This is a genomic window from Micromonospora sp. NPDC002296 (genome assembly GCF_040296145.1).
Taxonomy (GTDB): Bacteria; Actinomycetota; Actinomycetes; order Mycobacteriales; family Micromonosporaceae; genus Micromonospora.
Window position 1 is genome coordinate 1 of the sequence record NZ_JBEOWQ010000018.1, and the last position, 53087, is coordinate 53087.

The window sequence follows — 53087 nt, forward strand, 5'->3', positions numbered from 1 at the left end:
CACCCGATACGCCAAACGGGCCTCTCTCTACCGATCCAGCCTGGTCCTCATCGCCGCCATCATCTGGCTTCCATGATCGACAGGACAGGCCCTAGCCCCGTCGTCCCTCCCGGTCTGCCGGGGACCAACGGGACGACGGGAGTAGCCGCCGCTGACGGCAGCGGATGGGCGCGGAGGGGAAGGCCGAGCGCTGGTCTAAATGGCCGCAATGGCAGAAACCCCGCCCGGACGGGATTTCTGCCATTGCGGCCATTTAGACCAGCGGCTTACGCGGGTCTGCGGCCTGCTGTCACGGTTAGGGCGTGGACGGTGCCGGTGGTCTGGTGCACGTCCGGGTGGACGAGGAAGGCGGGCGACGGTGGCCGTCCGGCGCCGGTGCGGGCCGGCGGCTTGTGCCCTGGCCGTGTCGACGCGCCACACGCCGTCGAAGGTGCGCCAGAGGGGCAGCTCGGACCACTGCCGGACGCCATGGCTGAGTAGCACCTCGTCGGGCACCCAGTCGAAGGAGGCATCACCTCGGGTCGCGTGGGCGCAGTCCGCCAGTAGTCCGCCGAAGGTGGCGCCGTCGACCGGGGCGCAGACGTTGAACGCGCCGGAGGTGCCTTCGGTGATGGTCCGGAGCGCGAACGCGGCCAGGTCGCGCACGTCGACCGGCTGAATGGTGCGGTCGGGGGAGCCGGGGGCCAGGACGTCCCCGCCGGCGGCCACGCGGCGCAGCCACCAGGGCAGGCGGCCGACGTACTCACGCGGGCCGAGCACGACGCCGGGGCGCAGAATCGTTGTCCGGTCTGCTCCGAACGCGGCGACTGCTGCTGCCTCGCAGCCGGCTTTCTGGTAGCCGTACTGCGTCGGCCCATCTTCTATGTCGGTGCCGTAGTCCGGGCCGGCGTCGGGCGGGCAGTAGAGCACGTCGGATCGCTCGCTGAGCGGCTTCAATGGCCAGTCTCGGTAGACGCTGACCGTGGACATGAAAACGTAGCGGTCGGCGACGGGATCGAGCGTGCGGGCAACGTCGAGGACGTTCCTAGGCACGTAGCCCGAGGTGTCGACCACGGCATCCCAAGGACCAGCGGCGACGAGGGCGGCGACGTCCTCAGGACTGGTCCGGTCGCCCCGGATGGGCCGCACGGCTTCCAGAAAGGGATCTGAGGTGCCCCGGTTGAACGTCGTCACCTCCCAGCCGGCATCGATCGCAGCCGTGACGATCGCGTGTCCTACGAACCAGGTCCCGCCGAGCACCAGCAAGCGCATACGCCCATCATGCCGAGCAGGGGCGATGGTCCGATGGGCGGAGGGCACCGGCAGCCAGTTGCCGAGTTAGTCACGAGATCGAGTCAAGGCGGCCCGCAAGCGGGCCGCGCCGGCCGCGCTCGGCCTGCTGGCGGCGCAAGCGCCGGCATCGGCCGGCGCGCCGGCCAACGAAGGGCATGCCTCCGGCGGGGGCCAGACGACTCCGAGATGGAGTTGCCGAATGGTTCCGGTTCGTGGGTGGTGGGATGCCATCCCGCCAGCCACCGACCCAGGCAAGCCGAGCAGGCCAGGGCCAGGGCGACAAGGTCGTTCGTCCGTAGGGCGCTCCACCTTGTCGCCCTGGCCCTGGCCCGCTCCACGGTGTGTGGGTCGGCGGCAGACGGGATGGCTGGAAGCGCGGGGGTTAAGCGTCGCCGCGCTTAAAGCCTCGGCCCTTGCGCCTCCTCCTTTCCTTGAGCTTCGCCGCAATAGCCGTTAGCGCGATCCAGGCAAAGCTGACAGAAGCTTGGATGAGAAATTCGCTTGCCAGCTCGACAAATAGCCGCGTGGACACCTAAAGCTCCTCCATGTTTTGGACTTGCCTCAAGCGTTGAGCGCGATGGACGCCATTTGTCGAAGCCGAACGCGTCTGCTGTGCTAGCTGACGTTTCCGCCACTCCGGCTGGCAATGCTTAACGAAGTTCTAGCGATATTTGACGAAGTTTGACGCTCGTCTTAGGAGCGTCTACGTGAGCGAGGAACGTCAGAGGTGGCCTCTTGCCCGATGAGCTGCATCTCATCGTGTAGCCAGTCAACCAGCGCTGTTCCCACCGCAGCTCCGCAGTCAACGAGTTCTAGGAGCTGTTGGTCGGTGGCGCCCTGCCCTAGCGGCACTTGCATCTCTCCGTAGATTGGCAATCTACTTTCCTTGGTCGGGTCACCCACGTAGGCTTTCATGAACCGGCGCGTGTGGTTCCATTCATTCACGGCAGAGCGGGCTCTTTCAAGATCCCTGATGGGAAGGGTCTCCAGTGATCGTGTTCGGATCACCAGGATCTCCTTGTCGGGGCCTTCTGTCGCGAAAGTTATTGAACAGCGCGACCAAAAGGCTAGGGCAGTATCTTCGTCCTCTTCCGCGTGCAAGATGTCAAGCTCGTCAAGTGCGGCGTGAATTCGTTCCGCGGAGATCGCCGGCAGTTCGCCGCCTGGGAGTGAGGTGCTGGATGCGGCATGAGCCTTTGGTATGCCTGTATTAACGGCCGTGGCCCCGCCGTCGAGTGGGGTTAGCTCGTTTGATTCGTGGAAGTCCAAGGCTGAAACCCAAAGCTGCTTGAATTGATCGACATTCCCGTCGAGCTTCTCGACAATCAATTCCAGAACCGGCCAGCGAGGGACTTTGGGTCCACGCATCGCAGCGTGAACGGTGGCATAGCTATAAGCGATGCCCTTCGCGACTTCCCGCATCGACGGCTCACCGGCCGTCCGGTGAAGCCTTTTAAGCTCCTCGAAGAGATTCCGAACCGGTCCCTCTGGTGTTGGTCTCAAGCTAATTCCGGGCAATGCGGCCCACCTTTCTGCGCAATGTTGTCTGCGTTGTCGGCCTTAAGCCCAAGGGGGCGACCAGTTAACTCGGCGGCATATCTTTGGGAACGACTCCTTGACCACCCACAGGAGGCCATCCTTGGCGTAGAGGTCGGTGACGCGCATACCGAGGATTTCCTCGGTCGTGGTGGTGGTGTCAGAACGTCCGATATCACGTCGCGCTGCTAAGACGAACTCGCAGTAGAGCCGAAGCGTAATCTCTCCTGGTGCCCCGGCGTATGAAGCCTGCATCAGATTGCGGAACGCCCGGACAGAATCGTCGGAAGCGTAGATGCTGGCCCAAGTAGCGAACTCATGGAGGCGGGCGGGTATGTCTTCGCCTTTCAGCAGTTCCGCCGCCTTCTCCCTGTTCAGCATGTCACCTAGAAGGGCGATCATGGGTTGGTACGTCTCGTACTTGCGATCGGATATCCGTGACTCAAGATCCCGGAGACGCTGGGCCTCGTGTTCGCTGGTCTTGGACGACTTGGCGTAGCGGCCGGCGACGAATGCGGCAATGATGGCCGCGAGGGCAGGGATGGCAGCGACGGCGAGCACTTGCCAAAGTGGCTGTCCCGGAGGGGCCGGCGCGGATAGAAGCATGGGCATACCGTAGGCGACGAGCGCCCCCCATGGGATCAGCTGCGACCACCGGCGGCGCATAGTGGACGTATGCGGGCATGCCTGTTGCGTGCCCGTCGGGATGGGCGACTGCGGTCAACGGCGGTCAACTCCTGGACGTGGCGGCAGCATGGCCGCGCAGGTCCGGTCAGGTCGCTGCCGAGCGACTTCCGGTCGTGTCCACACTTCCTAACCCGTGTGGCTGTACAGCCAAGCCTGCCAGCCAGCCTCGACGCTGCCCGACAGCCACTGGCCGGGTCGAGTTGCGAAGCGATGACGGCTCGCAGTGTGCACTCAACACCATCTCCTGTGGCGACAGAGGTTTGGCCAGTTGACGTCAGGCTGCCATGCGCCGGACCTGGTAGAGCCGGCTCCGGGCTCGATTGGGTCGAGGTTGGCGACAGTCAGCTTGATCGGGGTGCCAAGCTTGATCCGTGCTCCGGGCGCCGGCTTCTGAGCCACGATCGAACCCGGTTTCTCTTTGCCGCGCGGGTCTCGCCAAGTGAACGAGAGGTAGGGGTAGACCGCCTCGGTAGCCCCGGAGGCGGTGTCGATCCACATCGTGCCGCGAAGATCTGGCATTGGCTTGGAGAAGAATGCGATCTCTCCCCTCGTTGCCTCGGAGATCGTGACGGTGCTGCCCCGGACAACCGTCGTGCCAGGGGCAGGCGTCATCCCCACAACGACGGCATCAGCGGTCCAGTCGCTTCCGCCGAAAGCGTTGGTTGCAGACGCTACGAGGCCAACCGCTTCTAGCTGGTCGTAGACCGTGTCCATGGTGTCGCCGAGTAGATCGGGCACCACGCTGTGCCGGTCTTGCTGCTTGCTAGAGGTTGCCGGCCCAAGGCTGCCGCAACCGGCGAGCGTGATGACTAGAACGGCAGCGCTACAAGCGCGGCGGACCATGCGACCCTTCATCAGCCTCAGGGTAGTGGAAAGAAAACGCGAGGGAACTCTTGCCGCGGACCTACGACCCGTGCCGTGCGTCCGGCTGCTCCTCCTGTTCTGTAGCAGGAGGAGAGACAGAGCTGACCAGTGACTCAGCGCGACTCCAGGGCTTTCAGATATCCGATGACAGCAACGAGTGACAGCAACGGACGCGGACGGGCCGACGTAGACCCGGACAGGTGAAGGGCTATGACCAGACGTCACCGACCGCGCTGTACCAACCTGGACGACCTCGCCAAGGCTACGGATCAGGTGGTCGGGCGCGCGGTCGGCAGCAGTCCTTACCTAGTCCTCAAGAGGCCGGACCGCGACCACCGACGATGAGAACTGCCGAGAGGCATTTGCGCACGTCAGGTCTGCCGAGCCCAGGTAGGCGCAGGTCACCAACTTGATCTCGTAATGCGCGTGTCGCCGTCACAGATGAGCCGACCGGCGTGGGACGGGCCGAGTGTGTGCGGCACCCTGAGCCAGGTTGCCGCCAGGGCCATCTGGCGAGTTCTGATCGCCAGGGTGCGCGACGGTGGCCCGGCGACCTCGGGCGACGCTTACCAAGCCCTCCGCCGTCAGTAGCGCCACGGCGCGGTGAGCGGTTCCTACCGAAACGCCTTGCGCCGCAGCCAGTTCGGCAACCGGAGGGAGTTGGTCGCCGGGTCGAAGCTGACCAGTGGCGATCTGCTCGCGTAGCTCAGCCGCTTTCACTTGGTACGGGCTGCTCGACACAGTGCCTTGAGTTGGCGCTACAGGGCGCGGCGGCATCCGAGCAGCTAGCGTCCCAGCCGCACGCTGGTCCGATTCCGATAGCCAGGCGGCGTATACCCTGAGCGTCGTTGTCCCGCCGCCGCCATGACCGAGCCGGCCGGCAACGGTCCGCACGTCTACGCCAGCGTTGATCAGCTCGGTTGCCGAGTAGTGGCGCAGGGCGTGAATGTGGCTGGTGATGCCGAGCCGGGTAGCGAGCCGGCCGTACCGCTGGGTGATGGTGTCGGGGCGGTAGCCGCGGCTGTTGTCCGGCTCGGGAGAGAAGACGTAGTCGGCGGGGTCGGCGTCCGCGTCGAGCTGGGCCAGGCGGTCGAGGTACCGGCCGTGCAGCTCGCGCAGCACTTCGATCGTCTCCGGGTCGAGCGCCACCCGCCGTTGTTGGTGCGTTTTGGTGTCCTTCTCGCGCAGCGCGCCGTGCTCGTCCAGGTAGGAGCTGTGCCGCAGCGTCAGCACGCTGGCCGCCAGATCGAGGTGGTGCCAGCGCAGCGCGCACAGCTCGCCGCGTCGGGCGCCGGTGGTCATGGCGAGCCAGACCAGCGCACCCCAGTCAGGGTCGCGCCACGCCTCGTTGATGATGCGCGCGGCGTCGGCCGGGTTCGGCGGCTGCGGGTCGGGATGCGGCGGCGCGGGCGGCTCGGCCTGCCCGGCGGGGTTGACGGCGATCCAGCGCCACCGAACGGCGCGGCTGAGGGCACCACTGAGGATCCAGTGGATCTGCCGCACCGACGAGGCGCTGAGCGGCTTGCAGACGTGCGGCCGGCACCTCGCCGTGCAGGGGTGCTCGCCCTCCAGGCGGTGTTTCACGTACGCCTTGCCGCCGCACCAGTCGCGGCAGCGGCGCAGGCTCGCGTAGAACGACTCCAACGTCTCGGCATCGAGCCTGCCGACCGGCAGCTTGCCGAGCACCGGCCGGATGTGCTTGTTGAGCTTGTTCTCGTAGCCCATGCGGGTGGTCGGCTCGATCTCGGCGACCTCAAGCCACCGGTCAAGAAGTTGGTTCAGCGTTGCCCGAGTACGCGGGTTGCGCCGTTCGTCGACCTGGGCCAGCAGGCGGGTACGCGCCTTCTCGGCGTCCTTCGCTGCGGTGCGGCCCGCCGGGATGGTCTCGGAAAGGTAGTGCCGCTTGCCGCTGATCGGATCCTCGCCCGCGTAGACCTTCACGCGGAGTGACCCACTGGGCAGGACTGCGATCTCTCCCCGGTGCCGCTTCCTGCGGCTGTTCGACGTCACCACGCGGCAAACCTAGCTCGTTCGCACCACGCGCCGCACCACGCGGCTTGATCGGCTGGGAGAAAGTGCTGTGCGCCCGGCAGGATTCGAACCTGCGGCCTTGGGATTAGAAGAACTTGCGCCCTTAACGCTGTAGCGACGTGCGTAAACGCAGGTCGCAGACGACCGAGTCTCAGCGAATACTCTGCTCTCTGCTACAGCGCTATTCGGCCACGTGTACCTCGGCGTCGGGTCGGCGGACGAACATCCCGCGGCCCTGCCACGTCTCGATCAGACCAGACTCCTCAAGGATGCGCATCGCGAACTTGACCGGCGTGGCGCTCGCGCCGTACTGCTCGGCGAGCTGGGCGATGGTGGGCAGGCGCTCGCCGGGCTTGAGCTGCCCGGTCTCGATCGCCGTGCGGATGTCTTTGATGATCTCCCGGTAGACGGGGGGTCGGGGCATGGTGGACTCCGGTCTCGTTGGCACCTCCGAGCCTGCCACCGATCGTGACGCAGTGTGTGTCCTGGGTTGACTTGGTGTACCAAGAGTCCTAGCGTCGGGTGGTCGCCCGGTCTCGTTGGCACGATCCGGCCGATCCGCCGGGTGGGGGACTGGCGTAGGTCCCCCCGACTGATCCCGCCCCGCCCGGCACCCACCTCCCCCGCGATGGAGGCACCATGGTCGAGCGCGAGCACATCGGCCCGCTGCCGGGCGCGCACCCGGTGGCGCACGGCCGCCCGCCGCAGCCTGACGGCGACACGATCCCCCAGCCGCCCCGCCGGCTGCCGCTCGCTACCCGCGAGGTCGTCGCCGGCTGGATCTGCGCCGCACTGGTCCTGGTCCTGCTCGCCGCCGGCATCGCCGGGCTGCTGCCGTGACCGAGTCGGCCAGGCATACCTGGTGGCGGCTGATGACCCGGCACCGGCCGGTCGACGGCGTCTGCCCGGAGTGCCGGGTGCGCCGGTGCGGTGAGCGCGCGTACGCCCGGACTGCGCTGATCGTCGCTGGACTCTGGAGTCTCGGACCACCCGCTGATCTGTAACCCCGCCGCCTGGAGGACCCGTGACCGACGTACCTGCTCCCGCCCTGACCGACGACGAGATGACCTGGCTCGCGATCACCCTCGCCGCCGACGAGCAGGCCGCACACGCGCTGCCGGCCGTCCTCGCCGACATGGACCGCGACCGGCTCGACCATCTGTCCACCGTGGCCGAGCGGCTCGCCCGGACGATTCGGCCGGTGCTGGAGATCCCCGAGGCCGGGTCGACGGCGGACCGGCTCGACCAGGTCGCGGTGAAGGCGGCCCGACTGCTCGCCTCGACCTCGAGCGCGGAGTTGGCGGCGCCCGGCGGCGACACGGTGATGGTGAGCCGGTGGCGGCTGATGGCGCTGGCTGCCGCCCTGGAGGCGCTGTCGCCCGGGGTGGTCGACCGGATGCGCTGACCCAACGCACGAAGCCGCCCCCGACCGTGCTGGTCGGGGGCGGCTTCGTGCGTTGGGTCACGACGGCCAGCGATACCGCAGTTCGTGCATGTGCCCGGCCTTGATCAGCACCTGGCACTCCACCGGCCGGCCCTCCGCCGTGGCCCACACCCGGAACGTCCTCAGCACGGGCACCTCCGTCGGCAGTGCCAGCGCGACGAACTCCTCGGTGGTCGGCGGCCGGGTCGAGATGACGTCCTCGAATGCCACCGGCTCCGCGCCCAGCTCGCCGAGCACCGCCGGCGACCCGCCCCGGATCTTCTTCCGCTCTGCAAGCGCCGTCCCCCGAGCCAGATCAACCGGGTAGAAGGTGTGCACCAGCTCCGACGGGTTGTCATCCAGGGACAGCACCTGTGCGCGGCGCACCACCGGCGAGCCCGGTGTGAGACCGAGTGCGGCGGCCACCTGGACCGGTGCCGGGACCTCGCCGACGTCGAGCAGCCGGGACGCGCCCCGCTGGCCCCGGTCCGTCGCCGCGGTGATCCAGGCGTACGGCTGGCCGGGCGCCGCCGGGGCCGCGTACTCGGCGGGGGTGATGGTCTGCTGCTGGGTGGGACGGACGTAGACGCCCCGGCCAGGCTGCCCTTCGACGTAGCCCTCGGCCTTGAGGATGGCGATGGCGTTCTGGATGGTCGCGCCGGGCGCGCTGTACTTCTGGCCCAGCTCGGCGGTGGAGGGCAGCTTCGCGCCGGCGGCCAGGTCGCCGCTCATGATGTCGGCGCGCAGGTCGGCGGCGATCTGCTGGCTGCGGGGCCGCGGGTCACGGGGAGGGGTGGGCACCGTCAGCCTGCCGATCGGACGTAGCGGATGTGACGGCCGGCGCGCATGGTGTTGGCGTCGTGCTGGTAGGGCTTGCCGGCGTGGTCGAGCAGGATGCGGGTCAGCGACAGCACGGGATCTGCGCTAGCCACGCCGAGGGCGTTCCGCTCGTCGGCGGCGAGGAAGGCGCGCGCGGGCCCGGCGGTGATGTCCTCGCGGATCTCGGTCGGGGTGTAGCCCATCTCGCCGACGAACCGCGCGGTGCCGCCGGGGATCTTGGAGGGGTCTGCCAGCGCGGTGAGTGAGGCGATGCTGCCGGGCCAGTACGAGGTGGCGATCTCGATGGGCCTGTCGTTGGCGAGGATGAGCCTCCGTCGGACCACGATCGGCGTGTCGGCCGGCACACCGAGCCAGACGGCGATGTTCACCGGGGCAGGGATGGTCTCGGCTGCGAGGATGCGCTGGGTGCTGAGCTGGCCTGCGTCCTCGGCCTCGACCGTCCAGCCGCCGGCTGTCGGTTGGATGTACTGGTCGGAGGTGGTGGTCCACCTCGGCTGTCCCATGATTCGGCTCCCCCTTGGCTCGTCCTGGCCTGCGGCTGACCTTACTGCCTGATCGCGCAACTTCCCTGACGACTCGACTCTACGCATCCTTGCCGCCTCATGCGATAGGCAGTACGGTGGCCGGCATGAAGCACATCGCCGAATGGTGGGACCGCGATCCCTGGCTGGTCATCTCGGTGGCCGGCATCGCGGCGATCCTCGCCGTAGTCGTCCTCGCCGGAGTCGCCCGCCTGGTCGTCAAGAGCATTCGTGCCGTGCGCGGGGCCGCGCCGAACCTCAAGCTGCTCATCGGCCAGGCGGTCGTCCAAGCGGGCGTTACCTGGGCGGTGGTCACTGGCACCTACGACTTCTGCGTGAAGTTCTTCGAGCTCCCCGAGTGGGAGGCGCAGGCCTTCGCGGTCTTTTTGGAGGCCGCGACCTGGGTCACGGTCGGGATGATCTACGACCACGGCAAGGGCAAGGACAAGGACGGCAAGCCGAACACCGGGTTCGGCCCGGCCGGCCCGTTCTTCTTCCTCTTCTCCGTCCTCGGTGGCGTCCTAGCGGTCATCGCCGGTGCCAAGTTCGGGGCCATGGTCGGCCGAGCCGTGATCGTCGTGTTCGGCACCTGCCTGTGGTACCTGGCGCTGCTCCGGGTCACGCGCCGCTCCACCACGCCGAGCCGGTTCCGCTGGACGCCCCGCGCGCTGCTGATCGCCATCGGCGCGATCGCGCCCGCTGACCAGGACGTCCGCGACGAGCACCAGGAGTGGCAGATCCGCCGGATGGCCCGGGCGATGCGGTGGGCGAACGGCTCGTGGCCGTGGTCGTGGCTCGGTCGGCGAGCCCTCACCGGCCGCGCGGAGCAGACCCAGGAGACCGTGATCGAGGCGGCTCGCCGCCGGTACGCGGTGGCGCACGTGGTGGTCTCGTCCGTGCAGCCCGACTCCGAAGTGATGCGCCGCATCATCGAGGACGTCAAGCGGGACCCGGACGAGCCGGTGAGCCTCGAACTGCGCACGGAGCTGGACGAGATCCGGCTCGCCACCCGGATGGCAACGATGAAGCTGCGCGCCCAGGTGGACCAGATCCGGGCGACCGACGACGCCACCCGGATGGTCCACGGCGTACGGATGCCGGCCGCCATCGCGGACCAAATCCCGGACCAGATCCCGCAGGAGTGGCTGGACCGATTCCGGTCCAACTCGGCGGACCAGATCCGGACCACTCCGGTGGACCAGCCGGCCAGTCCGGACCGGACCAGCACGGTGGACCAGACCGAGACGCGCGACCTGGTCCACGCCCGGACCAACCCGGCCCCGGCGGACCAGCCCGCGACCAGCGGGTCTGTGCCCGCCACCCGGACCACTCCAGCGCAGCGGACCACCGCCCGCGTGGACCGCGCCCGGCCGATCAGCCCGGCCGCCGGAGGCGAGATCCCGCCCCGGATTCAGACCATGGTCAGCGCCCTCAAACGGGCGTACCGGGGCGAGGTCCCGGCCCGGTCCGAGGTGATGAAGAAGCTCGGCTGGACGTCGGCTGGCGACGCCGGCACGGCCATCCGACTGGTCCGCGAAGAGCGGGCCGCGAAGACCGAGAAGAAGGAGAGCTGACCATGCCGAAGCCGACCACGCACCGCCGCCTGGAGCGGGACCTGATCGCCGCCAAGGGCGACCCGCAGCGGCACACCCAGGTGCGCGACGAGATTCGGGACGCCGGCCTGCCGCACCTCGCGGACGAGCTGGACCGCATCGCCGCCACCGACCCGAACCAGGAGAGCTGACGCATGCGTTTCCGCGTGATGAGCGAGCAGACCAGGACCGCCCGGTTCCGGCTGCGTCACCGCCGCGCCGTGCTGGCCGAGGTGCGCCGCCGGTACCCGAACGAGCCGGACGCGCACGCCGCCGCCGGTCAGCGCCTGGCCGAGGCGCGGGCGCTGCTGCCCTGGTGGAAGCGCATCGGCATCTGACCCCACCGCAAGCCGCGGGGCCGGCCCCAACCTCCAAGCCGGACCGGCCCCGCACTCACTCCCGAAGGAGAGCACCCATCATGGCAAGCCCGAAGATCCTGATCACCGGCACCGTGCCGGACGACTCGCCGGCCACGGCCCTCGCCGGCCGCACGGTCACCCTGCCCGCCGCCAACCTCGGCCAGGTCGCCCAGCGGGTCACCGAGGCCACCCGCGCCCGCGTCCGCCCGCACATCACGACGGCCGGACGATGACCCGCCACCCGTCGCGGGTGCACCGCGGCTCCGCAGGCGACGTGAACACCGGCCGGGTCATCGCCGTCGCCCTGGCCCTGGCCCTGCTCGCCGGCCTGCTCGCCGCCGCCCTCGGGACGGCAGCCCGATGACCCTCACCAACGGCGCGAAGGTCACCTTCCGTAACTCTCCACCCTCCAGTGGAGAGTCCGAGGGTGCCCCCGCTGAGCGCGAAACGGCCCGGGAACACTCCACTCTCCACCCGGAGGGCATCACCTTCCGTGATCGGCTGGTCGGCTGGCTTGGCGCGTCGCGGGCGTACTGGGTGCCGCCGAACCTGCTCACCCAACCGCCCGCGTCGGTCGCCGAGTTGGCCGCGTACGCCCACCACGCCGGGTGGACGAAGCGCACCTACGGGCCGGTCCGCGGCCTCGGGGTCGCCTGGCACCGGGCGGTCAGCCTGCCCATCACCGCCGTCTGCCGGTACGTCGAGTGGATCGCCCAGCGTCCGCTGCGGGCCGGGGCTGTCTTCGGGGTGTGGAAGTTGTTCATCCTCACCGGCCCCGGCCCGCAGATCGCCGACCACATCATCCGACCCGCCCTCGCCCTCGCGGCGTGGGTGCTCCTCTGAGAAAGGACAACACCATGATGAAGCCGCTCTCCTGGATCGGGTTCGCCATCGCCGTCATCGGCGGCGCCGGCCTCGTCGGTGTCGGCCTCGCCGCCGCCGTGCAGATCATCGCCGTGCTGGCCGCGCTGATCATCATCGGCATCGACATCGCCAAGGACGGACAGCCCGACCAGTACGCCGTGATCGGCGCGTTCGTGCTGCCGTCGCTCATCGTCGGCATCAACGGGGCGTTCCCCGACTGGCTCAGCGACAAGCTCGCGGACCTGTGGGGTTGGGCTGAGGACAACATGGGCGACTGGGTGGGCACGACCACGGTCGGCCTGGCCCTCGCCGCCGTGGTCGTCAGCTTCCTGGTGTCGACGCGGGCGCAGGGCCTGTCGTCGCGGAAGGGCCGGTAGCCGCCGTGGAGATCCTGTTCTGGATCTGGGTGCTGACCTGGATGTTCAAGACCGCCGCCACCGACGTCCTCCACGCCGCGAAGGGCACCCCGAACCCCCGCTACGAACTGAAGAAGCAGAAGGCGATCGCCGCCGGCAAGCCGGTGACGGGGCAGGCCCGGTACGGCACCCGGGAGTGGGCGGCCGACCTGTACTCCGACGCCCTGGTGGCGCACACCGAGCGGCGCCGGGCCAAGGCGGCGGCCCCGAAGCCGGTCGACGACATGGTCGATGTGGCGCGGGAGCCGAGGCTGTCGCCCAGCTCGGTGGTGCACGACGGTACGTCGACCTCCCGGGCGACCGCCGGGAAGTGGGCGTGGTCATGCAGGCGTCTGGGCTGCCCCGGAAAGGGCTTCGACTACGACTCCGAGGCTGCGGCGAAGGCGGGTGCTGCGGCGCACCGATGCTCGGACACCGACGCCATGCCGGGCGAGGGCGTGCAGATCGTCGGCCCGGGTCAGGCCGGCAACCAGTCCACCCCGGAGCCGGCTCCCGCGCCGACGCCGGAACCCACCGGCGAGCAGCCGAAGCTCGCCACCGTCATTCCAATGTTCCCCACCGCGAAGGAGATCGTCATGCCCAACGTCAACGGTGAAGTGACCGGTCTCGACCCGGCCATCTCGTACACCACGGCTCTGGCCCAGTTCGCCGGCGAGCACGGTGCCGCCGGCAACGAGGGCTACATCGGGTTCCTCACCAAGTCGAAGGTGAAGGGGCAGGGCCTCCAGTCCGCCCACGACATGCAGGAGGCGTTCGCCAACGCCCAGGCCGCCGCCAAGCGGCACGCCGAGGAACTGGGGAAGCAGAAGACCGTGCAGGAGGCGTACGACCAGAACCCCGACGCCGGGGACAAGGACATGATGCTCAACGGCCGGTAGCCCCGACTACCGCCGTGCGGCGCAGGCTTCCGGGTCTGCGCCGTGCGGTGGAAGCCGGGACACCCCGAAGGAGATGAGATGAGCACGACTGCCGAGGTGTCCGAGCTGGCCGCCGACACGACACCGCCGCCACCGGTCCACCCGTCTGTGCTGGTCGACGGACCGTCCGGGCTGGGAGCGCAAGCCGCCCCGTGGGCTGCGATGGGTGCCCTCGTTGTCGCGGCCGGCGCGTGCCGGATCGCCGCGAACGTCACCGGCGCCGAACAGGAGACCGCGCTGACCGTCGCCGGGGTGGCGTTCACGGCCGCCGTGATCACTGCGTGGGCGACCCGCCGGCGGATCACCGACCGCAGGATGCGGCACCGGTTCGTGGCCGCCCTGTACCTCGCCGCAGGGTGGCTGAGCACCGTCACCGCGACGGGTCTGACCCTCGGGGCGGTCGCCACCCTCACGATCTTCGGCTGCGGCCTGTCGCTGTTGTGGTGGCGGGAGCACCGCATCGGACCCGGCCTGCCGCCAGGGGTGCACGTCCAGGGCGACGACATGTTCGCCGCCCGGTGGGCGACCAACCTGGGTGGGCAGGGCCGGGCGTTCGCCGGGTCAACCCTGACCCGCCCGCAGATCATCAAGGCCGGCTACCGGTACACGCTGCGTCTCGTCCCGGGCGTGCACACCGCGTCGCAGGCACGAGCCGCCACCGAGACACTGCGGTCCGGGCTCGGATTGATGCCCGGCCAGGAAGTCATCGTTGAGGAACACCCCACCCTGCCCGCCCCGAACGCGTTGCTGACCATCGTCACCAGGCCGCAGGTGAAGGAACCGAAGGTGTGGCCCGGCCCGGCGGACGGCTTCGACGCCACCACCGGCCGCGTTAACCTCGGCCCGTTCGTCGACGGCGAGGGCACCGCCCAGTGGACGGTGTACCGGCAGGACGGCATCTTCGGCGGCTACCTTCAGGGCGGCCCCGGCTCCGGTAAGTCCCGCATGATCGAGCAGATCGCCATGTCATGCGCCGGGTCAACGTCGCACCCGACGGTCATCTTCTACGGAGACGGGCAGAACGGTGACAGCTCACCGATGCTGGTCGAGCACGCCGACTTCGCGGCCACCTCGTTCGAGGCGATCTACAACATGCTCCAGGCCGCCGTTCGCGTCATGAAGATCAACGGGGCGGAGAACCGCGCCAACCGGCAGGTCGGGTTCACACCGACCGACGCCCGCCCGGGCACCCTGGTCATCGTCGATGAGTGCCACAAGCCGCTGTCGGCGGCCGAGAACCCGCTGCTGGCCGCCGCCACGCAGGTGGCCATGACCACGATCGCCCGGGAGGGCCGGAAGGTAGGCGTGGCGCTGATCCTCGCGTCGCAGTCGCCGACCCTCGACGCGTTCGGTGGCGCCGGGAACCTCGCCGACACCCTGCGGTCGAGTGTCCTCCAGGGCAACGGGGTGATCCTCAAGTCGAAGTCGGCCAACGTCAAGCAGGTGTTCGGGGTCGACGTCGACCCCCGGCAGTTCCCGAAGCTGCCCGGGTACGCGTTCCTGTCCGACCCGGAGGAGGGCGCCCGGTCGGCCCCGTTCCGCGGCTACTGGGTGACCGACCAGTTGGCCAAGGTGTGGCCGTCCCGCCTCGTGTGGCGGGAGCTGTCGACCCGGCAGGCGAACATCGCCGGACGCCTGTACGCCAACCGGAAGGTGCAGGCGGCGGAGCAGTTGGAGCAGGACCGGCGGCTGCTGGAGATGGCCGACAGCGGGGTGATCGACTTCGACGCGATGGTGGACGCGGCCGTAGACGCGTCGGCAACTGGCGACGTGCTCGACTTCGGCGACAGCATGCCGGCGGTGCGGCGGGTCGACCGGTTCTGGATGCCGGAGGAATCCACGGCGGCGGGGTTCTCGCCGGGGCAGCAGAAGGTGCTCGACGCGATCGCTGCCGGCAACGCCCAGCCGAAGGCGATCCGAGAGGCCACCGGGTACTCGGAGTCGCAGGTGTACAACCTGCTCGACGAGCTGAAGGACGTGGCGGCGGTGCGTCGGCTGGGGCACGGCCGATACGAGGTCGTTGGCCAGGCCGCTTGACCCCAAGACGCACGAGAGCGCCCCCGCCGGCCGGAGCCGAGCGGGGGCGTCGACGTTCGGCTGTTCGGTCACGGTTCGCCAGCGTTCGATGCGCACCGTGCGTGCCAATCAGGCGGGGTGGGCAGCGGAAAGATGGATGCGAGATCACGAGCACGGCTCGTACCCTCGGAGGCTCGATCACCAGCCCCGGAGGTGACGCCGCGCATGCCACCCGTCCCGGTCATCGCACCCGCCGCCAACCCTGTGCCCGCGCCCGACACCCCCTGCAACGTCGCCGAATGCTCCCGAGTCGCGGCGGTGACCCGGCAGGTGGCCCGGGGCGGGATCATTTTCGACGAGCGGTGGCTCGGCGGCGAGAACGTCGACCTGTGCCGGGCGCATGACCGGCGGGCCCTGGCGATGACCGGCGCCGAGGACTACATCGACACATAATGCGCGCCCCCGCCTGACCCCAGACACACGACGGCCCCGCCCTCCACCAGGGAGAGCGGGGCGCTGTCGCGTCCGGGACACCTCAGCCCGGGCACCGCCGCTACGGTGCCCCGATGACCCGCCGCACCCTTATCCCCGCCGCCCTCGTCCTGGCCGCCGCGCTCGCCGGCTGCTCCAGCGACCCCGAACCGGCCGCCGCCCCGCCGTCGAGCGCCCCGGCCGCCCGCACCGTCGCCGGAACCCTCATGCTCGACGACCCGGACGGCTACTCGTGGACTGCGACCACCGGATGCCGCGGCAAGGGTGGCTACGACGACGTCAGCCCCGGCGCACAGATCGTCGTGACCGACTCGGCCGGCGCCACCATCGGGCTCGGGAAGCTGGGCGACGGGATCCTGGAGACTGGCCCGGGCGCGACCGTCCCCGACGGCTGCAAGTTCACCTTCACCATTCCCGCAGTGCCGACCGGGAAGGGCTTCTACGGCGTAGAGATATCCAAGCGCGGCAAGGTGCAGTACCCGGAGGCGCAGATGTTCGGAGCTCTGGCGTTGACCCTGGGCTGACCGCGACACGACGAAGCGGCCCCACCTCGGCGAGGTGGGGCCGCTGCATGTTTGGTCGGCACCGGCCGGCCCGGAACCGTCGGCACCGCGGCGACGAGCTTACCGGCGGCGTGCCAACAGCCCCCGCACGGTGGCCGGCGAGTAGACCCGACCGCGGGCGACCACCGCCACGATCAGCGGGGCGAGCACGGCGACCAGGCCGAGGATCGCCGTCTGCTGCGCGTCGGTGACGGGCAGCCCGTACGCGACTCCCAGCGCGATCGACGCGGTCACGCCGGCGGTGATGCCGCCGACGGTGAACAGCGGCTCCCGCGCGGTGCTCGCCGGCACAGGGGTCGGGGCGGGGTTGGACATCGTCATCAGGTGGTCCTTCCGTACTGGAGCAGGGCGAGGATCAGCGCACCGACCGACACCAGGGCGGCGAGGGTCGGCAGGGGCCAGCGGGCACGCTCCAGCGATCGGAGACGCTGCTCGTGGTCGTCGGCCTTGCTGGACAGGTCCTTGATGTCCCCGGCCAGGATCTGCACGTTGGTGTTCAGTGCGACCAGCAGGTCGTAGATCTCCTTCAGGCCGATCTCCACTACCAGTGGTGAGGTGCCGAGGCGGTGCTGTTCGGAGTTGGGCACGGTCACTCCCTCAGCCGCGCGGCCAGCTCGTCGGCGACCTGCCGGGCGACGTCGTCCGGCAGGGCCGCGGCGATCGCACCCGGGGTGAGGACCGTCAGCAGCTCGGCGGCCACGGCGCGCTCGTCGACGGGATCCCGGCCAGCTGCGGCCACCGCGGCGGTCGCGGCCCGGGTCAGCACCCGGTACGCCTCGTCGGTGCCGGCACCGTTGAGCAGGTCCCACGTCCACGTCTTGCGGGCGGTCGCGGTGGCGATCCGATCCACGTCGGCGTCGGTCAGCATCTCGTCCTCCATGCTCGCCACGCCCCACGGCGCGGTGCTGTCGTCGTAGTCGGGGTGCCCCGACAGGTGCCCGTGCTCGGTGTGCGGGTTGGGGCCGGTGTACGGCCGCCACACCCAGCCGGCGGACGCCGAGGCGATCTGCCGGCGGTAGATGATGTAGATCAGCCGGCGGCGCAGGTCCGGATCGCGCCGGATCCGGTCCAGCTCGGCGTACAGCTCGTCGCCGGCGGCGGTGTCGAGGTCCCGGTCGACGTCCAGGGCGCGGACCTCATCGCGCCGGTCGGCGTCCTGGCGCTCGGCCCGGCCGGACTCGTCCGGGTTGTGGCCGGACACGCCGGCCGCGTGCGCCTGGTCGCCGATCCAGCCGTCCGAGGCGCGGTCCCGCCGTGGCCACCGCCGGTCGAACTCGTCGCGCAGCGACCGGAGGTTCGGCACGAGCACGGGGGCGGTCACGGCACCACCGCCACGGCGTCGACCAGGAGCGCGAACGCCTCCTCGTCGGAGTCGACCTGCGCGCCGTGGTCGATGGTCTCGAACCACACGGCGTCGGTCAGCGGCCACTCCTCGTTGATCTGCTCGGGCGCCCGGTACTTGTGCACCCACTGGATGTGCCACTCGGCGAAGACGCCGTTGTCGAGGACCATGAGGTGCCGGTCTTCGTCGGCGTCCCAGTCCCACCGGCGGTCGGCCGGGTCGCCTACTGCATGCCACATCTGCCTGCTCCTCTCACTGGTTCCGGACGAAGTCGACCGACATGCAGGCCTGGCCGGTGCCGGTAGCGTCGGAGCTGAGCGAGCCGCCGGAGCCCTGCCAGGCCCACAGCTCGACGTAGTCGCCGATGCCGAGGTTGACCAGCACCGACCGCATCGGCAGCCGCGTTGACGACGAGTTGGTAGTGGCGTCGATCGCGAGGGCGGTACCGGGCACCTGGGCTCCGTTGACCGCCCACACCGCGTGCCGGATCCCGGACGCGTTGCTGGCGAACGAAAAGCCGCCGCCGACCCGGTACCAGCCGGCGTAGCGGGCCGTGTACCGGGACAGGTTGACGCTGGTGGAGTGCCCGCCGACGCCGTCGGGGTCGTCGTCGAGGTCCTCGGTCTGGAAGGTCACCGGAACGTAGGTCGAGGCGGGGAAGGACTGGGCGCTGCTCTGCCGCAGCATCGCCGCCGGCTTGTTCCGCAGCCACGACAGCGCGGCGTCGACGTCCTGGGCGAGCTCCTGCAGGTGTTCCCAGATCCGGGCGTGGCCAGTGGACCCCGGGTAGGTGAGGCCTTGGCTGGTCTCTGGCATGGCTATCCTCTCCGCCAGTTGATCGTGAGGGTGAAGGCCGCGCTCCACGAGCCTCGGCCGGCGAACCGCACGTACGGGCTGCCGCCGGCAGTGTGGAAGGCGAGGCCTCCCGCGTCGCCGTCGACCATGGCCTGCGCCCACGAGTCGGGGATGGTGAACCCGGTGGTGCTCGACCCGACGGCGAGGCTGGGTCCAGCGGTGCTGGACGTCAGGGTCGGCACGCCGCCGGGCCGTTTCGACTGGGTCATCAGCCGCATCGTGGTGGACTGGGCGGCGTACGTGCCGCCGGAGAGCCGCTGGACGCGGATCCGCGCGCTGGTCACCGTCGCCCCGGCCAACGACCTCGGCTTGGTGCCGTAGAAGACGGCACCGGTGTGGTTGCCCTGCCCGCCGTACTCGCCCTGGTAGACGTCGTCGTTGTCGGTGCGCCAGCCGGAGTAGATCGGCCGCCACGACCGGGTCTCCACCGGCGGGACGACTAGGGACCCGGTGGTCACGAGCGGCTTGGGCGGCGGCGGGGCCTGGTTCTCGTCGCCCACTGCCGGCGGCGGCGGGGCTGCCGCGAACGCCCGGGCGGTGGCGAACCACTGCGCGCCGACCCGCGTCACCAGGATGACATCGCCGGCGGCCACCGCGAGATCGCGGGCGACCTGCACCGTGGTGGTGATGCCGTTGACGTCGGCGGTGCACGTGGTGCCGCTCTTAGCGGTCAGCGCGGTCGCGAGGATGCTGCTCACACCAGGCTCCTCACCGTGAGCCGCTGCGGCCCGCTGGCCGGGGTGTACGGCAGCCGCAGGCCCTCGACCGTGCACGCCAGGGCGACGTAGTCGTCGGTGGTGACGGTGACGGTGTCGCCGTCCTGGAGGCCGGGATGCGGCACCATTTCGACGTCGAACTCGCGGCCTGTGCCCCGCTTGAGCCGGGCCAGGACGGTCTGCGCCGCCGAGGACGCCTGCGCCACGGTGGTCAGCAACGGTGAGCTGTAGAAGTACGGCACAGGCAGCGGGTTGAAGGGCCCGTCGAGGGCCTTCGGGCCGGTGTAGTCGTAGGCGACGCCCTGGACCTGAGTGCCGTCCGCTGCCGTGCCCCTGGCGACCACCGCGTTGACCGCGCCCTCGCGGGTGCTGGAGCCAGTCGCCTTGATGACCGTGCCGCCGCGCCGGTCGGTCAGAGCCAGCACCGGTGTGGTGCTGGTGGCCATCGGCGCGACATGCAGGTAGCCGTCGGCGGTCACCGAGGCGTCGGCCGCCCACGCGTCGAGCAGCTCGCCGACGGCGGAGAGCCGGTCCTCGTCGTAGTTGATGCCGGACGGGACGGCCCGGTCAACCAGCGCCGGGTCGGCGACCACGGTGAGCGCCGGCTCGACCAGGCCGCGCAGCGTGCTCAGCAGCGTACCGGTGGGCTGGTACGGCGAGACGAGACGTGCCTCGTCGACCAGCGACAGCAGGCCACCGGCCTGCACGGACACCGAGTCGCCGTCAGCGTCGCTGGACTGGATGACGAACCAGCCGCGCTGGATCCACTCGACCCGGCCGACGCCGAGTCCGACGCCGAGCTGCACGCGCAGCCGCTGCCCGTTCGCGGCGAGCGGATGGTCGGCGGTGGTCGGGGACCAGGACACGCCGCGGTCGAGCTGGGGCACGGTGAGGGTGACCCGCTCGGGCACGCGCAGGGACCTGTCGACCTCCTCAGCGCCCGTCTCCACCGGCACGTCGTCGGCGAGCAGCTCGTCGCCCAGCCACGACTCCACCCGCAGGTAGAGGCGGTAACTGCGGGTCAGCACCGACTGTGCCTCGGTCGACAGCTCGATCATCCGAAGTCTCCCTGCGCGAGGTCGAGCAGGGTCGGGTAGTCGTCGGCGATGTCCTGCAGGGTGAGGCCGGTGTAGTAGTTGGCGATGTCCTGGAGGGTGTAGCCCTGCGCCTCCAGAGCCGGCGCCCAACCCTCCACCTGGGCTGCGGCGAGGACGATGACGCGGCGCGGGTCGGATCCGTCTTGGCTCCAGCGTCGCTCGGTGAGCCGGAGCACTGCGGCGTACGAGTCGACTCCGTCGTAGCCGCCGGGCTGGCGGATCTGCACGACGCCCTCGGTGGCGTCGGCGACCAGGTCGACGACGTTGTCCCGGGCGGCGGTGGTGTCAACGAACAGCTCGACGTCGCCCTGCCACATGCCCAGGTCGCCGGCCACCACGACGTTGCGTCCGCCGACCACGAACACGCTGGCCTGCCGCTCGTACGTCTTGTCGGGCCAGGACAGGATGACGACCTCGGCCGAGCTGCCGTTGATGGCGTCGGTGATCGCCACCTTCCCACCGGGCAGGGCGTAGGTGGCCGGGACGGTCGTGTACTCGCCGGCTCCGTTGACGACGGCGAGGTAGGACACGGGCACGCCGAACGGCAACTCGGCGTCGACGCGCAGGAACGAGGTGTCCGTGACGGCGGTGGCCTCACCCGCCCGCACAGGGGTGCGGTCGCCGCCGGCCACCCGGAACAGCTCGACGGAGTCGCCGAGGGCCAGGCCGGTGACTGAGACGAGGACACGGGGCGGCCAGGTGTCCTGGCTGGTCGCGCTGATCGCTACCGCCACGGCTACCGCGTCCCGACCTTCTGCCGCCAGGCCGTGCGCTGCTCCGACTCGGCGATGCGCCGGTCGACGGTGCGGTAGAGCAGCGTGCCGTCGAGGTAGACGCTGTTGGTCAGCGCGATCTCAGTGCGGCGGGGGCCGCCGGTGCGGGCGGTGGTGTCGCCGGCGGCGGATGCCCACGCGCCGCCGTTGGTGGCCGCCGAGCCCTTCACCTGGGTCCCGACGCCGGGGATGTAGTGGTCGCCGGTGCGGTTGTTCACCCGCACGGTGATGGTGACCGTCTTGCCCTGGAGGTTCCGTACCTTCTTCTGGAACGTCTCTACCTTGGACATCGCTGCCGAGGTGTTGGCGTTGATGCTGGTAGTGACGTTCTTGGGGATCTTGAGCAGCCTTGCGGCCAGCGCCTGGGCCTGCCCCGCCGTGTACCCGGCCTTCTCTGCCATGGCGATCAAGCGCTGCCGGTTGGTGGCGTACGCGGTGCTGGCCTGCTGGGCGCTGATCTTGGACTTGTCCCCGGCGTCGGCCTCCTGGTTGAACGCGTCGGCCATGTTGAGCAGGGCCGTCTTGTTCGCGTCCGACCGCTGCCGGTTGGTCAGCTTCGCGGTGGCGTTCTCAGCGATCGCCTGGCTGGCCTGCCGGGTCGCGTCGCGGGACGCGATCTGCGCGCGGGCGAGGCCGATGGTGCCGTTGACCAGCTCGTCCGAGCGCTCCTTGACCCGGGTGATGCCGAGGGCGGCGGCGTTCGAGTCGGTGGCGAGGGCCTGAAAGCCGCTGGCCAGGTTAAACGTGCTGGTCTTCGCGGTGTCCTGGCTGGCGGCCATGGAGTCGAGCATCTGCTTGCCGCCGGGGATCTTGTTGACGAAGAACTCGAACGCCTCAACCAAGAAGTTGAGCACCTTCCCGGTGTTCTCGATTGAGCTCGACACCAGGAAGAACACGCCCTTGAGGGCGAGGGCCATCGACGCGCCGTTGTCGGAGAGGTCGGCGAAGAACTTCCCGACAGCCGCCCCGATGCTCTCGACGCCCTGGCCGATGACGGCGATGATCGGCCCGGCCTTGGTGACCGCCTTGGTGATGCCGTCGAGAGCGAGGCTTGCGGCCTTCCCCAGGGAGCGTGTCAGCGGGGCGACCCAGTTCGCGGACACGTCGAAGATCCGCTTCAGGTTGGCGCGCATCCCCCGGAAGGCACCCTCGGCCTCCTTGATCGCGCCGAGGGTCGCCGGCACGAACCGCTTCGCGGCATCCTGGAGCCCGGACCCCACCCGCTCACTCAGGTCGTCGAGGGCCCCGGCGACCCGGGCATCCTTGCGGGCGATCATGACGCCGCCGAGGATGCCGCCCACCCCGGCGCCGCCGACGATCGCGCCGGCGATGGCCGGGGCAGCGGCGACCGCGGCGGCGGCGAGGACCGCAGCGAGGGCAACCTGCACGTACGGGCCGGCCGCGCTGACCGCCTTGGAGAGGCTGCCGCCGATCTGTCCGCCCAGCGAGGCCAGCTTCCCGATGCCAGCCCCGACGCCGCGCACGAACCTCTTCCCGGCGCTGTCGCCGCTGTTGGCCCACTTGCTGGCCGCGCCGCTGATCTTCGACAGGCCGCGGCCCCACTGGCCGGCGATCTGCTGTGCGGCGGCGACGGTCTTCTTGCCCTGCCCGTCGACGTCCTTCCAACTCCGCTCGACCTGCTTGAGGTTGCGGGCGACCGACTGCACCCCGGGGCCGGTCTTGTCCCGGAGTACGGCATCGACCTCGACATCGCGGTCAGCCACGGCGGATCACCTCCAGGGCCTCATCGACGGCATCCACACACGCCGCACGCCACTGGTCGACCTCGGTCGCCGGGCGGCTGAAAAACCCCGGCTCGACCTGCTGGAAATGCCACTGGCCGTCACCGCGCCGACCCCACGACGGGTGCGCCGCACGACCCTGGTCGATGCGGCGCAGATCCACGCGCGGCTGCTTGTCCGGGTGGCCCCGCCGGCGGCCCTTGAGCCGCACACCGGCCGCCCGGCCCTGCAACTTCACGCTCGCGGTGATGGACAGCTTCGACACCCACTTGCCGAAGCCGCCGCTCGACGGCAGCGCGACCAGGGCCCGCCGGCGGATCAGCCTCCGAATCTGGGGCACCGGCTTACGCACGGCCTTCGCGAGGGCGTTGGTGACCACCTTGCGCTGCTCGAAGCGGCGCAGGTCACGGATCAGATCGTCAATCGAGCCCATCGCCATCACCCCCTCGCAGCGCGGCGCCGGGCCGCATCCTCTTCTTCCAGCAGGTCCGTGAGCGTGGCCAGGTCCCGCGGGTGCCACTCGGTGAGGCCAGCCGGCCCCGTCAGCGGTTGACCGGTGCGCCAGGCGAGGGCGACGAGGCCAGCGCGGACGGAGCCGGCTGGCCAGGGTCCACGTCACCTGCCGTCCCCTCGTCGGCGTCGGGTGGGTCGATGACCTCGACGCAGTCGCGGTCGAAATCCGGCCACGAAAGGGTGATCTGCTGGCGGCGGGTCAGAGCCGACCAGGCCAGCCACCGGTACGCCAGGTGCATCCGGGTGTCGATCTGCCCGATGGGGCACCCGAAGTCCTGGATCTCCCAGCGGGCGACGTCGCGCTGGTCGGCGACCACGTCGTACGTGGTCCCGTCGTCCATCTCGACGCGAAGCTCAATGAGCATCGACGGCATCAGCAGGTCTCCGATCAGGTTGAGAGGCCGAACACGGGCAGCCCGACAACGGGCAGTTCCAGTTCCTGGGTGAGCCAGTTGCCCTGCTCGCCGCCAAACTCCGGCATCAGGGCGAGCACAGTGAAGGTGGCGGTGGCCTGCCCGGTGCCGGCCTTGGGCTGAAGGGTCACCTCGATCTGGGTGCCGGCGGCGTCGCGCAGCGCCTTCGCGAGACCACCCGCGACGTTGATCTGGAGTCCGCTGATCTCGAACGTCCACACAGTGGAATCGACGTCCTGGACGACGCCGTCGGGCACGAGGGTCCGCTGGGTCTGGATCGGCGTGTCCGGTACCAGCCGGGCCTTGGTGAGCTGGTTGGCGTACTCGACGTCGTCGACGGTGACGACGGCGTTGCGGAACACGTGGGCGCCGGCGGCTGCGGGCATGGTCACTCACCCCTCATGGTGATCTGTAGGGCGTACTGGTCGGCGGGGCCGGCGGTCAGGACCACCGGCTCTAGGCGGTCGACGAACCCGACCGGCAGCAGCGCGTCGACGAGCTCCTCGTGGTGGGCGTCGATCCAGTCGCTGGCGGCCCGCTCGTCCTGCGGCAGCAGCACCAGCACCCGCCACGTCGCGGTGAAGGCGAGCCCGTCGGCGCGGTCGAGGGCGGACAGCAGCGGCCATCCGTCGCCGGGCCGGGGCGTGATCGGCCGGTACGCGTAGCCCTTCACACCGGGGGCGGTGGACAGGGCTGCCTCGATGTCGTTGCGGGCACCGGCGAGGCTCATCGGCTGCTCCTGGTGAAGGCGGGCGAGGCGGTGATCGACACCTCGTGCAGCAGGGCGCGGCGGACCACGTGCACGCCGGGCCGCGCCGGGTCGGGGGCGGTGTCGGTGACGTCGAGGCCGGGAGACAGCCCGGACAACGTGCCGTCGCCGGCCTGCGCGAGCACCCGGTCGCCGGCCGGGCCGCGGTCGATCCGGAACAGGCCGGCGAGGCCTGCGGGGTGCTCGGTCAGCTCAACGGCCCATCCGGCCGCAGCGGAGCGGACGTGGTCGCGGAGCAGCCGGACGCGGCCCGGGTCGGACCACTCGATGCTGCCGGGTTCGACGCGCCAGCGGCGGCGGCCGATGAGGGCGTCCGGGCCGTACGGCACGACGAGGTCGGCGAGCGTGCGGGCCGCGAAGTCGACGGTAATCATCCGACCACCATCCGGCGGTGCGGTGCCTCGAAGCGGCGGACCTCCGGGTCACGCCCGGGCAGCGTGGCGCTACCCGTCTCCGCGTCGCCCTGGAGCACCGCGAGCGGCAGCTGCCGCATGGCCAGGTTCCGGACGACACGGCGGAACAGGGCCTGGCGGAGGTCGGCGGGGTAGATGGCGCTCACGCGGCAGACGGACCGCTGTGCGGCGGCCTCGGCGTCAAGCGCGTCTTGCAGGTCCTCGGTCTCCCACGAGGCCGCGCCCTCCCGCATGTAGTCGGCGACGTCGTCGACGGTCGGCATGCCGCCGGCGGTGGTGGCCGCGGTGGCGTACGCGGCGAAGTCGATCGCGTCGTCGGCGGTGGCCACCTGGGCGACGTGCCGGCCGGCGACGGTGACGGTGTGCGCGGCCTGGTAGCGGCCGGTCGCGGTCGTGGTGACCGCCGGGGTGATGGTGGTGCTGTCGGGGAGGGTGACCACCACGGTCGGCATCTCGGTCGCGTCGACCTCGATGAGCCAGCGCCCGCCAACCGGCAGCAGCGCGGCCGTGCTGGTGTGAGCCTGCATGGTGGTCACCCCTCTCCGTTACTTGTCGCCCGCCGGCCGGGCCGGCGTCTTGGCGTGCTCGGCCGGCGACACCACCCGCGGCTTCTCGCCCGGCCTGCCCGAGCCGACCTGCGGGGCGCCGGTGAACGGCGACACGGTCTTGCCGGTGGCCACCAGTTCCTGCCGCTGCCCCTCGGACAGCCCGAACGACGGCTCCACCGGACGGCCCGGGAGCCGGCCGGCGGCGGCCAGCCGGCGCTGCACGTCCGTCGGCACCTCGGCCCCGGCGAAGTCGATCGGCTTCCCGTGGACCAGGGCGTCGACGAGCGCGTCGACGTACCGGGGCTCCGGGCCTCCCGAGGTCGGCTCCTGGACGTCCTTGTCTGCCAGCTCGGCGCGGAGCCGGTCCACCTCGGCCTCCAGCTCCGCCACCCGCGCCATGTCCCCGCTGGGGGTCTCCGACGGGGTGGAATCGGTCTGCGTCTGCTCAGCCGCCGGGGTGCTCTTCGCCCCGGCCGGCCGCGATCCTGCCTGCGCCATCTGCGCCTCCTGGTCCTCGTCTCGATCGGTGCCGGCCGGATCAGGCGACCGGGTCGTAGGTGATCTCGCGGACGCCCGCGAGGTCGGACACGGCGGTCGCCCTGTAGCCCCAGATCGCCACGTCGATGCTCTTGACCTGGTACTCGAAGCTGAGCCGGTTCGGCGCGCTGGCCCAGCCGTGGACGCTCTCGCTGTCGAACAGGTAGCTCGACGCGACCACGGCGCCCGAGGCCGCGAGGGCCCACGCCGGGAAGGCCGTGATGCCGTTCAGGTCGAGCGCCGCCCACCGGGCCCGCGCCTGACCGGTGGAGTTGGACGGGCCGATTGCCGGGTACAGCCGCCGGCCCGCGTCGTCGACGGCCGCCACCAGCGCCTTGTACAGGTCGACCTGGGTGAAGAGGTTGTCCATGGTGAACCCGCCCCGGACGAACTGAAGCAGGGCCAGGGCGCTGGTGATCTCGCCGTCGAGGACGCCGTCCTTCACCCCGGCGGTCAGGCTGATCCCGGTCGGGCTGACCGCGTCCAGCGCCGCCACGGCCGCCGCTTCCAGGGCTTCGTACCAGCCCTTCTCCATCTGCCTCCAGATGAGTCCGCTGACCTGCGGGTTGCCGCCCTGGTCCCACACCTCCCGGGTGATCTCGGCCTTGCCGGAGATCGCGGTGGGGGTCACCGTCTGCGTGGTCACGGTGAATGTTCCCGGGGTCGGCTCGACGCCCTCCGTGTGGTTGGCGACCAAGCCCGACGCGGAGTTGAACTTCGGGAAGACGAACGGCGTGATGTCGGTCAGGGTGCCCTTGTTGATGGCCTCCCAGATCGGGTAGTGGTACGACCGCTGGTCGACGTACAGGTCCGGCCGCTGGCGGGTCGGGTTGAGGCCGGCAGTGTCGGCCCGGTCGGTGTCGAACTGGCCGAGCCGGCCGATGTCGAACCGCTCCCGCACGGCCGCCAGCGCCCGGTCGTACGCGGCCTGGTCCCCGTCGCGCAGCCCCGCGATCAGGTCGCTGGAGAAGTCGTGCGAACCCCGCTGGATGTTGCCTCGGGTGTCGAACCGGTACGGCGCGGACTCATGCACCTCGGTCGAGGCGGTGAGCCGGGTCGGGTCGACGGTCGGCCGCTGCTCGGCCGGCCCCTCGGCGACGGCGGCGGGCGGCTGCGCCGGTGCCGGGGCGGCGTGCTGGCCGAGCAGCGCGGCCAGGCCGCCGGGGTGGGACAGCAGCGCGGTGACCTGCTCGGCGGTGAAGGTAAGGCCTGCCGGCTGCGGCTGCCCGGCGGGCGGGGTCGCGGCCGGGGTAGTGGTGCTCAATTCGGCGCCGGTGACCGGGGTGGCCGCCGGGGGCGGGGTGGGGGCGGTGCACGCCACGCCCTCCGCGTGGACCTGCCCGCAGCGGTTGCACGGCATGGTGATTCCTCCCTCTCGCGCCGCGCGAACCTTCGTCACGCGGGCGTCATCAAACGCGGGCAGCGGGGTCGACGAGGTCTCGCGCCAGGTGGCGCGCTTCACGTCGTAGACCTGGTCTTTCTCGTTCCACTCGACGTCCCCGGACTTCGCGTCGAGGCTGAAGTCCACGCCGACGCTAAGGCCGTCGTACAGGCCTTCCTTGGCGTCGTAGAGCAGCTGGTCCCGCTCCACCTTCGCCGGGGATCCCTCGGGGCCGTCGAGCACCCGCAGCTTCACCACCGGGCCCCGCCGGGTCTCCTCGACCGAGGCAGTCACCCCGACCGGGACGTAGTGGTCCTTCAGGTGCTTGATCCGGCCGACGTCGGCGTACTGGAGGCTGCCGGGCAGGAACCGGAAGGCCAGCCCGTACTTGCGGGCGATCTTGTTGTACGGCACGGCCAGGCCGGTGATGGTGCGCGACTCGACATCGACCTTCGCCGGCTCGACCCCGTCAGCGAAGTCGAGCCCTCCGAAGACCATCGCCGCGCCTGCACCGGCCCCCTCGGTGGTCGCGGCGGCGAAGGTGGACCGGGTCGGGGCCCCGGACTCCAGCACCTGGGCGAGCAGTTCGTCGAGCGACAGCGCGGGGCCCTGCGACTGCTTGGCGCCCGCCGGAGCCGGGGCCGGTGTGATGGCGGCCGGCAGGGGCGGCTTCCGTTCGGCGTCCCGGATCTCCTCCACGGTGGTGGCCCCCATCTGCTGCTGCTTCTCGTACACGTCCCAGCGGGTACGCGGGTCCGCCCGCATGTAGTCGTCCAGGTCGAACCGAACCAGGTGCCCCCGCCGGGTTACGTCGCCCATCGACAGCCGGTCGGTGATCGCCCGCATGTAGGGCGACAGCACGTCGTTGACCCGGTCCTGCCGCCGGTCGGTCGCGTTCTGGTAGGTGCGGCTGGTGGTGCTGATTCCGAGGTCTTCGGGGTCGAGACCCAGGGCGTTGGCGAGCTCCAGGCTTGCCCGCCGCTGGAGCTCCTCCAGTTGCAGGTCAGCCGGCGACGGTGTGTCGACGGTGTTGTACTTCAGCGCCGCCGGCACGTAGCCGGTCGCTCGCCGCCGCCGGGCGTCGACCCACTTCCGCAGGATCGCCTCGACCTCGTCGTCGTCGACCGGGTCCGCCATCTCGTTCGGCGTGAAGTAGTCCGACGGCCGAGGGTCCTCGGCGTACATCGCCGCAGCCCTGTCGAGCAGGATCGCCCGCCGGATCGGCCGTGAAGCAGCCTTCAGCAGGCCGGGGTTCGGCGAGTCGAAGCGGATGATCTTCGACGCCGGGACCTCCCTGCCGTCGACATACACCACCGCGCCCCGGGGCTCCTCGCCGGAGGGCAGCGGAGCAGGCCGGGGCTCGGCCGGAGGGCGCAGCGACACCGACGTGGTCGACAAGTGCCGGGCGGACGTCGGGTAGCCCTGGCCGTCCTGCTTCACGACGAGCCACCAGGAGATGCCCTCGAAGAGCAGGTCCTCGACGGTCTGCGCGATCGTCACGACGTTCGCCACGTCGGGGTCGATTTGCTCCAACAGCGGCGACCGCTCCGGCCGCCAGTCCGGCCGGTACTGCACCAGGGGCAGGGTGGCGATCGAGGCGATGAGGTTCCGCCCCCGCAGCACCGCCGAGACCGACAGGGCCTCGTCGCGGGTTACCCGGCCCGGGTTCCGCCGCATCATCGTCTCGATGACCTGATCGAGCGGGCGGGCAACCTCGTCCGCATCCGGGCCGGTGTCGGCGGACAGCATGGTGGCCGGCACCGACGGGATAGCCACCAAATCCCGCAACGCCGACCACCACCCCCGCATGCTCACATGCGTATCATTGCATATGGGAGCGATTTTCATTACCAGCCACCAGGCCAAACGGAACGGCCGTCGTTACGGCACGATCAGCCGCGGCTTGCCCACCCCCCGGGGCAACGTCCGGGCCAGGTGCACCGCGCCCGCCGCCGCGTACACCGCGTCGACGTGCCCCTCGCCCCGCCGGCTGAAGACCCACATGTCGCCCCGCTTCAGCCGCTCGGCCGCCCCGACCTGCTCGTCCAGCAGCGGGTCAGCCGAGTGCGCCAGGGTCTTCGCGGCGACCTCCTTGTCGAGGCCCATGCAGACCGCCGCCAGCTCGCCCCGGATCTCCTCCACCTTCACGCCCTGCGGCGGCCAGTCTTTCCGGCCGGTCGTCGCCCGCCGATCCGCCAAGTCAGCGGCCAACGCCGCCGACGGGCCCGCCGGCAACCAGCCGAAGGCCTTCGGCCGCAACCGCTTGATCAGCCCCGGCAGTTCCCGCCGCACCGCACCGGTGCAGCCCGGCCCAGACCAGTCCTTCACGAAGTCGACCCTCACCCGGTCGTCGTCGAGCACCGCCGCCGCGTACAGCGTCGCGTGCTGCTGGTCCGGAGCCACGTCGAGGCACATCGCCACCCGGGCCCGGACCTCGTCCAGCCCGCCGACGTCTTCGCACCGCTTCCACGCCCCGGGGTCGATCGCCGGGTTCAACACCTTGACCCGGATACACATGTGCTCGGTCTTGAAGCCGGTGAGCGCCGCACCGCCCCGGGCCACAGCCCGTCGCGCGGTCGCCAGCAGCTTCCGCGTGTTCTTGCGGACCCCGAGGTTCGGGTTCGCCTGGGCGAGCGCCGCCAGGTCAAGCGGATCGGACTCCTCCGGCGCCGACCACTCCGCCAGCATCAGGTCGCCGGCCTCGCCGCTCTCGATGGCCGCCAGCGCCGTCTCACGCAAGTCGTTGAGCACCACGCTCTTATCGCTGCCCGCGTTCGACAGGGCGAAGACCTGCGACCCGTCCACCGCCGAGGTCGCCGGCTCAGCCGCATCCCAGGCCGAGTAGTCGTGATGCTGGCGCAACTCGTCGGCGATGAACCGGCCGACGGACAGAGACCTACCGCCTTCCTCGTTCGCCGCCGCGATCTTGTACCGGCAGGCATCCGGGTCGTCCGCGTCGTCCGGGGTGACGGCATCCGACGGCACCACCACCAACTCCTGCTCCCCGTTGGTCTTCCGCACCCCGCTACGCTTCGGGATCTCGCCAGCCAGCTCTGCGATGGAGCGGGCCAGTTTGACCGCCTTCTTCCACGACTCCTTCGCGTAGTCGAGCTTCGTGCTGGTGCCGAGCACCATGGCGATCCGCGCCACGTACAGCCAGTACAAGGCGAGCACCACCAGCAGCTCGGTCTTCCCGTTCTGCCGGGCCACCAGGATCAGCACGATGCTGAACCGCGGCGACCCGTCCGGCAGCAGCTCGCCGGCGTGAATCGCCGCCCACCGTTGCCACGGATCCAGCGGGTGCCGCAGCACCACCTCGGCGAACTCATCGACGTCGAAGCCGTACGACGTCTCCGGAGTCAGGGCACACCCACACCCGCAGGGACCCGGCGGGCCGGTCACCAACGGCGGGGTGAACAGCCTCGGGATCGTGCTACCCCTGACGCTGTCGACGTCGCTCTCGGAGCTCGTCGAGCTTGGACGCGACGGGGCTAACAGTGCCGCCACCAGTACCTCCCTTCGCACCACGACCCGCCGCCGGCATGCCGAGCGCGGTCAACACCGACAGCAGCTTCGGCCCCAGGTCCGACGCCACTGAATGCGCCGACAGCGCCGTTTCGATCTTCGCCAGGTGCTCCTCGGCGTTCGGATCGCTGGACTCCCGCACCGCCTGGCGCAGCGCCCGCAACGGCTTGTCGTACTTCGCCAGCGGCACCGCCTCGTCGATCAGCGCGGCGTACCGCTGGGCCAATGCCTTCGCGGCACCATCCTCCGGTCGCAGCTCGGCTGCCCGCAGCGCCGCAGCCACCGCCCTCGTCATCGGACCCCGAACCGTCGTCACTCTCAGCTCCCTATCAACTACAGACGCTCATCGCGCTCACCCCGCACCACCCCAGGGAGAGAGAACGGACACGTACATCGGGGTGTCCGGGCCCCCTGGTTGGGAAAAAACGGACATCATGACGCGGGCCACGGATTGCTGCACGCCTCGTTGGGTGTCTCGTGCTGAACGTGGCCGATCGCGAGGTTGAACAGCACTCGCTGGCCGCAGTGCTGGCACCTGCCGGTGGCGAGCGGCGCCTGGTAGGTCACGACCTTGATCTGTGCGATCTCCGCGCAGTGGTCGCATTCGTCGGGTGCGTACGGGTGCACGATCATCTCGTAGCCGGTGGCGCTGTTGCAGTGCTGCACGGTGCCGGGCTCGGGTCCGCCTGTCATCTGGCCTGTGCTCAGGTCAACCACGTACATCTGAGGCTGCGGGCTAGTCACCATCGGGTCACGCTCCTGCCTTGCGGGTCGGGTGTCTTGGTCGGGTCGCCGATGTGGAGGTTGCAGCTGCCACACGCGGCGACGATGTAGCGCGGGTCGTCGCCGGTGACACCGCGGCCGAGGGTGTGGTGGGCGTGGCCAGCAGCGGGTCCGGTGAGATCGGCGACGCCGGTGCAGCTGTGCTGGCCGGGCACGCGGTCGCACCATCCGTCGGCGTGTGCACGGCAGCGGCACCCGTCGCGGAGCAGCACCAGGGCGCGGATGCGACGCCACGCCCTGGTGCTGCCTCCCTGCCAGTTGCCCACCGGTCAGAGCTCCACCCTGGTGCGGGTGGCCGGCTTGCGCGGGGCGATCTGGTCGGCGGTGGCACGCAGGATGGTGCCGGCCAGCTCGGGCTCCACGGTGCAGGCCACCACCTCGACGGGGGCGGGGTCGCTGTCCTGGCGCTGGCTGGGGTGAACGTCGTGCTTGACGACGGTGACGGTGTACCAGGGCTGGGTCATCGGTTGCGTCTCCTGATCAGGTTGGCGAGCAGGGCTGCTCGTAGTGGGCGGGTGCGAAGGCGGCGGATGACCAGCGGCACTGCGTACCGGATCACCGCCGCCCGCACGATCGGGTCGGTCATGGGCTGGCGCGGCGGTGCGGGGTCACGAGGCTCCTCAGGCCGCCTGGAGGGACCAGGCGGCGGCCAGGGCGTGGAGGTGGTGCGGGGTCACAGTGCTCCTCAGGCGGCGAGGGTGTGGTGGGTGGCGGGCAGGCCGGCGGCCTGGGCGATGACGGCGGCGGCCAGGCCCGGCGGGACGGCGTTGCCGACCTGGAGGAACTGGTTGGTCTTGGTGCCGTGCCACGGGTAGTCGGCGGGGAAGGACTGGAGGATCGCGGCCTCGGTGACGGCCACTCGGCGGGTGTCGTCGCCGTTGGTCCACTGGCACAGGTCGGCGCGGCCGATCGCCCAGCGCAGGTTGCCGGGCCGGGAGCAGTAGATGGTTCCGGCGGGCTCGTCGAGCCCTCGCACGGTGGCGTTGTCTTGGGCGCCGTTGACGAGCTTGGTCCGTCCGGCCTTGCTGGTAATCGTGGCCGCCGGCTGGCCGGAGGTGCGGATGCCGCGGTTGGCCGGGTCGCCGCTGGTGCCGTAGTTGCTGACCGCCGTGGTGTCGGTGTCCCAGCCAAGCGCCTCGGCCATGGACACCCACGGGCGGCGGGCGCCGAACAGCGCGTTGTCGGGTGGGCGTTGCTCGTGTGTGGACGGCGGCATGGCGGCGGGCCGGACCCGGGAGGCGATGAGGATGGCGCGCTGCCGGGTCTGCGGCACCCCGTAGTCGGCAGCGTTGAGCACACCCACCCACACCGAGTAGCCCCAGCCGCGGAGCACGTCGCCGATGTGGCGCCACAGGTCGAGCACGGGCGGTACCTGCTCCAGGCACACCCAGTCGGGGCGGAGGTCGCGGATCCAGCGGACGGGTTGGGCGGCGTGGTGGGAGCGGGGGTCGGCCCATCCGTCGCCGGGCTCGTTGCTGCCGGCGGCGTAGGCGTTGACGAGGGCGTGGACGCGGGGCTTGTCCTGTTCGCCGGTGCGCTTGCCGGCCATGGACCAGGCCTGGCAGGGCGGGGAGGCGATGAGGCCGGTGACGCGGCCGGTAAACGGGGCGGTGGGGTAGGTGGCGATGTCGCAGCGGATGCGGGGGTGGCCGGCGCGGACGGCGGTGACGCAGGCGTCGTGCCAGATCTCCAGGCCGACGGTGGTGAGGCCGAGCTGGCGGGCGGCTTCGTCCCAACCGCCGGCTCCGGCGTACAGGTCGAGGATCACGCGGACGCTCCGGGCAGCTCGTCGGGCCATGGCCTGTAGTCGTCCAAGCCCGCGTCCGGGTTGCAGGTGCAGAACGTCGACCCGCGTGCCTCGCCGCACTTGCAGCGGGGGCAGTCGCAGGAGCCGATGCCGTCGCCCTGGCCCCGGTACGGGTCGGGGTGTCCGCACACGTCGCAGATCACGTCAGCCCTCCCGCGCGACGTTGGCCGGGTTGCTGTCCGGGCTCATGTCGTCGGCGGCCGTGCCGGCGAGCACGGCGGCCTGGTGCTGCTCGGCGTCGTGCCGGATCTGCGCCAGGGTGGCGGCCGGCTCGTCCTGGCGGCCGGTGTCGTACCCGGCGTCCCCGGCGGCGATCACGGCCCGGCGGATCTCGGCCATCAGCGGCCAGATGCCGACCGGCACCGGTACGCCGAGCTGGTCGAGCCAGGCGCGGACGTCCCGGCCGATGACGGGGATGCCGGCGGCGTCGATCCAGCGGGTGGCGAGGTCCGGCTGGTCCTGCGCGCGGTCCTGGCCGGAACCGGGGGACGGCGTGGTGGCGTGGGGCGGGGCGTCGTAGGTGCGGAGGGCGTCTGCCAGGTCCATGAGTGCGCGGCGGCTGAGCCGGGTGGAGTCGGTGACTGTCCGGGCGGTGGTGATGACGGTGTCGGCGGCGGCGAGGTCGTCGCGGAGGCTCTCGGCGATTCGGCGGGCTTCGCCGTGCTCCCGGCGGGCCTGGTCGCGCTCGGCGGTCATGGCGGCCAGGCGGGCGTGGAGGGCGGTGAGAGCTTCGGCGGCGGCGTCGATGCGGTCGCCGAAGCTGCCGGGTCCGCTGACACCGGCCCGGTTCAGGGCGGCCGACACGTGGTCCAACTCGGTGAAGGCTTGGTCCCGCTCGGCGGTGAGCTCCCGGAGCGCCCGGTCCTGGCTGCGGCCCTCGGCGTCGGCGCGGCGGAGCTGGATGCGGAGGTCGTCGCGCTCCATCTCGATGCGGTCGGCGGCGGTCGGCTCCGGGGCGAAGATGCCGGCGGTCACCGCGGTGCGGAGGTCAGCGGGGCGAAGCGGTGTGCGGTCGGCGTACGGGCTGGCGGTCATGGCGGTCCTTCCGGGTCAGGCGGGCTGGCGGGTGGCGGGCTGGGTGCGTCGGGTGCTGCGGCGGCGGGTGGCCTGCTCGTCGAGCGTCTTGCCGTGGCGGGTGGCGCAGCCGACGCAGACCTTCAGCCGCCACCAGGTGGTGTTGCCTAGTTCGCCGTTGGGTGGGAGGGAGGCGAGGAGGTACCGCTCGCCGGGGCGGATGGCGGTGCGGCAGCGGGTTCCGGTGTCGGCTTCGCAGCAGTGGCTCTTGCGGGCGGTGCGGACGGTGCGGATCTCAGCCACGGCGGCGTGTCTCCTCGATCTCGTGGCGGACGGCGTGGGTCAGGCGGCGGGCCAGGTGACGGCGGTGAGGGCGGCCCGCTGGGCGGCGGGCATCGGGGCGGGCGGGTGGCCGAGGTGGTCGAGGCCGGCGGCGCGCAGCCACAGGGCGTCGACCTGGTTGTCGTCGGCCAGCTCCCGGCCGAGGCGCTTGTAGAGGGCGACGGCCATCTCGGGCTTGCCGGCGTTGCCGCGGCCGGTGGCGTACTTCTTCAAGCTCGCGGGGGTGATGAGGGCGTACGGGGTGCCGAGGCGCAGCAGGTAGGCGCGGACGGCGCCGTGGACCATGCCGGTGATGCCGGCGGCCTTGGCGTGGGTGGGCAGGTCTTCGATGACGACCAGGTCGATGTCGCGGCCGTCGACGGCGCGGGCGGCTTCGCCGACGATGGCGAGGAGGCGGGCGTCGCCGGTGGCCTTGGTGGTGACGGTGTAGGTGGTGCCGTCGCACCACGCAATTCCGGTGGCGGTCATTGAGAGGTCGAGTCCGATTACGCGGGGGGTGGTCATTGCGCTCCGATCAGGTCGTCGATGGTGAGCTGTTTCGGGCCGGTGCATCGGTGGTCGGCGTGGGTTGGTCCGGTGAGGGTGCGGGCGGCGATTCGGGGGGCGTCTCGGGTGACGAGGTGGCCGTTTCTGAGTCGGGTGTAGGTGGTGCGTCCTTGCAGGAGTGCGGCGATTTCGGCGGCCTGGTCGGGCAGGGGTACGAGGTCGACGCGGACTCGGATGCCTTCGTCGTGGGCGGTGATGATCGGGAGTCGGCAGCGGGGGCAGGTGGCCAGGGCGGCGGGGGTGGAGATGAAGTGGGTCATGGGTCGCCGCGCAGGTTTCTCGGTTTCTGCGGTTTTTCCCGGCCACCCTGGGGTGCTCCCCCCACGGCTTCACTACGCTCCGTGTTCGCTTCGTAATTTGCGCGCGCGCGTAGGGCTGGAAAAAACCTGAGAAACCGAGAAACCTCGCGGATCATGAGGCGTCCTCCGCCTCAGATGTCCGCATCTGCCACTGCTTGGTACCGTTCGCGGTCTCGCCGACACACCGGACGGTCAGCCCGCGGGCCCAGCGGCCGTCCCGGTTGCGCAGCCACCACCCGAGGGACTTGGCGATACCCGTTGGACCCTTCGCGTTGCGGGCCGCCTTCTCCGCCAGGTCGGCCGGCAGCGCGTCGAGCGGCAGCATCCCCGACTGGGTGAGGCCGCCCATGTCGACCATTCCGAGCAGTTCCTTCGCGGTCCATATCCGGTCGCGGAAGAGCCCGTTCACGGCGTGCAGGAATTCGGACCACTCGTCGTCGTCGGTGCCGGTATCCACGCGAGTGGACGGGTGATCGAATCCGCCGGCAATTCCGGCGTGGCCAAGGATTCCCTCGACGGCGCGCACCCACCGGGCGTATCCGTCGGACGCCTTTTCCGCCGGCAGCGGGCGGCCGGCGACAACCCATGAGCGGACGATGACGAGTAGCGCGTGGAGCAGTTCCCCGCGCCTTTCCTTCGTCCAGCTCGCCAGGTCGGCGATGGCGAATCCGGTGCGAAGTTCGGGGTTCGGGCGGCCGGGGTCGATGACGGTGCGGATGGTGCGGCGGGGCATGTCGCCGCCGATGGCGATGTTGTTGCCGGTGACGGTCCAGATCCGGTCGTTGGTGGCCCGCGTCCAGGCGGTTGAGCCGAGCGGCCGGTCGTCCCACTGCTCGGTGGTGAGCAGGCCGGCCATGGTGGACGATTTGAGGGCACCGGAGACGTTGTCGAGGACGACGACGGGGCCGGTGGTGATGGTGAGGATCGAGGTGACCTGCTTGCGCAGCTCGGCATCGTCGTCGGGCGCCTCGGCACGGAACACCCCGCCGTGGATGAACCGGGCCAGGTTGGCGAGCAGGGTCTTGCCGGAGCCGGGCTGCCGGGCCTCGATGGCGTGGAGCTTGTACGGCGGCCGGAACAGGGCCCGCAGCAGCGGGGTGATCAGCATGCCGAGGTAGTTGGCCCGGTAGTGGTCCGAGATGAACGGGAACCCGGCGATCATCTCGATGAGCAGCGCGACCGCGGCGGCGAGGTCGGCAGCGGTGGGCTTCTCGGGCACCTCGGGCACGATGAGGCCAGGCTCGGGCAGGTACAGCAGTCGGGTGTCCGGGTCGTATCCGGGGGTGGCGAGGATGGTGCCGTCGGGCCGGAACACCGGCGAGTGGATGACACCGCGCAGGGTCCGCAGGTTGGGCAGCATGTCGGGCACGTCGAGGGCGGTGCGCGCCGCCGACCGGGGGAACAGGGCGGGCTGCGGCTCCCAGTCCTCGCCCTTCTTCACCAGGCGGAACACGCCGTAGGTGTAGGTGATGCGGGAAGCGAGGGTGGAGTCGGTGACGGGGCGGATCTGCGCGGGCCCGTCGTTGTCGTCGTCTTCCTGGCTGAGCGGCTGGTAGCCCTCCTCGCCTTCGCGGGGGGTGTGGACGACGAGGCCGTCGCGGCGGAACAAGCCGGCGAGCTTGCCGCGGCCGGCTTCTTCGCGGATCCAGTCGGCGGCGACCGCCGTGTTCGTCACCTCAACCTCGGGCGTCCAGATCCGCAGCGGCGGGGGCGGGGCGGCGGCGGCAACCTGCTCGGCGGTGGTTCCGAGGATCTCGGCGAGGGCGGCCCGGTGTTCGGCGCCCGGGTCGGGCAGCGGGGTGCCGTAGCCGGCGTCGGCCAGGGCGCGGGCGGCAGCGTGGTGGTCACCGCCGTGGCGCAGCGCCGCGTACGCGCCCAGCTTCGAGTACGACTCGCCGCCCTCCAGCGGAAGTGCGCTGGTGGTGAAGACGTACAGCCGGTCGGTGCCGAGCGCGTTGGTCGACGCCGAGGTGCCGGTGCGCTTGCCCGGCCGGGTCCAGTAGGTGACGTCGTCCTGGCGGTAGTGCTCACTCCAGCCGGCCGGCTCCAGGATGTCGGCCCACCCGGTGCGCTGGGCGTAGTCGTCGCCGGGGCTGACGTAGCCGGCGGGCCGGTCCACGGGCGTAAGCCCAGGTGAGGACGGGGTAGGAATATTATTCGCGGCCTGCGGCGGGGCGATGCGCTGCACGGCGGCGTCGAGGGCGTCGACCAGCTCGCCGAACCGGTACCGGCGGGGGCCGGCGTCGACGATGCGGCAGGGCCGGTGCAGGCCCTCCTTGCGGTTGATGGTGCCGGGGACGCGGAGCACGCGGGCGAGGTCGCCGACGCCGCGCCCGTAGTACCAGCCGAGGCTCGTGGTGGCGTGCTCGATGACGGCCTGCCAGTCCTTGGCGAGCCGGCGGGCCTGGTCGAGGTTGTCGCCGGTGACGAGGTACGGCTGGTCGAGCAGCCAGATCGGGTACATGCCCCCGCCGGAGTGGATCCACAGCGTGGGGGCGGGCAGGCCGGTGGCGGCGACGACCTGGCGGACGGCGGCCTCGTCGGGCGGCAGTTCCCGGGTGATGTGGTGGTGTCCGCGGGTGCACTCCGGCCGGCAGATGTGGGTGTGCTGCTTGGTGCAGTCGGCGGGGCACAGGTCGTGGGCGTGGCCGGGGCCGGCGATGTCGAGGTCGGCCCAGAGGGCGGGCAGGGCGGCCGAGTCGGCGGCCGAGCCGCGCTTCCCGGGTGCCAGCGGCTCAGTGAGGCTGGTGACGCGGACGTAGATACCTTCGCGGCCGGCCCGGTCGAGGTGGCCGATGTAGTCGACGGCCTGGTCGAGCTGACCGACGGGGAAGGTGCGGCCCGACCAGTCGTCGGTGGAGCAGACGTGGAGGTGCCCCGGGGAGTCCCCGTGGAGGATGGCCAGCCAGGAACGCACGGCGGCGGGCTGGTATCCGGGTGGCGCGATGGTGGTCAAGAGCGTCTCCACGATCGTCATGGGGTGTTCGTGTGCTGGGCGGGGGTCGGCCCCGCCCGCCGGGCGTGCATGGGCGGGGCCGACGGGTGTGTCAGTACGCGGGCTGGGTGCCGCTGGCGGCGAGGACGGCCCGCCGCTGGTCGTCGGTGAGGACGGCCCACATAGCCGGGTCGACGCCGGGCGGCGGGCCACCGACCACCGCGGCGGCCGGGTTGGCCGGCGCGACCGGGGCCGGCGCGACTGCCGGCTGCTGCACCGGCAGGGGGATCTGGTGCTGCACCGGGGCTGCCGCCGGCGTGTACGCGGGCTGGGCGGGCGGCTGACCGGTCGGCCCGGTGATGCCGCCGAAGCTGACCGCCGGCGGCACGTACTGCGCGGTGTACAGCTTCGGCGGGTTGACATCCGCGCTCTCCGGCTGGCCGTCGCCGACGTACTGCACGGTGAGGACGCCGCCGGTGTGGATGCCGTTGGCGCCGGACGCCCGGACGGCGTCGCGGATGACCTTGGTCAGTTCGCGGCCCTTGATGTACAGGTCGCGCTCGCCGTCGTCGTCGGGCTTCTGCGGGTCGCGCAGGCTGGTGGCCAGCCGGACGATGACCTGCATCTTCGGGCTGCCGTCCTTCCAGACCTCGGGCAGCTTGGTGCGGAAGTTGGTCTGCTGGGTGGCCCGGGGTTCGGCGACGACGGTCCCCGAGACGACGGTGCCGATCTGGTCGAACTTGGCGGTCGGCGCGCCGGAGCCCATGAGCAAGCTGTTGGGGTCGGTGGTCACTGGATCTCCTGGGGTGTAGGGGCGATGAGCCCGTCGGTGGCGCGCCCGACGATGGCGTCGAGCGGCTTGTCTCCCGGGCAGCCGTCCCAGTTGGAGGGCTGGCCGGGGCGGTTGAAGGGGCACCACTTGCAGGTGTCCCGGTGAGGGCTGGCGGGCACGGCGGCGATGAGCGCCGGGGCCGCGGCGACGTTGAGGTCGTCGACGAGCTGGACGGTGGCGTAGTACCGGTCGATGGCCAGGTAGGCGATGTCCGGGTTGAACTCCTCGGTCCACTCCTCGGAGTCGTCGTAGTTGTGGGAGCGGGCCAGCAGGACCAGTCGGACGAAGCGCACCGGCCGCCCTTTGCGCTCGTGGCCGAGGCCGTACAGGTGGCCCTGGATGCGGTACTCCGCAGAGACCTGCTCGGCGGTCGGCTTGCCCAGCCGTTTACCGCGGCGCAGCTTCTCCAGGGCGGTCTTCCCGACGTGCTTCCAGTCGACGACCATCCCGAAGTCGGTGTCGAAGGCGTCGCCGTTGCCCTCGATCGGGTCGACGCCGTCGAGACCGGGGTCAACGGTGAGCCGGTCCTCGGCCAGCCACCGCTCCCGGCCCAACTGGGTGTTCCAGAACGCGACGACGTCTTCCATGGAGGCGTGGACGGCGGTGCCCTGGAACGGCGCCCACGTCGGGTCGGTGATCGGCCGCCGGGGCGCGCCGGCCAACTTCCGGGCCATCTGCTGCTGGCACGGGGTGCCCAGCTCGGACGGGCCGAGGGCTTTCTGCATTGACCGCGGCCGGGACCGCTCGAAGTCGATGAGGACCTGGCGCAGCTCCCGCACCGTGCTGGGCGGCGGCCCGGCCGGCCGGGCGGGCACCGGCGCGACCAGGCCGTCCACCGTGGTGCCCGGCTGTGGGTCGGTGTCGCCGCAGCAGCGGGCGAGCCAGCCGCCGTCTCCGTCGGAGCGGATCTCGTCGAACTCCTCGACGCGCGCCCCACAGCCGGAGCAGGCACCCCGGTAGGTGGCGGAGATCCACGGGCCGATCCGGGCCACCCGGTCGTCGACGGGTGCCGGTCGGCAGTGCGCGCACTGGGCGACGAGCAGGTCGGTGACCGTGCAGCGGGGCTCGACGGCCGGGGCCGGCTGGCCGCCTTGCAGGGAGGCGATCAGCGCGGCCAGCTCGGCGTCGGAGACGGCGGCGGTCATGCCGGGAGTCCTCTCGGGGAGGCGATAACGACGACCCGCTGGGCGGCCCGGGTGATCGCGGTGTACAGCCAGCGCTGGCCGGCGAGGTGGGCGGCGGCGCCGGCGGCGTCTGGGGTGCAGCCGGCGCGTTGGGCTTCGTCGGCGGCGGCGCGGGCGAAGATGTGCGACTCGTCGACGACGAGCACTCGGTCCCACTGGGAGCCCTGGCTCTTGTGGCAGGTGATGGCCTGGGCGAACGTGCAGGCGGCGATGTTGCCGCGGCCCTCCCGCTTGGCGAGCTTCTCGCCTTCCTGGCCGGTGAACCCGGCGAGCCAGGTGGTGAGGGTGCGATGGGTGCCGCTGTCGTCTTCGACGAGGAGGCGGACCCGGTCGGTGTCGGCGGGCAGCGGCTGCTGGTCGAGGACGCTGCGGACGATGAACTGCTGGCCGTTGAAGATGTCGGCCTCGGTGGAGTTGGCGAGGCCGATGATGCGGTCGCCGGGCTGCGGCACGGGCCCGTGCAGGCCCTGGAGGGTGCGCAGCAGGTGGATGGCCTTCCACCGGGTTTTGTTGGTGCCGACGAGGACCTGGTCGAACTCGGCGACGTGTTGGCGGGTGACCGCCGGGACTCGGCCGGAGTCGCCGTCGAGGCCGGCCATGCCGAGGGTCCGGTCCCCGGGCGGCGACTTGCGGACCGACGTGGCGAGCCGGGTGACCGGGGAGTCGAGGGCGGACCGGTGGATTTCGGTGAGCAGGTGGTCCGGGTCGGCGTTGATGAAGTAGCCGCCGCCGTCGACCGGGGGCAGCTGCGCCGGGTCGCCGAGGCACAGGATTTTGCAGCCGAAGGAGAGCAGGTCGGCGGCGATGCGGTGCCCGACCATCGACACCTCGTCGAGGACGAGCAGCGGCGCGCCGAGGAGCAGGGAGTCCTCGCGGAGGATGAAGTCGGGGGTGTGGAGCTTCTCCTCCTCCACCGCGATGGCCCGGGCGAGGATCTCCCGCTCGTCGGGGTCGGTCTCGATGTCGAGCAGGGCCTGGAGCTGCTCCAGCTTCTTCCGCACCTTTTCCACAGGCTGGTAGATGAGGCTGTGGATGGTCTGCGCCCCGTCGCAGCCCTTGCTGCGCAGCACGTAGGCGGCTTTGCCGGTGAACGCGGCGAACAGGGCGGTGACGCCGAGCTGGTCGACGATGTGCCGGGCGAGGGTGGTCTTGCCGGTGCCGGCGTAGCCGAACAGCCGGAACACCTGGCTGTCGCCGGACCGGAACCAGTCAGTGATCTTGTCGATGGCCTCGACCTGCTGCGGGGCGAACTCGACGGTCGTGGCGGTCATCGGGCGTCCGCCTCGGGGAAGCATGCCGGCTCGGTGCACGCCTGGGCGCCGAGGTGGTCGGCCCACGACGCCGTCAGCTCGCGGCACTCCCCGTCGTCCCGGGAGCAGGCCGCGAAGACGATCTGCTCGTTGCGGCCCGGGTAGCCGGGGATCGGCGCGGGCCGGGTGTCACGCTCGGGCCGGTGCGCGACCATGCCGCGCTCCGAGGGCAGCCGGACAGCGACGGACGCGCCGCCGGACAGCATCTGGCGGGGCAACCGCGGCGGGCTGGTGGTGGTCGTCATGCCTCGTCCTTCGGGGTGTGGGGGCCGTCGGTGGTCTTGCCGTTGCCGGCCTCGTCGGAGATCGGGTGGTGCGACTCGTCGGCGACGGAGGCGGCCCAGCGGGCGAGCGGCCCGGCCGCCGGGGCGGTGAGGTTGGCGCGCAGCCCGGCGACGACGGCCGGCGTGGTCCAGGCGTTGGTGCTGGGGATGTCGCGGACGTCGAGCAGGCCGGTGGCGTCGGCGGGCCCGGCGTGGACCGGGTCGGCGGTGCGGGTGACGAGCTGCTGGGCGGCGGGGCTGAGCCGCCAGTCGTCGCCGACGGGCTGGACCGTCTCCGGCCGGTGCAGGCCGGTGTAGGCGCGGGTCACCGGCCCTCCGCCTCGGCGTCGACCTGGTCGAGGGCGATCCGCATGCTGGCGGCCTGCTGCTCGACGTCGGCGAGGGCGTCCTCCAGCCGGGAGGTCCGGGTCTTCTCGGCGTCCAGGGCGGCGCGGAGCCGGGTCAGCTCGGCCTGCGCCTCGTCCCACTGGGAGACGTGCGGTGGGGTGCGGCCGGCGGCCCGCCAGGTCTCGTCGGCGTAGTTGGTGCAGGGGTGGCAGGAGCCGCACAGCTGGGCCAGCTTGGCGAGCAGGGCGGGCACGGCGGTCCGGGCGGCGGCGATGAAGTTGGCGTCGGCGACCAGCACCGAGCCGGACACGGGGTCACCGATCAGCGTCGACCAGACGAGCCCGTCGGGGTGGGCGGTCCACGGGCCGGGGGTGGCGGCGTCGGTGAGCTTGCGGATGGCGTCGAGGGCGAGCGGGGCGGACGTGGTCGGCGCGGTGGTCGTGGTCATCGGGCTTCTCCCGGGGTGTCGAAGTCGGCGGGGCCGCCGAGGTGGATGTCGCGGAGGGTGTGCAGCCCCCACCGGGGCATCGGCGGCTCGCCGGCCGCGTCGGTGGTGAGTGCGGCGGCGACCAGGCGGTGGTGGAGTTGGTCGCGTTCGTCGGTGACCTGCTGGAGCGCGACGGCCAGGCGGCACGTCTCGGCCCGGTACGTCTGGATGCGCTCGCCCTGGCGCAGGCACCGGATGGCGAGGCTGGCGTTGAGCCGCTCGACCAGGCCGAGGGCGCGGGTGAGTCCGGCGACGATGAGCAATAGCGCGGCGACGGCGACGGCCAGGACGACGGTGAGGATGCTGATCACGCGGCACCCCGCCGGGTCTTGCCGCTGCCGATCCGGTCCCGAACCTGCGGTGCCGGGGTGGCCGGTTCGACCAGGCCGAGGATCTCGGCGACGTCGTCCAGGCCCCGCTTGCGCAGGAACCGAAGGGCGTCGGCCTGGCGCTGCTCCCGGTAAATCCGGTCGGCCTCGGCGGCGGACACGCGGGCGGTGTTGACGCCGCCGTCGATGCGGTCGATCTGGCTCATGCCGCACCCCGCCCCAGGGCGATGACCGTCAGACGCCGGGCCGGGACCGTGAGGTCGCGCACTCGCCGCCGGGCCGGCCCGGTCTGCTCCGGCACGTCCAGCGTCGGGTCGTACGCCACCAGCGACCCGCGACCGGCGTGCTTCGCCGCGTACATGGCCACGTCGGCGCGGCGCAGCGTCTCCGGCAGGTCGCCGGGGATGACCGGCGTGATCCCGACCGTGCCGGTGACCGTCACCTCCCGGCCGCCGCCGACCGGGGCACGCCACAGCCGGTCCGGGCCGCCGGGCAGCGAGCCGATCACGACCAGCTCGTCACCGCCGAGCCGGGCCACGATGCCGTGAACGCGGAGCTGCTGGGCGACGGTGGTGAGGACGGCGTCGCCGGCGGCGTGGCCGAGGGTGTCGTTGACTGCCTTGAAGCCGTCCAGGTCGACCAGGGCGAGCCGGTCGCCGGGGCGGATCCGCCACCACGCGTCGACCAGGCCGGCCCGGTTGAGGACGCCGGTGAGCGGGTCGGTGCGGGCCTGGCGGCGCTCCTCGGCGAGCTGCGTCTCCAGGTGGGCGACGCGTGCCTCCAGGTAGGCGATCCGGCCGGCGGGGGCGTAGTCCGGTCTGCCGGTACGACTGCCGGAGCCGGTGCCCGGCATCGGCCCCATCGGCTGCACCGGGGGCAGGTCCGGGGCCGTCACCGGGCCACCTCGGCCTGCTGCGCCTCCAGCTCGGCCACCCGGGCCCGCAGCGACTCCAGCTCGGACGGCTCGGCCGGCAGGTACGTGTCGGCCTCCACCCGGAGCGCGCCGATCGCGGCCCGGACCTGGTAGACCCTGTCCCCGCCGGGGAACTTGCTGGTGTGGGTGGTCGCGCCGAAGGCCTCGGCGATCCGGTCGGCCAGGTCGGTGGCGGTCAGGTCCGTGTTGCCGGGGTACGCGACGGTGAAGTCCAGATGGACCTTGTCCGGCTGCCGGTCGGTGCCGGCGAGGGTGGCGATCCGGTCGGCGGCCTTACGCAGGTCGGCGGCGAGGGACAGCCAGTAGTCCGGCTCGGCCGGCTCGGCCGGGGCGGGGTCCGCGTCGGCGGCGGCCTCGGCGGCCATCTCGGCCTCGACCCGCTCGGTCTGCGCCAGGAGACGCGCCGCCTCAGCCGCCACGTCCTCCAGGTCGTGGCCGAGCGGCCACATGCACTGCTCGACGCCGGCCGCGTCGGACTCGGCCAGGTACCAGCCGTGCCGCGCCTGCCGCCATGACAGAGCGATCAGGGTGGTGCCGGTGGTGGCGGGACGCAGGGTCAGGTCGATGGCGTCGCCGGCGTTCTCGACGTGGTACACGGGCAGGCCGGCCTCGACGAGCGCGGCGCGGATGGCCGCCACGCCCTCAGGGCTCAGGTCGAGCTCCGGTAGGGTCTGGTGTTGCATCTGGACTCCTCGTGTGTGCGTGTGGTCCGGGTGTGTTGAGCCCCTGCCGTGGCATCGGTGGGGGCTCGCGCCGTGTCAGGCGGCCTTGCGGCGCTTGCGCGGCAGGCGGGCGATCCGGGTCATGTGCGCCTTGCGCCGGCTCTCGGCCAGGCGCTGGACCGTCACCTCGTCGAGGTCCGGGTACTCGGCTCGGACCTCGCGGATCCAGCGGTCGGCGGCGGCCTTGCGGGCCGGCTCGGTGGCGGCCTGGCGGTCGGGGGTGCGGCCCCACCGCACGTGCGCCCCGATCCGGCCGGCGACGGAGCGGTTCATCTCTCCTCCGTGGTGGTGGTCGTCGTGGTGAACAGCCGCTCGTACGACACAGCCGGTAGCGCTGTGCGGACGGCGGCGATGAAGTCCGCCGACGGGCCGTTGTGGCCGTTGCGGATCTTGCTGAGGGCAGGCGGGCTGATGCCCAGGAACGCGGCCCTTGCTGCGTCGGTGACGAGGCCAAGGGGGGTGGTGATGCGGTCGAACTCCTCGATGAGGAAGACGACCCGGGGGCGGGCTGTCGAGTGCGCGTCTTGTGTTTCGAGCACGAAACAGACGCTAGCGCTGTGGCCTCTCGAAAGCAACGCTGACCGGGTCATCCGTTCGGGTGAGTTTCGCGCGCGAAACTTAAAGATAGAGTTGCGTGCATGACCGAACCGATAGACGGACAGGTGGGCCGACATCGGCCGTTAGGTAGCGCCGTTGCTCGCTTTCGCGTACGAAATGGCCTAGGGTTCGTGCACGTGAGCACCACGTGGGGACCTGAGGCCGGTGCCGAATTCCGCCGCTACGTGCTCCAGCACGCGGTCAACGCCGGCACCGGGATTGAGACTGTCGCCGACCTCTCCCGGGCCACTGGCATCAAGCCGGGTGTCTTCTCCAAGTGGTTCTCGGGGACCGAGCAGCCCAGCGTCCGCAGTCTTGAGCGGCTGGCGCCGGCCATCGCGGCGCCGCTGCGCGAGCTCCTGGTGCTCGCCTGCCGCGTTCGGGCCGAGGACCTGGGCATGGACGCCACGCCCGAGCCGCCCCCGCTGATCGGCCACCCGCTCGCACGGGAACTGGCCACGCTCCTGGCTGAGACGTCCCCCTTGCCGCCGATTGAGCGGCAGTCCATCGAGGCGTTCCTCGATCAGTACCTAGAGCCGTATCGGCGATCGGCCCGGTTGAGGTCGCGGAGCAGGCGCAACACCGCCTGACCCGCCGCAGGGATCACCCGATCGGCCGAGATTGTTGCGCGTGGGAATCCCATGTGGACTATTCCCTTTCGGGAGAGAAAGATCATAGTTAGGGTTCCGTAGATCGACGCACCCCTAATAGCACACCTGTTCGTATCAACCCCCTCGGGGAGGGCCAGCATGAACACCGCAACGGGGCAGTCCCATCGACGGGACCCCGGCGCTCGCACGCCCACCAGCATCGACGGCGACACCGGTCAGCTCCAGCTCCCCACCGCCTCGGCGGCCGGCACCTACAGCACCGGCACCCCGCCACCGTGGACCCTGTCCGGGCTTCTCGCCGTGACCCTGTGCGTGGCCACCGTCTTCACGATCGCCACGGTCGTGCTCACGGTCATCGAGGAGACACGCAACTCCGCCGCCGTCACCGGCACCACGATGCTGCTGCTGATCGTCGGCGGCGGTATCAGCTGGATCATCGTCTCCATCGTCGTCCTGCGTGACTGGGTCACCCGGGGCAACCAGGCGCTCGGCAGCATGGGCGAGACCCTCAACTCCCGGCAGACGGAGCTCTACCGCCGCCAGGACCACCTGGCGCACCGCATCACCGACCTCGCCAACCGGCAGGCTGAGCAGATGCGGCTCCTCCGCGACGTCGCCGCCGACATGGCCGCAGTACGCCGGGAGATCGCCGACGTCATCGGCGTCGCAGACGCGGACGCCGAGCTGCAACTGCGCCAGGCCGTCAACGGCCAGCGCCAGCCGACCGGCCTCTACGTCGTACCGCCAGAGCCGTCAACCTAGGTCACCCTGAGAGCTAGAAGCGGTCCGCCTGGGAGACCCGGCGGGCCGCTCTGTGTGCCCGCTCCACCTGCGCCGACCGGCCGTACCGGCGGGGCATCTCCGACGACGACCAGCCGAACAGCGCCATCGCGTCGCCCTCGCTGCCGCCGGCGTCCGCCCACAGGTGCGCTGCCAGGTGCCGCAACTTGTGCGGATGGATGCGCGGGATTCCGGCCTCCCGGCACCGCCGCTCCAGCAGCCGGTAGGCGCCCGAGGTCGTGAGCGCGCCGCCGAGCTGGCCGAGCCAGAGCGGCTCCATCTTGGTGTCCTTGTGGCGGGCTCGGACGCGCAGGTAGCGGTCGATGGCTTGGCCGGTCTTCGCGCCGAAGGGGATGGTGCGGATCTTGTCGCCTTTGCCGTGGAGGGTGACGTGGTCGTGCCGCATGTCGAGGTCGTCGAGCCGGATGCCGACCATCTCCGACACCCGCGGCGAGCCGGCCTCGCACCAGAGCCGGATCATGGCGGTGTCTCGCCGGTCGCCGAACTCCTTGCCGGAGCACGCCTTCAGGAGCGCGGCGATCTGGTCGTCGGGCACGATGGGCACCGGCTTGCTGGTCACCTTCGGCTCGGCGATCCGCGTCATGGGGGAGCGGTCGATGATCTCCTCGGCCTCGCACCATCGGTAGAACGCGCGCAGGTTGCGGAACTTTTTGTGGACCGTGGCGGAGGCGTTGACGGTGGCAGCGGCGATGAGGAACTCCTCCAGGTCCTCGCGGCCGAGGTCGACGACAGGCCCGCCGGGGCGGAACTCGGCGAGCTGCTGGAGGGTGATGAGGTAGCTCTTGACGGTGTCGGGAGAGGTGCGCTTGGTGCGGTGGTACCGCTCGTACGAGGCGATGACCAGCTCGTTCGGGTCCATGAGGTGCGGCTACCTCCGGTGCTACAGCGCTAAGGTTTTCCTGGCAGAATACTCATGCCAGCTATCGCTGTAGCTAGTCCATTCGGTTCGCGCTGAGCGTGTTTTGCCTGGTGGTGCGCCCGGCAGGATTCGAACCTGCGGCCTTGGGATTAGAAGTCCCCTGCTCTATCCGCTGAGCTACGGGCGCGCGTCGTGGGTGTCGCGCCAAGAGGGTACCGCCGCACCTGCCGGGGCGGGTGCGACGGGGCGGGCCGTCGGCGCCCGCCCAGCGTCGCATGATCCGCCTGCGTGGGGCACCCCAGTTTGGCCCCGGTCAGCTCGGCGCGGTCGTCTCCGTGCCCTGCCCGGCCCTGCCCCGTCGTTGCTCGGCCGCCGTGCCCGCTCCCCGCTCGGCCGGCTCACGGCTGGCGGGCACCGAGGGGGTGGGGCCGGCGCCGAGGAACGCCTCCGCCCACCGGCCCACCTCGGCGAAGACCTTCTCGCGTACGGCGGGGCCGGAGAGGGTCAGGTCGTGCATGCCACCGTCGAAGCGGGCCAGGGTCACGTGTCGGCCGAGGCGGGGCGCCCAGCGGACCATGTGCTCCACGTCCAGGACGGCGTCGGCGAGCGCCGCCGAGTCGTGCCATTTCGTGCCCCGGAAACTGCGGGTGGAGCAGGCCAGCAGCACCGGCACCTGGATGTCGAGGCCGGCGCGGAGCTGCCGCTGGCCGGCGCGGACGGCAGCCAGCCAGCCGGCCCGGACCGGGAACCCGGCGAGCGGCTTCCACGCCAGGTCGTACGTCCACTCGCCGCGTCGCTCGGTGTGCAGGCTCTCGCCGTACACGTTGCCGACGCCGGCGGGGACGACGCGGTGCGGCGCCCGACGGGCCAGGCGGGAGACGGCGGCCGCGAGGGGTCTGCGCACCAACCAGGGGGCGTTGATGTCGAAGAAGGGGCTGTTGAGGACGAGCCCGTCGACGATGCCGGCGTCGCGGCGGGCGTGCGCCCAGAGCGAGATGATCAGGCCGCCGGTGGAGTGGCCCATGGTGAGCAGGGTGTCGTGGCCGTCGTCGTCACGGATGATCTTTGCGGCGGCGTCCAGCTCGGGGAAGTAGTCGCCGAGGTCGCGGCAGAAGTTCGGCGTCTGGTGCGGCAGCAGGCTGCGACCATATTTGCGCAGATCGAGGGCGTAGAAGTCCCAGCCCCGCTCGGCGTAGAAGTCGGCCACGTGGGTCTGGAAGAAGTAGTCGACGTAGCCGTGCACGTACAGCACGGCCCGGCCGGTGGGGCGGTCGGCCCGTCGGCGGACCAGGGTCGCGACGACCGGTCCCTCGTCGTCGGTGCCCAGGTCGATCGTCTGCCGCTCGTACGGCGGCCCCAGCACGTCCGGTTCCACGACCGCGACGGTACGCCGGGAACCTACCCGGCGGTAGCCCCGAAGCGGGAAGGTGGGGCGAAGCCCACCCTCCCGCCGGTCCTGCTCAGGTCCTGCTCAGGCCGTCTCGGCGTCGACCCGGAGCGCGTCGACGTCGAGGTCCACCTCGTCCGGGCTCGCCGCAACCTGACCGGTGTCGCGCAGGTGCTTGTTGTGCCGGGGCTCCTGCTTGGTCTTGGAATCGTTGAGCCGGCGACGCAGGTCGTCCCGCACGTCGTTGAGCGCGGCGTGCAGGTCCTCCTCCGACGAGGTGGTGACGATCTTCTGTCGGCCGGCGATCCAGCACTCCAGGGTGACCTTCTGCCCCCGGGCCTCCCGATCCTTCACCGACACCTCCAGCTCGGTGGCGTCGGCGTGGAAGCCGGCCAGCCGGGCGTCGAGGGTGGCGAACTGCGTGGCGATCCAGTTCCGGTCGCCCTGGGAGAACCCGGCACCGACCCGCAGACACTCACCCACGGTCGCGGGGTTCGCCACGGCGCTCATCGGCGGGCCTCGCCCTCGGTGCGGACGGAACCGGTCGTACGGAGTCGGCAGAGAGTCATCTTCCGTGGCCCTTCTGATCGGACGGCATGCCGCCTACTGTCAGCCGGCGCGCCGTCGGTGGTGCTCGCTTGATCAAAGCTGTACCCAGCCACGGTCCGTCCGGAAACACCCTCCGACTGTCCTGTGGCGGGTGCCATGCCCCGCCGTCCGCGCGGACAGTCGGCGACGGGCCGCCGGCCGAGGCGTTGACTCCACCGGGGGACGTAGCACATTGGGACCTTGATCAGGTCGTTGTCCACAGGCCGCCCCGTTGTCCACAGGTGGCGACCGGTCGATGGCGACGGGGGGGCCGGGACGGCCAGGCTCGGCGGTGAGTCGACTCGCCATGGCAAGTCCCGGTTCTCCCCTGGAGGGACGATGTTTGACACCCACGTAACGATTGTCGGAAACGTCTTAACCGCCCCCGAGTGGCGGCGCACCACCCAGAGCAACACGCTGGTGGCCAACTTCAAGGTCGCCTCCACCGCACGCCGGCTCGACCGGGACAGCGGCCGGTGGGTCGACGGCAACAGCCTTCGGGTACGCGTCAACTGCTGGCGCAAGCTGGCCGAGGGGGTCGCCTCCTCGGTGATGGTCGGCGACCCGGTCGTGGTGGCCGGCCGCCTCTACACCCGGGACTGGACCGACGAGGCCGGCAACCACCGCACCCTCTACGAGATGGAGGCGGTCGCGGTCGGGCACGACCTGGCCCGGGGGCGGGGGCGGTTCCTGCGCAACCGGCCGAGCATGGCCACCAGCATCGTCGAGGACGCCGAGGCGGAGACCCGGGTGCACGGGGAGCCGACCGAGCGGGTCTCGCGGGGACAGGCGCCCGCCTCGCCGGCCGACCGTCCCGTCGACGAGGACTTCGAGCCGGGCGGCTTCGACCAGGCCCGGGGTTCGTTCGACGCCCCACACGTCGGGCGGGACCCGGCCGGCGGCCCCGGCTTCGAGGACCTGGCGGGAGATCCCTTCGACGACCGGGCCGACCCCGCCGCCGACGACGAGCTGACGGAGTTGGGCGGGTACGGCGGGGACAGCGGGGACGACCTGGCCCCGTTGCCTGACGGCGAGGCACCCTCCGGCGATGTCGCCGGGGTCGGTGAGGTCGGCCTGTCGGCCCAGGGCGGTCACGACGACCCGGAACCGCCCGGCGGCGAGCCGGACGGGGTGACACCCGACCGCCGGGGCCGGCGGGGCCGTGGACGGATTCCGGTGTCCGCCTGACGATCGGCCGAGGCGCTCGGCGGGCTGGCACGGGGCGCTCGGGCGGGCTGGCACGGGGCAGGCCGTCGAGCGTCGTCCGACCCGATCCGCCGCCGCGGAGAGGCCCGCCCCGGTGCCGGTTCTCCCACGGGGGAAGGAGACGGCACCGGGGCGGGCGGTCGGCGGCTATCCGCGCGCCCGTGCCCAGGAGAGGAAGCGGTCGGTGAGGTTGATTGGGGGTGAGTCGGGGTTGAGCCGGGTCAGGTGTTCGGCCGCCTCCAGCTTCAGGGCGGCGAGGTAGATCAGCAGGCCGAGGCGGTTGCCCCGGTACTCGACCAGCAGGGAGAGTCGGGCCTCGCCGCAGGGCCAGGGGTGGCCGCAGCGGCAGCACAGCCAGACCGGGCGGACGGGCAGGTGGGGAGGGGAGCCGCGAGTCATCAGCGCACCCGCAGGGCGACGGCTCGCGCCTCGTCTTCGGAGAGGGGCATGAACCAGAGGAAGCGTCGCACGATCTGCGGCGGCGTCGGGCCGTCCGGGTGGCCGCGCAGGTCCCGGACCGCCTGGCCGAGCAGCAACGTGAAGCACGAGAGCAGCGCGCCGCGCAGGTGCCGGTCCAGCGGCAGTCCCCGCCAGGTCGAACAGGGGAACTCCTCGCCGCACGCCTCGCACCGCCAGCCGGGCCCGGCGGCGCAGTGGTCGGCCAGGTCCAGTTCGCGCACGTCCATCACCGCCACCCGCCGTTCCCGCGCAGCGCCTCGCCCAGCGTCCGGAACTCGCCGACCCGCTCCCGGAGGACCCGGGTCGCCACGTCGTTACGCGGCACCCGCAGCGGCGGGATCATCGGCCCGACAAGGGGAGGGTCGTACCGCGTCGGCTTCGGCTGCCGGTCCGGCCTCGGCTGTTGCTCCGGCTTCGCCGCGCGATGCGCCCGGCACGCCTGACACGCGCAGTGCCGGCCCCGCCGGCTCCGGTGACGTCCTCCTCGGTACGACATGGCCCTCCCTGTCCGTCGAGTTTGGAAGGGGGCCGCCGCTCGGTACGGGGGAAGACCGGGGCGGCCCCCGAAGCGGGCGCAACCGCCGGGTTTGGAGTCCTCCACCGGCCGCGCCGTCCTGGGTTCCACCCTGGATGACGGCCCTCTACCCTCGGAACAGTTACCAACCGATCGCGGAACGTGTGGGCCGGTCGCGGGCTGGCGTGGTACGCGTAGGCGCAGGATGGAAAGGTGTGGAATTCGTGGGAATCTCGCCGTCGGAGTACCTGATCCGAGAGCTTCGGCGTCGCCGGACAGCCTCCGGCCTGACACAGGCGCAACTCGGAGAGCGTGTCTTCTGCTCGGACTCCCAGGTGAGCGCGATCGAAACGGGGTCGAAGCCGCCGACTCTGCCCTACCTTGAGTCGGTCGACGAAGCGCTGAGCACCGGCGGGTACTTTGTGACGCTCTGGGACGAGCTTGTCAAGGGCGAAGCCTCCCCCGTCTGGCTGCGCGAGTGGATCGAGATCGAGCGCGAGGCGACGGCATTCCGCTGGTATGAGCACTCGTTCGTGCCGGGTCTCCTGCAAACCGAGGCTTACGTGCGGGCCACGTTCAAAGCATCGCGGGTTCCTACCTCGGAGCTTGATCAGCGCATTACGGCACGGTTGGACCGCCAAGCTGTGCTGAGCCGGGACCCTGCGCCTCAGGTCTTTGCCGTGCTTGACGAGATGGTCATTCGCCGGGCCTGTGGCGGGCCTGATGTGATGCGCGAGCAGCTAGAACACCTGATCAGCTCCGCCGAGCAGCCACACATTCAGTTGCACATCGTGCCCGCCTTGCTCGGGATGTACTCGGGCCTCGCGGGAGCGTTCATCCTTGCCGACCTACCGGACGGCACCCGAGCCGGGTACGTGGACAACCAGCTCTGCGCGCAGATCGTCGACCAGCC

The 53087-nt window shown here is 71.1% G+C and carries 71 protein-coding genes and 1 tRNA gene (1 of these 72 running past the window's edge); 17 read left to right on the plus strand and 55 right to left on the minus strand.

Features of this window, described 5'->3' with window-relative positions; all coding sequences use genetic code 11:
* Nucleotides 1–195: 195 nt before the first annotated feature.
* From ABT023_RS16095 to ABT023_RS16120, 6 genes are all read right to left on the minus strand, one after another.
* Entirely contained in the window at nt 196–1251 is a 1056-nt protein-coding gene (locus tag ABT023_RS16095; protein ID WP_350886015.1) for an NAD-dependent epimerase/dehydratase family protein, read from the minus strand.
* A gap of 714 nt (nt 1252–1965) precedes the next feature.
* Nucleotides 1966–2694: a type III secretion system chaperone family protein gene (locus tag ABT023_RS16100; RefSeq protein ID WP_350886017.1), complete on the minus strand. Its 729-nt coding sequence runs from the start codon at nt 2692–2694 to the stop codon at nt 1966–1968.
* 138 nt (nt 2695–2832) lie between these two features.
* On the minus strand, nt 2833–3369 hold the full coding sequence (locus ABT023_RS16105) for a hypothetical protein (protein WP_350886019.1): 537 nt from the start codon (nt 3367–3369) through the stop codon (nt 2833–2835).
* A 357-nt stretch (nt 3370–3726) separates the two neighbouring features.
* On the minus strand, nt 3727–4350 hold the full coding sequence (locus ABT023_RS16110; protein ID WP_350886021.1) for a PASTA domain-containing protein: 624 nt from the start codon (nt 4348–4350) through the stop codon (nt 3727–3729).
* 444 nt (nt 4351–4794) lie between these two features.
* Nucleotides 4795–6300 (minus strand): tyrosine-type recombinase/integrase, encoded by a 1506-nt coding sequence (locus tag ABT023_RS16115; RefSeq protein ID WP_350886023.1) that lies wholly within the window; start codon nt 6298–6300, stop codon nt 4795–4797.
* A 271-nt stretch (nt 6301–6571) separates the two neighbouring features.
* Entirely contained in the window at nt 6572–6814 is a 243-nt protein-coding gene (locus ABT023_RS16120; protein WP_350886025.1) for a winged helix-turn-helix domain-containing protein, read from the minus strand.
* A 215-nt stretch (nt 6815–7029) separates the two neighbouring features.
* On the opposite strand from ABT023_RS16120, the gene ABT023_RS16125 reads away from it, so the two are divergent.
* Both ABT023_RS16125 and ABT023_RS16130 read left to right on the plus strand, forming a co-directional pair.
* Nucleotides 7030–7230 carry a hypothetical protein gene (locus ABT023_RS16125; RefSeq protein WP_350886027.1) on the plus strand — a complete coding sequence of 67 codons (201 nt, stop codon included), beginning with the start codon at nt 7030–7032 and terminating at the stop codon, nt 7228–7230.
* Nucleotides 7231–7414: 184 nt separating this feature from the next.
* Nucleotides 7415–7795: a hypothetical protein gene (locus tag ABT023_RS16130; RefSeq protein ID WP_350886029.1), complete on the plus strand. Its 381-nt coding sequence runs from the start codon at nt 7415–7417 to the stop codon at nt 7793–7795.
* 57 nt (nt 7796–7852) lie between these two features.
* Here ABT023_RS16130 and ABT023_RS16135 read toward each other — a convergent pair whose 3' ends face one another.
* Together ABT023_RS16135 and ABT023_RS16140 are read right to left on the minus strand one after the other, a co-directional pair.
* Nucleotides 7853–8614: a GntR family transcriptional regulator gene (locus ABT023_RS16135; protein ID WP_350886031.1), complete on the minus strand. Its 762-nt coding sequence runs from the start codon at nt 8612–8614 to the stop codon at nt 7853–7855.
* A gap of 2 nt (nt 8615–8616) precedes the next feature.
* A complete protein-coding gene (locus ABT023_RS16140) occupies nt 8617–9156 on the minus strand; it encodes a UTRA domain-containing protein (protein ID WP_350886033.1) in 540 nt (179 codons plus the stop codon).
* A 125-nt stretch (nt 9157–9281) separates the two neighbouring features.
* Here ABT023_RS16140 and ABT023_RS16145 point away from each other — a divergent pair, with 125 nt between their 5' ends.
* The 11 genes from ABT023_RS16145 to ABT023_RS16195 all read left to right on the plus strand — a co-directional run bounded on the left by ABT023_RS16145 (nt 9282) and on the right by ABT023_RS16195 (nt 16354).
* A complete protein-coding gene (locus ABT023_RS16145) occupies nt 9282–10748 on the plus strand; it encodes a hypothetical protein (protein ID WP_350886035.1) in 1467 nt (488 codons plus the stop codon).
* A 2-nt stretch (nt 10749–10750) separates the two neighbouring features.
* Nucleotides 10751–10918: a hypothetical protein gene (locus ABT023_RS16150; protein ID WP_350886037.1), complete on the plus strand. Its 168-nt coding sequence runs from the start codon at nt 10751–10753 to the stop codon at nt 10916–10918.
* A 3-nt stretch (nt 10919–10921) separates the two neighbouring features.
* Nucleotides 10922–11104 carry a hypothetical protein gene (locus ABT023_RS16155; protein ID WP_350886039.1) on the plus strand — a complete coding sequence of 61 codons (183 nt, stop codon included), beginning with the start codon at nt 10922–10924 and terminating at the stop codon, nt 11102–11104.
* Nucleotides 11105–11184: 80 nt separating this feature from the next.
* Nucleotides 11185–11358: a hypothetical protein gene (locus ABT023_RS16160; RefSeq protein ID WP_350886041.1), complete on the plus strand. Its 174-nt coding sequence runs from the start codon at nt 11185–11187 to the stop codon at nt 11356–11358.
* On the plus strand, nt 11355–11489 hold the full coding sequence (locus ABT023_RS16165; RefSeq protein WP_350886043.1) for a hypothetical protein: 135 nt from the start codon (nt 11355–11357) through the stop codon (nt 11487–11489). Before ABT023_RS16160 ends, ABT023_RS16165 begins: the two co-directional genes overlap by 4 nt.
* Nucleotides 11486–11968 carry a hypothetical protein gene (locus tag ABT023_RS16170; RefSeq protein WP_350886045.1) on the plus strand — a complete coding sequence of 161 codons (483 nt, stop codon included), beginning with the start codon at nt 11486–11488 and terminating at the stop codon, nt 11966–11968. Before ABT023_RS16165 ends, ABT023_RS16170 begins: the two co-directional genes overlap by 4 nt.
* A gap of 14 nt (nt 11969–11982) precedes the next feature.
* Nucleotides 11983–12366, plus strand: a complete 384-nt coding sequence (locus ABT023_RS16175) for a hypothetical protein (protein ID WP_350886047.1) — start codon at nt 11983–11985, stop codon at nt 12364–12366.
* 5 nt (nt 12367–12371) lie between these two features.
* Nucleotides 12372–13283, plus strand: coding sequence for a hypothetical protein (locus ABT023_RS16180; protein WP_350886049.1), 912 nt, complete (start codon nt 12372–12374; stop codon nt 13281–13283).
* A 78-nt stretch (nt 13284–13361) separates the two neighbouring features.
* A complete protein-coding gene (locus ABT023_RS16185) occupies nt 13362–15359 on the plus strand; it encodes a hypothetical protein (RefSeq protein ID WP_350886050.1) in 1998 nt (665 codons plus the stop codon).
* 204 nt (nt 15360–15563) lie between these two features.
* Entirely contained in the window at nt 15564–15791 is a 228-nt protein-coding gene (locus tag ABT023_RS16190; protein ID WP_350886052.1) for a hypothetical protein, read from the plus strand.
* A 113-nt stretch (nt 15792–15904) separates the two neighbouring features.
* The gene (locus ABT023_RS16195; protein ID WP_350886053.1) at nt 15905–16354 is read left to right on the plus strand and encodes a hypothetical protein; all 450 of its coding nucleotides are present in this window, start codon (nt 15905–15907) and stop codon (nt 16352–16354) included.
* 99 nt (nt 16355–16453) lie between these two features.
* Here ABT023_RS16195 and ABT023_RS16200 read toward each other — a convergent pair whose 3' ends face one another.
* The 41 genes from ABT023_RS16200 to ABT023_RS16400 all read right to left on the minus strand — a co-directional run bounded on the left by ABT023_RS16200 (nt 16454) and on the right by ABT023_RS16400 (nt 45691).
* The gene (locus ABT023_RS16200; RefSeq protein ID WP_350886055.1) at nt 16454–16714 is read right to left on the minus strand and encodes a hypothetical protein; all 261 of its coding nucleotides are present in this window, start codon (nt 16712–16714) and stop codon (nt 16454–16456) included.
* Complete coding sequence (locus ABT023_RS16205; protein WP_350886057.1) at nt 16714–16980, minus strand: hypothetical protein; 267 nt, start codon at nt 16978–16980, stop codon at nt 16714–16716. Before ABT023_RS16205 ends, ABT023_RS16200 begins: the two co-directional genes overlap by 1 nt.
* Before the next feature lie 2 nt (nt 16981–16982).
* Nucleotides 16983–17714, minus strand: a complete 732-nt coding sequence (locus ABT023_RS16210) for a hypothetical protein (protein ID WP_350886059.1) — start codon at nt 17712–17714, stop codon at nt 16983–16985.
* The gene (locus ABT023_RS16215) at nt 17711–17974 is read right to left on the minus strand and encodes a hypothetical protein (protein ID WP_350886061.1); all 264 of its coding nucleotides are present in this window, start codon (nt 17972–17974) and stop codon (nt 17711–17713) included. Before ABT023_RS16215 ends, ABT023_RS16210 begins: the two co-directional genes overlap by 4 nt.
* Nucleotides 17975–17987: 13 nt before the next feature.
* A complete protein-coding gene (locus ABT023_RS16220) occupies nt 17988–18551 on the minus strand; it encodes a hypothetical protein (RefSeq protein ID WP_350886063.1) in 564 nt (187 codons plus the stop codon).
* 2 nt (nt 18552–18553) lie between these two features.
* Complete coding sequence (locus ABT023_RS16225; protein WP_350886064.1) at nt 18554–19288, minus strand: hypothetical protein; 735 nt, start codon at nt 19286–19288, stop codon at nt 18554–18556.
* Nucleotides 19285–20364 carry a DUF5047 domain-containing protein gene (locus tag ABT023_RS16230; protein WP_350886066.1) on the minus strand — a complete coding sequence of 360 codons (1080 nt, stop codon included), beginning with the start codon at nt 20362–20364 and terminating at the stop codon, nt 19285–19287. Before ABT023_RS16230 ends, ABT023_RS16225 begins: the two co-directional genes overlap by 4 nt.
* Nucleotides 20361–21137 carry a hypothetical protein gene (locus ABT023_RS16235; RefSeq protein ID WP_350886068.1) on the minus strand — a complete coding sequence of 259 codons (777 nt, stop codon included), beginning with the start codon at nt 21135–21137 and terminating at the stop codon, nt 20361–20363. Before ABT023_RS16235 ends, ABT023_RS16230 begins: the two co-directional genes overlap by 4 nt.
* Nucleotides 21138–21139: 2 nt before the next feature.
* On the minus strand, nt 21140–22900 hold the full coding sequence (locus ABT023_RS16240) for a hypothetical protein (protein WP_350886070.1): 1761 nt from the start codon (nt 22898–22900) through the stop codon (nt 21140–21142).
* On the minus strand, nt 22893–23351 hold the full coding sequence (locus ABT023_RS16245) for a hypothetical protein (RefSeq protein ID WP_350886072.1): 459 nt from the start codon (nt 23349–23351) through the stop codon (nt 22893–22895). Before ABT023_RS16245 ends, ABT023_RS16240 begins: the two co-directional genes overlap by 8 nt.
* Nucleotides 23352–23460: 109 nt before the next feature.
* Nucleotides 23461–23796 carry a hypothetical protein gene (locus ABT023_RS16250; protein WP_350886074.1) on the minus strand — a complete coding sequence of 112 codons (336 nt, stop codon included), beginning with the start codon at nt 23794–23796 and terminating at the stop codon, nt 23461–23463.
* A gap of 23 nt (nt 23797–23819) precedes the next feature.
* Complete coding sequence (locus ABT023_RS16255) at nt 23820–24230, minus strand: phage tail protein (RefSeq protein ID WP_350886076.1); 411 nt, start codon at nt 24228–24230, stop codon at nt 23820–23822.
* A gap of 2 nt (nt 24231–24232) precedes the next feature.
* Entirely contained in the window at nt 24233–24574 is a 342-nt protein-coding gene (locus tag ABT023_RS16260; RefSeq protein ID WP_350886078.1) for a hypothetical protein, read from the minus strand.
* Nucleotides 24571–24987 (minus strand): HK97 family phage prohead protease, encoded by a 417-nt coding sequence (locus ABT023_RS16265; protein WP_350886080.1) that lies wholly within the window; start codon nt 24985–24987, stop codon nt 24571–24573. Before ABT023_RS16265 ends, ABT023_RS16260 begins: the two co-directional genes overlap by 4 nt.
* Nucleotides 24984–25553: a hypothetical protein gene (locus ABT023_RS16270; protein WP_350886082.1), complete on the minus strand. Its 570-nt coding sequence runs from the start codon at nt 25551–25553 to the stop codon at nt 24984–24986. Before ABT023_RS16270 ends, ABT023_RS16265 begins: the two co-directional genes overlap by 4 nt.
* Nucleotides 25554–25571: 18 nt before the next feature.
* The gene (locus ABT023_RS16275) at nt 25572–26072 is read right to left on the minus strand and encodes a hypothetical protein (RefSeq protein WP_350886084.1); all 501 of its coding nucleotides are present in this window, start codon (nt 26070–26072) and stop codon (nt 25572–25574) included.
* A gap of 40 nt (nt 26073–26112) precedes the next feature.
* Nucleotides 26113–29301: a phage portal protein gene (locus tag ABT023_RS16280; RefSeq protein WP_350886086.1), complete on the minus strand. Its 3189-nt coding sequence runs from the start codon at nt 29299–29301 to the stop codon at nt 26113–26115.
* A gap of 72 nt (nt 29302–29373) precedes the next feature.
* A complete protein-coding gene (locus ABT023_RS16285; protein WP_350886088.1) occupies nt 29374–30894 on the minus strand; it encodes a terminase large subunit domain-containing protein in 1521 nt (506 codons plus the stop codon).
* 31 nt (nt 30895–30925) lie between these two features.
* Entirely contained in the window at nt 30926–31333 is a 408-nt protein-coding gene (locus tag ABT023_RS16290) for a terminase small subunit (RefSeq protein ID WP_350886090.1), read from the minus strand.
* Nucleotides 31334–31449: 116 nt separating this feature from the next.
* Nucleotides 31450–31710, minus strand: a complete 261-nt coding sequence (locus ABT023_RS16295) for a hypothetical protein (protein WP_350886092.1) — start codon at nt 31708–31710, stop codon at nt 31450–31452.
* A gap of 47 nt (nt 31711–31757) precedes the next feature.
* Entirely contained in the window at nt 31758–31955 is a 198-nt protein-coding gene (locus ABT023_RS16300) for a hypothetical protein (RefSeq protein WP_350886094.1), read from the minus strand.
* A gap of 114 nt (nt 31956–32069) precedes the next feature.
* Complete coding sequence (locus ABT023_RS16305) at nt 32070–32264, minus strand: hypothetical protein (protein WP_350886096.1); 195 nt, start codon at nt 32262–32264, stop codon at nt 32070–32072.
* The gene (locus ABT023_RS16310) at nt 32261–32386 is read right to left on the minus strand and encodes a hypothetical protein (protein WP_350886098.1); all 126 of its coding nucleotides are present in this window, start codon (nt 32384–32386) and stop codon (nt 32261–32263) included. Before ABT023_RS16310 ends, ABT023_RS16305 begins: the two co-directional genes overlap by 4 nt.
* 99 nt (nt 32387–32485) lie before the next feature.
* Nucleotides 32486–33568 carry a DNA cytosine methyltransferase gene (locus ABT023_RS16315; protein WP_350886100.1) on the minus strand — a complete coding sequence of 361 codons (1083 nt, stop codon included), beginning with the start codon at nt 33566–33568 and terminating at the stop codon, nt 32486–32488.
* 183 nt (nt 33569–33751) lie between these two features.
* Nucleotides 33752–34642, minus strand: a complete 891-nt coding sequence (locus ABT023_RS16320) for a hypothetical protein (RefSeq protein ID WP_350886102.1) — start codon at nt 34640–34642, stop codon at nt 33752–33754.
* A 15-nt stretch (nt 34643–34657) separates the two neighbouring features.
* Complete coding sequence (locus ABT023_RS16325; protein WP_350886104.1) at nt 34658–34924, minus strand: hypothetical protein; 267 nt, start codon at nt 34922–34924, stop codon at nt 34658–34660.
* 39 nt (nt 34925–34963) lie between these two features.
* Complete coding sequence (locus ABT023_RS16330) at nt 34964–35431, minus strand: RuvC family protein (RefSeq protein WP_350886106.1); 468 nt, start codon at nt 35429–35431, stop codon at nt 34964–34966.
* A 32-nt stretch (nt 35432–35463) separates the two neighbouring features.
* Nucleotides 35464–35769, minus strand: a complete 306-nt coding sequence (locus ABT023_RS16335) for a hypothetical protein (RefSeq protein ID WP_350886108.1) — start codon at nt 35767–35769, stop codon at nt 35464–35466.
* A 151-nt stretch (nt 35770–35920) separates the two neighbouring features.
* A complete protein-coding gene (locus tag ABT023_RS16340) occupies nt 35921–38785 on the minus strand; it encodes a hypothetical protein (RefSeq protein ID WP_350886110.1) in 2865 nt (954 codons plus the stop codon).
* Nucleotides 38786–38855: 70 nt separating this feature from the next.
* On the minus strand, nt 38856–39536 hold the full coding sequence (locus ABT023_RS16345) for a hypothetical protein (protein ID WP_350886112.1): 681 nt from the start codon (nt 39534–39536) through the stop codon (nt 38856–38858).
* Nucleotides 39533–40720, minus strand: coding sequence for a hypothetical protein (locus ABT023_RS16350; protein ID WP_350886114.1), 1188 nt, complete (start codon nt 40718–40720; stop codon nt 39533–39535). The genes ABT023_RS16345 and ABT023_RS16350 overlap by 4 nt, the downstream gene beginning before the upstream one ends.
* Nucleotides 40717–42030, minus strand: coding sequence for an ATP-dependent DNA helicase (locus tag ABT023_RS16355; protein ID WP_350886116.1), 1314 nt, complete (start codon nt 42028–42030; stop codon nt 40717–40719). Before ABT023_RS16355 ends, ABT023_RS16350 begins: the two co-directional genes overlap by 4 nt.
* Nucleotides 42027–42314 (minus strand): hypothetical protein, encoded by a 288-nt coding sequence (locus tag ABT023_RS16360; RefSeq protein ID WP_350886118.1) that lies wholly within the window; start codon nt 42312–42314, stop codon nt 42027–42029. Before ABT023_RS16360 ends, ABT023_RS16355 begins: the two co-directional genes overlap by 4 nt.
* Nucleotides 42311–42661 (minus strand): hypothetical protein, encoded by a 351-nt coding sequence (locus ABT023_RS16365; protein WP_350886120.1) that lies wholly within the window; start codon nt 42659–42661, stop codon nt 42311–42313. The genes ABT023_RS16360 and ABT023_RS16365 overlap by 4 nt, the downstream gene beginning before the upstream one ends.
* On the minus strand, nt 42658–43128 hold the full coding sequence (locus ABT023_RS16370; protein ID WP_350886122.1) for a hypothetical protein: 471 nt from the start codon (nt 43126–43128) through the stop codon (nt 42658–42660). The genes ABT023_RS16365 and ABT023_RS16370 overlap by 4 nt, the downstream gene beginning before the upstream one ends.
* On the minus strand, nt 43125–43478 hold the full coding sequence (locus ABT023_RS16375) for a hypothetical protein (protein ID WP_350886124.1): 354 nt from the start codon (nt 43476–43478) through the stop codon (nt 43125–43127). The genes ABT023_RS16370 and ABT023_RS16375 overlap by 4 nt, the downstream gene beginning before the upstream one ends.
* On the minus strand, nt 43475–43702 hold the full coding sequence (locus ABT023_RS16380; RefSeq protein ID WP_350886126.1) for a hypothetical protein: 228 nt from the start codon (nt 43700–43702) through the stop codon (nt 43475–43477). Before ABT023_RS16380 ends, ABT023_RS16375 begins: the two co-directional genes overlap by 4 nt.
* Nucleotides 43699–44391: a GGDEF domain-containing protein gene (locus tag ABT023_RS16385; RefSeq protein ID WP_350886128.1), complete on the minus strand. Its 693-nt coding sequence runs from the start codon at nt 44389–44391 to the stop codon at nt 43699–43701. The genes ABT023_RS16380 and ABT023_RS16385 overlap by 4 nt, the downstream gene beginning before the upstream one ends.
* Complete coding sequence (locus tag ABT023_RS16390) at nt 44388–45113, minus strand: hypothetical protein (protein ID WP_350886130.1); 726 nt, start codon at nt 45111–45113, stop codon at nt 44388–44390. Before ABT023_RS16390 ends, ABT023_RS16385 begins: the two co-directional genes overlap by 4 nt.
* A 75-nt stretch (nt 45114–45188) precedes the next feature.
* Complete coding sequence (locus tag ABT023_RS16395) at nt 45189–45425, minus strand: hypothetical protein (protein WP_350886132.1); 237 nt, start codon at nt 45423–45425, stop codon at nt 45189–45191.
* Entirely contained in the window at nt 45422–45691 is a 270-nt protein-coding gene (locus tag ABT023_RS16400; protein WP_350886134.1) for a hypothetical protein, read from the minus strand. The genes ABT023_RS16395 and ABT023_RS16400 overlap by 4 nt, the downstream gene beginning before the upstream one ends.
* A 195-nt stretch (nt 45692–45886) precedes the next feature.
* Here ABT023_RS16400 and ABT023_RS16405 point away from each other — a divergent pair, with 195 nt between their 5' ends.
* Both ABT023_RS16405 and ABT023_RS16410 read left to right on the plus strand, forming a co-directional pair.
* Nucleotides 45887–46339: a helix-turn-helix domain-containing protein gene (locus ABT023_RS16405; RefSeq protein WP_350886136.1), complete on the plus strand. Its 453-nt coding sequence runs from the start codon at nt 45887–45889 to the stop codon at nt 46337–46339.
* Between the two features lie 159 nt (nt 46340–46498).
* Nucleotides 46499–47122, plus strand: a complete 624-nt coding sequence (locus tag ABT023_RS16410; protein ID WP_350886138.1) for a hypothetical protein — start codon at nt 46499–46501, stop codon at nt 47120–47122.
* Nucleotides 47123–47135: 13 nt separating this feature from the next.
* Here the strand turns inward: ABT023_RS16410 and ABT023_RS16415 are convergent, their stop codons facing one another.
* From ABT023_RS16415 to ABT023_RS16430, 4 genes are all read right to left on the minus strand, one after another.
* Nucleotides 47136–48020 (minus strand): tyrosine-type recombinase/integrase, encoded by an 885-nt coding sequence (locus tag ABT023_RS16415; RefSeq protein WP_350886140.1) that lies wholly within the window; start codon nt 48018–48020, stop codon nt 47136–47138.
* Between the two features lie 111 nt (nt 48021–48131).
* Nucleotides 48132–48207: transfer RNA gene (locus ABT023_RS16420), tRNA-Arg, on the minus strand.
* A gap of 126 nt (nt 48208–48333) precedes the next feature.
* Complete coding sequence (locus ABT023_RS16425; protein WP_350886142.1) at nt 48334–49395, minus strand: alpha/beta hydrolase; 1062 nt, start codon at nt 49393–49395, stop codon at nt 48334–48336.
* Between the two features lie 96 nt (nt 49396–49491).
* Nucleotides 49492–49917 carry an HPF/RaiA family ribosome-associated protein gene (locus ABT023_RS16430; RefSeq protein WP_350886144.1) on the minus strand — a complete coding sequence of 142 codons (426 nt, stop codon included), beginning with the start codon at nt 49915–49917 and terminating at the stop codon, nt 49492–49494.
* Between the two features lie 417 nt (nt 49918–50334).
* On the opposite strand from ABT023_RS16430, the gene ssb reads away from it, so the two are divergent.
* The gene (gene ssb, locus ABT023_RS16435; protein ID WP_350886146.1) at nt 50335–51183 is read left to right on the plus strand and encodes a single-stranded DNA-binding protein; all 849 of its coding nucleotides are present in this window, start codon (nt 50335–50337) and stop codon (nt 51181–51183) included.
* A 165-nt stretch (nt 51184–51348) separates the two neighbouring features.
* Here ssb and ABT023_RS16440 read toward each other — a convergent pair whose 3' ends face one another.
* Entirely contained in the window at nt 51349–51600 is a 252-nt protein-coding gene (locus ABT023_RS16440) for a flavin reductase (RefSeq protein ID WP_350886148.1), read from the minus strand.
* Nucleotides 51600–51887: a hypothetical protein gene (locus ABT023_RS16445; protein WP_350886150.1), complete on the minus strand. Its 288-nt coding sequence runs from the start codon at nt 51885–51887 to the stop codon at nt 51600–51602. Before ABT023_RS16445 ends, ABT023_RS16440 begins: the two co-directional genes overlap by 1 nt.
* 511 nt (nt 51888–52398) lie before the next feature.
* Here ABT023_RS16445 and ABT023_RS16450 point away from each other — a divergent pair.
* Nucleotides 52399–53087: the 5' portion of a helix-turn-helix domain-containing protein gene (locus ABT023_RS16450; RefSeq protein ID WP_350886256.1), read on the plus strand. Its footprint extends 109 nt past the window's final position; 689 of the gene's 798 nt are visible here — the first part of the coding sequence; its start codon is at nt 52399–52401; the stop codon falls past the right edge of the window.

What these genes read in the sequence shown, in the direction of transcription:
- ABT023_RS16295 (WP_350886092.1), bottom strand. Translation starts at nt 31,710, where the DNA reads ATGACAGGCGGACCCGAGCCCGGCACCGTGCAGCACTGCAACAGCGCC.
- ABT023_RS16395 (WP_350886132.1), bottom strand. Translation starts at nt 45,425, where the DNA reads ATGAACCGCTCCGTCGCCGGCCGGATCGGGGCGCACGTGCGGTGGGGC.
- ABT023_RS16270 (WP_350886082.1), bottom strand. Translation starts at nt 25,553, where the DNA reads ATGCAGGCTCACACCAGCACGGCCGCGCTGCTGCCGGTTGGCGGGCGC.
- ABT023_RS16340 (WP_350886110.1), bottom strand. Translation starts at nt 38,785, where the DNA reads ATGACGATCGTGGAGACGCTCTTGACCACCATCGCGCCACCCGGATAC.
- ABT023_RS16220 (WP_350886063.1), bottom strand. Translation starts at nt 18,551, where the DNA reads ATGCCAGAGACCAGCCAAGGCCTCACCTACCCGGGGTCCACTGGCCAC.
- ABT023_RS16305 (WP_350886096.1), bottom strand. Translation starts at nt 32,264, where the DNA reads ATGACCCAGCCCTGGTACACCGTCACCGTCGTCAAGCACGACGTTCAC.
- ABT023_RS16155 (WP_350886039.1), top strand. Translation starts at nt 10,922, where the DNA reads ATGCGTTTCCGCGTGATGAGCGAGCAGACCAGGACCGCCCGGTTCCGG.
- ABT023_RS16195 (WP_350886053.1), top strand. Translation starts at nt 15,905, where the DNA reads ATGACCCGCCGCACCCTTATCCCCGCCGCCCTCGTCCTGGCCGCCGCG.
- ABT023_RS16095 (WP_350886015.1), bottom strand. Translation starts at nt 1,251, where the DNA reads ATGCGCTTGCTGGTGCTCGGCGGGACCTGGTTCGTAGGACACGCGATC.
- ABT023_RS16430 (WP_350886144.1), bottom strand. Translation starts at nt 49,917, where the DNA reads ATGAGCGCCGTGGCGAACCCCGCGACCGTGGGTGAGTGTCTGCGGGTC.
- ABT023_RS16380 (WP_350886126.1), bottom strand. Translation starts at nt 43,702, where the DNA reads ATGAGCCAGATCGACCGCATCGACGGCGGCGTCAACACCGCCCGCGTG.
- ABT023_RS16275 (WP_350886084.1), bottom strand. Translation starts at nt 26,072, where the DNA reads ATGGCGCAGGCAGGATCGCGGCCGGCCGGGGCGAAGAGCACCCCGGCG.
- ABT023_RS16125 (WP_350886027.1), top strand. Translation starts at nt 7,030, where the DNA reads ATGGTCGAGCGCGAGCACATCGGCCCGCTGCCGGGCGCGCACCCGGTG.
- ssb (WP_350886146.1), top strand. Translation starts at nt 50,335, where the DNA reads ATGTTTGACACCCACGTAACGATTGTCGGAAACGTCTTAACCGCCCCC.
- ABT023_RS16140 (WP_350886033.1), bottom strand. Translation starts at nt 9,156, where the DNA reads ATGGGACAGCCGAGGTGGACCACCACCTCCGACCAGTACATCCAACCG.
- ABT023_RS16110 (WP_350886021.1), bottom strand. Translation starts at nt 4,350, where the DNA reads ATGAAGGGTCGCATGGTCCGCCGCGCTTGTAGCGCTGCCGTTCTAGTC.
- ABT023_RS16230 (WP_350886066.1), bottom strand. Translation starts at nt 20,364, where the DNA reads ATGATCGAGCTGTCGACCGAGGCACAGTCGGTGCTGACCCGCAGTTAC.
- ABT023_RS16280 (WP_350886086.1), bottom strand. Translation starts at nt 29,301, where the DNA reads ATGCGGGGGTGGTGGTCGGCGTTGCGGGATTTGGTGGCTATCCCGTCG.
- ABT023_RS16200 (WP_350886055.1), bottom strand. Translation starts at nt 16,714, where the DNA reads ATGACGATGTCCAACCCCGCCCCGACCCCTGTGCCGGCGAGCACCGCG.
- ABT023_RS16390 (WP_350886130.1), bottom strand. Translation starts at nt 45,113, where the DNA reads ATGCAACACCAGACCCTACCGGAGCTCGACCTGAGCCCTGAGGGCGTG.
- ABT023_RS16445 (WP_350886150.1), bottom strand. Translation starts at nt 51,887, where the DNA reads ATGGACGTGCGCGAACTGGACCTGGCCGACCACTGCGCCGCCGGGCCC.
- ABT023_RS16330 (WP_350886106.1), bottom strand. Translation starts at nt 35,431, where the DNA reads ATGACCGCCACCGGAATTGCGTGGTGCGACGGCACCACCTACACCGTC.
- ABT023_RS16100 (WP_350886017.1), bottom strand. Translation starts at nt 2,694, where the DNA reads ATGCGGGAAGTCGCGAAGGGCATCGCTTATAGCTATGCCACCGTTCAC.
- ABT023_RS16190 (WP_350886052.1), top strand. Translation starts at nt 15,564, where the DNA reads ATGCCACCCGTCCCGGTCATCGCACCCGCCGCCAACCCTGTGCCCGCG.
- ABT023_RS16250 (WP_350886074.1), bottom strand. Translation starts at nt 23,796, where the DNA reads ATGCTCATTGAGCTTCGCGTCGAGATGGACGACGGGACCACGTACGAC.
- ABT023_RS16320 (WP_350886102.1), bottom strand. Translation starts at nt 34,642, where the DNA reads ATGACCGCCAGCCCGTACGCCGACCGCACACCGCTTCGCCCCGCTGAC.
- ABT023_RS16440 (WP_350886148.1), bottom strand. Translation starts at nt 51,600, where the DNA reads ATGACTCGCGGCTCCCCTCCCCACCTGCCCGTCCGCCCGGTCTGGCTG.
- ABT023_RS16185 (WP_350886050.1), top strand. Translation starts at nt 13,362, where the DNA reads ATGAGCACGACTGCCGAGGTGTCCGAGCTGGCCGCCGACACGACACCG.
- ABT023_RS16410 (WP_350886138.1), top strand. Translation starts at nt 46,499, where the DNA reads ATGAACACCGCAACGGGGCAGTCCCATCGACGGGACCCCGGCGCTCGC.
- ABT023_RS16215 (WP_350886061.1), bottom strand. Translation starts at nt 17,974, where the DNA reads ATGTGGCATGCAGTAGGCGACCCGGCCGACCGCCGGTGGGACTGGGAC.
- ABT023_RS16260 (WP_350886078.1), bottom strand. Translation starts at nt 24,574, where the DNA reads ATGAGCCTCGCCGGTGCCCGCAACGACATCGAGGCAGCCCTGTCCACC.
- ABT023_RS16335 (WP_350886108.1), bottom strand. Translation starts at nt 35,769, where the DNA reads ATGACCCACTTCATCTCCACCCCCGCCGCCCTGGCCACCTGCCCCCGC.
- ABT023_RS16360 (WP_350886118.1), bottom strand. Translation starts at nt 42,314, where the DNA reads ATGACGACCACCACCAGCCCGCCGCGGTTGCCCCGCCAGATGCTGTCC.
- ABT023_RS16265 (WP_350886080.1), bottom strand. Translation starts at nt 24,987, where the DNA reads ATGATTACCGTCGACTTCGCGGCCCGCACGCTCGCCGACCTCGTCGTG.
- ABT023_RS16165 (WP_350886043.1), top strand. Translation starts at nt 11,355, where the DNA reads ATGACCCGCCACCCGTCGCGGGTGCACCGCGGCTCCGCAGGCGACGTG.
- ABT023_RS16310 (WP_350886098.1), bottom strand. Translation starts at nt 32,386, where the DNA reads ATGACCGACCCGATCGTGCGGGCGGCGGTGATCCGGTACGCAGTGCCG.
- ABT023_RS16255 (WP_350886076.1), bottom strand. Translation starts at nt 24,230, where the DNA reads ATGCCCGCAGCCGCCGGCGCCCACGTGTTCCGCAACGCCGTCGTCACC.
- ABT023_RS16120 (WP_350886025.1), bottom strand. Translation starts at nt 6,814, where the DNA reads ATGCCCCGACCCCCCGTCTACCGGGAGATCATCAAAGACATCCGCACG.
- ABT023_RS16350 (WP_350886114.1), bottom strand. Translation starts at nt 40,720, where the DNA reads ATGACCGCCGCCGTCTCCGACGCCGAGCTGGCCGCGCTGATCGCCTCC.
- ABT023_RS16170 (WP_350886045.1), top strand. Translation starts at nt 11,486, where the DNA reads ATGACCCTCACCAACGGCGCGAAGGTCACCTTCCGTAACTCTCCACCC.
- ABT023_RS16150 (WP_350886037.1), top strand. Translation starts at nt 10,751, where the DNA reads ATGCCGAAGCCGACCACGCACCGCCGCCTGGAGCGGGACCTGATCGCC.
- ABT023_RS16175 (WP_350886047.1), top strand. Translation starts at nt 11,983, where the DNA reads ATGATGAAGCCGCTCTCCTGGATCGGGTTCGCCATCGCCGTCATCGGC.
- ABT023_RS16245 (WP_350886072.1), bottom strand. Translation starts at nt 23,351, where the DNA reads ATGGGCTCGATTGACGATCTGATCCGTGACCTGCGCCGCTTCGAGCAG.
- ABT023_RS16160 (WP_350886041.1), top strand. Translation starts at nt 11,185, where the DNA reads ATGGCAAGCCCGAAGATCCTGATCACCGGCACCGTGCCGGACGACTCG.
- ABT023_RS16370 (WP_350886122.1), bottom strand. Translation starts at nt 43,128, where the DNA reads ATGACCACGACCACCGCGCCGACCACGTCCGCCCCGCTCGCCCTCGAC.
- ABT023_RS16145 (WP_350886035.1), top strand. Translation starts at nt 9,282, where the DNA reads ATGAAGCACATCGCCGAATGGTGGGACCGCGATCCCTGGCTGGTCATC.
- ABT023_RS16415 (WP_350886140.1), bottom strand. Translation starts at nt 48,020, where the DNA reads ATGGACCCGAACGAGCTGGTCATCGCCTCGTACGAGCGGTACCACCGC.
- ABT023_RS16355 (WP_350886116.1), bottom strand. Translation starts at nt 42,030, where the DNA reads ATGACCGCCACGACCGTCGAGTTCGCCCCGCAGCAGGTCGAGGCCATC.